Source organism: Blautia sp. AM47-4, from assembly GCF_003479865.1.
Lineage (GTDB): Bacteria > Bacillota > Clostridia > Lachnospirales > Lachnospiraceae > Fusicatenibacter > Fusicatenibacter saccharivorans.
In genome coordinates this window covers 1-47,590 of record NZ_QUHY01000025.1, presented here as the reverse complement: position 1 = coordinate 47,590, position 47,590 = coordinate 1, and the positions used below count along the sequence as shown (strand labels likewise).

Here is a 47,590-nt window from a genome sequence, read left to right as displayed (position 1 = left end):
CGGGAAGGGATAAACGCTGAAGGCATCTAAGCGTGAAGCCCCCCTCAAGATGAGATATCCCATTCGAAAGAAGTAAGACCCCTTGAAGACGACGAGGTAGATAGGGCAGAGGTGGAAGTGCCGTAAGGCATGGAGCTGACTGTTACTAATCGGTCGAGGGCTTGACCTGAAATGCAAAACAAAAGTTTTGCAGAAAATGGTTGTGTTCGGAAAGAAAGTATGGTATGATGTATAGGTGTTAAGTGTATGCGGTTTTGAAGGTATATCAAATATCTTCAAAATAGTTATTGTGGCCCGGTGGCTCAGCTGGTTAGAGCGCCGCCCTGTCACGGCGGAGGTCGTCGGTTCGATCCCGATCCGGGTCGCTTTTCATAACTAAATATCTGAAAAATGGGATCTTAGCTCAGCTGGGAGAGCATCTGCCTTACAAGCAGAGGGTCACAGGTTCGAGCCCTGTAGGTCCCATTCTTTTATGGGTGGTTTCCCGAGTGCCAAAGGGGACAGACTGTAAATCTGCTGCAAATTGCTTCGGTGGTTCGAATCCACCACCACCCACTTGCCAATCAGGCAATCGGCCGATGTGGCTCAATTGGCAGAGCAGCTGATTTGTAATCAGCAGGTTATCGGTTCGAGTCCGATCATCGGCTTTACTTGAGAAATCAAGTACAAAAATAGGATATCGCGGGATGGAGCAGTCTGGAAGCTCGTCGGGCTCATAACCGAAGGTCGTAGGTTCAAATCCTACTCCCGCAATTTTATGCCTAGTTAGCTCAGTTGGTAGAGCAGAGGACTGAAAATCCTCGTGTCTCTGGTTCGATTCCGGAACTAGGCATATTTTACGGAGCATTAGCTCAGTCGGTAGAGCACTTGACTTTTAATCAAGTTGTCCGGGGTTCGAATCCCCGATGCTTCACTAATTGAAAAGGCTGGAAACCATTGATTTTATTAGGGTTTTCAGCCTTTTTACGTTGTCGGAATGAAATTATCGGAAAATCAAAGTAAGGTATTGTAGAGGAATGTAGAGGAATGTAAATGTGTCATTTTCGTGTCACCTCGTATCACATGGAAAGAGCAGCTTCAACCGCTCCGGCGGTATCCTCTTTTTCCAGCATGATGTGATTATAAATCCTCAAAACCATTGCTTCGTCATCCCCCAGAAGAGACGCAATATTCTTGATCGAGATACGCGGGATCTGGTAGCAGAGCGACGTACAATAGTTGTGGCGGAAAATATGGGCTGTGAGTCCGCAGACGGGCTTTTCAGCGACTCTATTCATTTCCTTTATGATTCTTTCCCACTTCCGGCGGTAAGAGGATTTAGACACCATTTTGCCGCCCTGCATCGAAAACAGAAGTGTTCCTTTCATGCAAAAGCGCACGTAGCTTTCAAGTGACGTATAGAGCTGCTGCGGAATTGGAACCTGCCGGAATCCGTTCTTCGATTTCGGTTCTTTGATGCTCGGTTTTCCTGCATCATCAAATTCAACAGCCTTGTTCACGTTGATGATCTTTTTGGAAAAATCAATATCGAACCGAGTAAGGGCGAGAACTTCTCCACATCTTAATCCGGTACAGTAAAGGATATCCACAAAAATTCTATCAGATGGGGATAAATCAGCGTCTTGCATCGCCTTTTTCTCGTTTGCAGTCAGCGGCCGCTTTTCATCTGCTTTGTAGTCAATCGGCTTCATCACGTCCTTTAGATCCTCGAGCAGGTTGGCAGGATATAAACGGTCATGTACCGCGGCCTTCATGATCTGAGAGAACGTGATCTGTAATTGCTGCTGGATGCGTTTCTTTCCGGCCGCGTCGTTAAGGACTGTCTGGTAGTGGATCGGCAGGACATCGCAGAGCCGCACGCCGTCCATCTGCCGCAGATGCTTTTCGATGATGTTCCGGTACATCCGCTTCGTGTTGTTCGTCGCTTCGGCTTTGTAGACGGTCAGCCACCGCCCGGCGTAGTCCAGGAACAGGATGTTCTTGTCTCGGACGGTTTCGAGGTTCTTAATCTTGTCGTTGTAGGCTGCCACCTTTGTTTCCAGATCCTTACTGCTTTTCTTCGATCGGATCGTGATGTAGTGCTTTTTTCCATCAACATAACTTCCATCCCACACACGGGCTTGAAAATACCCGTTCTTTTGCTTTGTATATTTCGCCTTTGCCATCTATAGGCTCCTTTCGTTTAGTGGCTGGAAAAGCCACAGAGACGGCGCAAAATGGGTGCAAAAAAGCGGCCGCAAACAGACGGGAAAAAATAGTCGAAAAAAATCGAAAATTTTCCCGTTCCACTTGCGAAGCCGCCGGAAGTGTGATAACATAATCATGTTCATTAGATTATTCCTTCCGGGGAGTAACCTCTTATGAAAGGCCTAACAGATTGCGCCACAGTCTGTTAGGCCTTTTTTTATTATCTATACATAATACGGATTCGGTTTTCCGAGAATCGCAAACAGGTCGATAATCCAGCCTATTCCGAAAAGACCCATAGTACAGAGGTACAGGATACCCATTCCGAACTTTCCTTCGTAAAATTTGTGTCCGCATAAAGTAAAAAGACACAGAAAGAAAGCAACCCATTTATTTTTTGGCTTTCCTGTGACGTATACTCCTTGGCTTGCACTCGCCGCCGCAGCTGCTGATGAAGAAGCAGAAGAGGATGCGCTGCTACTGTTGTTGTTATTAATAATAACGTTCTTCTGATCTGTTTTAAGATCCTCAACCTGCTTTCCACACTTAGGACATACGACACAATCCGCGTCAATAACCTGTCCGCAATGTTTGCAATATTTTGTCTCTGCCATATTGACTCCCCCTATCTGCGCAGAACCGTTATAACCACGCCAAATTTAACCCATTCCCTCATCTCGTCCGGGTTGTTGGGATCTATGGTTATGATATCCCCATACCCGTTTATCGGCTCCATTCTGCACGGTTCCGACTGGATAAATTTACGGATGTACGCCCGCCCGTTCTTTTTATTGACCAGGACGCATGTATCACCGTCCCTTGGCGGCCGTTTCGAAATTCCGATGATGTCGCCCTTGATATATACGGGATGTAAGTGGTTCGATGTTATCCGGATGCCACAGTGCAGCCGCTCTCCGTATTTCTCGATATATTCCGGGCAATACACATGCTCTTCATGCGCTGAATCCAGAATCATCCCATCTTCCATGTTTCCTGTCAGAAGCAGGACATCCAACATGTTCGCTGGATCTTCTTCTTTGGCTTTCATCTCAAGCTCGAATTCTATTTTGGCGTTTATGTAGGCTTTCTGCCGATCTGTTAATTTGCGGAATTTATTCAGCACTTCAATCTCGATACTGCGTTGCCCGAACATCTCGTATAAGAATCTTCCTGTCAGCTCATAGAGTTTCGGCGCAAGCATGATGCTGAACGTGTCCACGCGGCGGGAAATGATGTTCCGGTAAGAAGATGCCGAAATTCCCAGCTTTTGCGCGAAGTCACATTGAGTATACCCGAGTTTTATGCGCTCTTTTTCCAGATTTTCCGCAAATGTGTCTAACATCTCTTTCTTTGTAGTCACCTTAAATTCCCCCTTTGTATCAAGATTCTGACGAAAATTATCAAGCAAAAGAGCAAGCACACATGAAATTACGTCAACATCTTGTGCGGTATCCGGTGTAATATAAATATAAAGATGTTATACGGAAAATTTTATCATATTTTTAAAAACTGTCAATAAGGAGGGGAGAAAAAAGTTGAAAAATTAGCGATTCTGTATATCGAAATAGGCAGATACGTGGCGCACGGTTGATATTCTTGAACGTATGTTCTATAATCGTGGTATCACTATTTTGATTGAGACTGTCAGGGAGGTACATAATCATGAGAGATGAACAACCGGAAGATAAAAAGAAAGAAATAAAACAGATGGTAGACGAAATTTATAATCCAGCGTACATTGATATGATTTATGGCTTTGTAAAAAGATTATACGCGGAAAATAAGAAGCAGGGGAACTGACCCCTGCTTCTTTTATTTCGAAAAACGATCCATGAACTTCCAAAAAAGTTCCTTGTCTTCTTTTGACAGATGATAATATTTCATAATTGCTTCTTTGGCTTTCAAGTCTTCAATTCCGATTTCAGCACATATAGTTCCGAAGTCTACATCAACATCACGAAACATTTCACCTTCTCCATCTCGGAGCCATTCTTCCCGCACATTATATTTCTCACAAATTAATTTAATGACGGCATCAGAAGGGGTTCGCCTTCCCATCTCATAACTTGAGACGTTCGAAAACGATATCCCAAGATCGTTTGCGAATTTTTGCTGGCTACCTATGTTTAAGGCTTTACGCAGCATTTTCAATCTTTCATGCAACATTTTCACCTCCTGTCTAATGATAGTTTACACCAGAATGAGCAAAATATCAATAGAAAAAATCGTACAAAGTACGAAAAAACATGTTGACAAAGTATGTACATAGTGCTATATTGAGAATGTACAAAGTACAAAGGAGGTGAGTACATGGTAGCAGAAAAAGATAAAGAAGATTGCAAGAAATTTGCAGATATTTTTATGTCACTGCCAGAAGACAGTAAGAACATGGTCATCATCTATCTTTCGGCACTTCGCGATAGAGAAGAAGCAGACAAAGCCCGGTTACAGAAAACGTAAGGAGCGGAAAAGAAGTGAATAGAGATGTAGAAGATACATGCTTCGATGAATCCGGCGAGTACGAATTTGACGAAGACGACCTGCGGCGTATCGAAGCATGGGAGAAAATCGTTAAGTGTACGAGAAGAGCGCACATTGGCTCACTGGTTATGCTTGCGGCATCACTCGTATCATTGGTTGTTCAGATCAGCAATCTTTTTAACGGCAAAATGCAAACAGGGTCATTGCAATTTGCTTAGTAACGTTATCATAACGTTACGCTAACAGGGACGTAGCGTCACAGTAACGCCCCTAGAATAAGAATAAGAATAAGAAAAAGATATAAAAACATATATTGAGCATCGCAAGCGCTGCTCGGTAAGCAAAATAGCTTTTTCTTGACCACAGAAAGAAGGTGGAAGCATGAACGAAATGATTATCACGAATGCAGAGTTCGGGAGTATTCGAATCGAGATGCGAAACGGAGAACCGTGGTTTGTTGGCTCCAGTATCGCAAAGGTCTTGAAGTACCAGAACCAGCAGAAAGCCATTCGGGACCACGTAGACGCCGAGGACAAGCTGACCGAACAAATCGTTCTGGCAGGTCAGCGACGGGAAGTGACGCTGATTAACGAATCCGGGCTGTATAGCTTGATTCTCTCGAGCAAGATGGAAGAAGCAAAGAGATTCAAGCACTGGATAACGTCGGAGGTTCTCCCGGCGATCCGGAAAACCGGTGGGTATCAGCAGACAGCACCGCAGGGAAAGGAACTTCTGGCTCTGGCAGTCCTCGAAGCGCAGAAAACCATTGAGGAGCAGAACCGAGCCATTGAGCGGATGCGTCCGAAAGAGATTTTCGCGGACGCAGTGAGCGCAAGCAAAACGTCAATCTTGATCGGCGACCTTGCAAAGCTGATTAAGCAGAACGGGGTTGACATCGGCGAGAAGCGGCTCTTCCAGTGGATGCGGGAAAACGGCTATCTGATCCGGAAGGACGGAGCCAGTTACAACATGCCGACACAGAAGAGCATGGATCTCGAGGTTATGGAGATCAAAGAGTCCACGATCACCCAGCCGAACGGAAATGTTCGGATCAGCCGCACCCCGAAAGTAACGGGGAAAGGGCAGAGATATTTCGTCAACAAAATTCTATCCGCAATGGCATAGCTATGATGGCGATGCTAAGGAAAAGCGCAGCGGAGAATTGAAATGCGAGGGCAAGGAAAAGAATAGACTAGCATAGAGATGCAAAGGAGTAGCAACGCGTGGGCATGATCAACGATGGCAAGGAAAAACGTTGAGTAGAAGGGCTATGGAATAGTGATGCACCGTCATGAGCTGAAAAGCAAAGGAATAGCCATGAAAGACTGGGCAACGAAAAGCCATGGAATGGCGCCGAACAGTAGAGCTGAGCGAGGGCATGGTACAGCGAGCCAACGAACCGGAATGCTACGGAAAGGAATCGCAGGTCGGAGCAAAGGAATAGCACTGGAAGCCAGGATGAGCAACGGCATAACAAGGCAATTCATAGATGCGAGCAGACAAGCAAAGGAAATGAAGTGCGGCGGATTGATACGCAGGTGCGCAGCGAAGAGGGCAGAGCGCCGAAATCAAAAAATAAAAACGAAAAGGAGAAAGCAACATGCAGGAAATCAAAGTAAGATTAACATTCACCGAGGAAATTCTTGGAACAGCGGCGGCAGATAAGGAGATTCACAAGACCTATATTGCGTCTCTTGCGCCGAACGCGCCGAGCAAGAAGGAAGAGGTCGAAGCAGTAGGCGTGGAAGAGACGATTGAGAAAGCAATGACCGTTTTCCCGAGAAACAAAGAGGGCGTGCCGATCTATTGGGACTACCAGATTAAGGGATTTTTCAAAGATGCGGCCGGAATGCTGCGTAAGGTTCCGAACACGAAAAGCTCGAAAATTAAGGCGTATAAGAAAGAGATTGACGGGCTGATTTTCGTGAAAGAGCGTCAGATCCCGATTCATTTTGACGGAGAGATCGGAAACTGCGAGCGGCCGCTGAGAGGACAGACACCGCAGGGCGAGCGCGTGGCGTTAGCAAACAGCGAGAGCATCCCGGCGGGGGCGTGGATCGAATTTACGGTGCAGTGCTTAACTGATGGATTGGCGGGAGCGTGACAGAGTGGCTTGATTACGGAATGCTCAGAGGTCTTGGACAGTGGCGAAACTCAGGGAAAGGCCGCTTCCAGTGGGAACGAATCGAGTAAGGAGGAACATGGAAGAAACGACATGGGAGCAGGCGGAAGGCTTCGCAGTCAGCGTGATACGAGAAGCCAGAATAAAAGCAAAATTCTGGTTTGCGGCGTGGCTGGTAACTTTCGTGGTGCTGATAACGGTTGTGGCGGCCGTGTTGGTGATGTAGTAAGGAGGTTCCCCGGATGGAAGAAATTACGAAAGCAGAAGCAGAAAAAATGATTTTCATGTTTCTGGGACGAGAGGTCCGGATCAAAGAAAAAGAAGAAAGTCGGATATCGTATCCGGCGCGGTATATGCGAAAATCGGAGCTGCTGAAAATGCAGAATCCCCTGTTGGGGGAAACAGTGCTCGAACGCGCCGAGAAATACGCACCGGCGGGGGTTGTGAGGAAAATCAACCCGATGAAGAAAAACAGCCCGCTTGTGTTCGACACAGTGGAGCTGGAGAAATGGAGGGCGAAGCATTGAAGAAAAAAATTGTAGCAGCAGAAGTGATTCTGTGGGTTACGGCACTCGTGGCCATCAGCGACATCAACTGGGGCGGGTTCTTCTGGTGCTTTTCACTGATGATTCTTGGATTCCTTGCTTTTCTGGCGGTTGACGCGGAGGAGAAGCGAAAGAGAACAGAAGCGGAAAAGGCAAAAAAGAAGAAAGACAGAGTGTTCCAGATGTGGTTGAGAATATAAAAAATGCCCTCCGGAGAGACGAAGGGCATCCATAAAAAGACAACATCATCATAGCACATGAAAGGAGAAAAGGCAATGGGAATGAAAGGTTTTAAGGGATTCGAGAAAGATTTTCCTGCGGAGGGAAACAGTGCGAGGAAAACACGACATATGAGGAGTACGGTGAGGGATGCTGCTATAAAGGCGTTATGCATTTCTACGAGGACCCGTGGGAGGTTCTGAACCATTACGACCTCGTGGATGGCAACGGAAATTTGTCTGAATTTGCGGAAGTGGAAGCATTGGGTCAGGTATGGAATGACGGAGAAAAGCGGGCAACAAATAAAATTCACGTCGGCGAAAAACTCGGACTTAAAGGGTTCTTGAAAGCGTGCATTGATTTTACACTTGAAAAAACGAATGGAACGAATCTGTCCGGTGACTCCGCGCAGATCGGCTCGTCCGGTGACTCCGCGCAGATCGGCTCGTCCGGCAACTCCGCGCAGATCGGCTCGTCCGGCAACTGCGCGAAGATCAACAGCACCGGAGAAGACGCTGTGATTATGTGCGCAGGCAGAAGATCAAAAGCAAAAGGCAAAAAGGGGAGCTGGATCACGCTTGCGGAATGGGTGAAAGATGAAGAAAAAGGACGCTATGTGCCGATCTGCGTAAAAACAGAGCGTGTAGACGGCGAAAAAATCAAAGAGGACACTTATTACACGCTGAAAAACGGAGAATTTTCGGAGGTAGAAGAATGAAACATTATGAATATGCAGGAATGGACGTAAGCACAGAAAAAAGTGTAGAGGACGGCGCAAGATGCTACATCGAAGCAGTACGCCGGTATCTGGAATCTGAAAAATTCCCGCAGGTTGAGACAATCGCGGCGATTCTCGGATTGCAGAAAGTAGAAGAAAACAGAAAAGAAGGAGAAAAAGAAAATGAATGAATTAAAGATCGAAATTAGCCAGGAACCGGCTGTGATCCGGTGCAATTTTGAGGATGTGAAAGCTAAGTTGTCCGAAAAGATGGCGGAGTATCAGGGAGCGGTATTCACTGAGGAATCTAAGAGCGTGGCTAAGGCGGAACTGGCGTCTCTCCGGAAGACCAGAGAAGAAGTAGAGAAACGTCGGAAAGAAGTAAAGGCGCAGTGCCTGGTGCCTTACAACGACTTCGAGGAGAAGGTAAAAGAGCTTCTTGAAATCATCGACGAACCGATTTGCCTGATCGATAGTCAGCTGAAAGAGATGGAGGCAGAGCGCATCCGCAAGCGTCATGGGGATGTTGAGAAGCTGTATGCAGAATGCACCGGTGAATGGGCGGAGTACCTGCCACTCAAGGAGATCTATGTGAAAAAGTGGGACAACGCCACCACCAGCCTGAAACAGATCGAAAAAGAGCTTCTGGCGATGGCTGAAAAGGTTGCTTCTGAGATTGGCATTATCCGCAATACGCAGTCGGAGGTTGTGGAAGATGCGTTGCAGGTCTATCAGAAGAGCCGTGACCTTGGTGCCGCCCTTACCCGGATTAATATATACGAGGACAATAAAAAGCGGGCATTGGAGGCGGAACGCATCCGCCGCGAGCAGGAAGAGGAGAAGCGCCGGCAGGCTGAGATTGAGAGAGCACGGGAGGAAGAGCGAAAAAAAATCGAAGAAATCGCCAGAGTAAGAGAAGAGGAACGGAAAAAGGCGGAAGAAGCGCTGAAAGCTGCTACAGTGGCGGCGCAAGAACCGGAAGTACCTTTTACACTCGATGATTCTGAGGACGGCGACGATCTGCCGTTTCCGCAGCCGCAGACGGTTACCATGTGGTACAAGGTTGTTGTTACACCGGAGGAGCTGGAACAGGTGGAAATTGCTTTTAACAGCATCGGAATCTATTTTGAGAGGAGACAGGCATAATGGGAGCTGTGGAGGTTGACAGAAGCAGAGACTACCCGATGATTTACCGCTCGATTGCTGGCGTGATCGCGGATGTCGGAGCGGTCGGGAAAGACAAGGTTAATAAGCAACAGGGCTTTAAATTCCGGAGCGTTGACGACGTTTACAACGCTTTGCATCCTGCTTTGGCAAAAAACAAGGTGGTAATTGTCCCGAATATTCTGGAACGAGATGTGAAAGAACTGCAAACAAGAAACGGTTCAATGATGCATTATGTGACCTGCAAAATCAAATTCACATTTTATGCGGAGGATGGTTCCTCTGTCGAATCGACCATTGTAGGAGAAGCGATGGACACAGGAGATAAGGCAACCAATAAGGCAATGGCAATTGCTTACAAATACGCTTGTTTCCAGGTGTTCTGCATTCCAACGGCGGATATGGTAGACGATCCAGATGCAGAATCTCCAGAAGCACGAAAAACAAATGAACAATCAACTGCGGATGCAGGGAAATCATTAATTAACGAGGAAATGGTACGCAGAATCAACGCTGAATTAAGCCGTACCGGTGTGAGAAAAGAACAGATTTTTGCATTATTTGGAGTCGATGCATTAGAAAAATTGAATATTCTGCAGTACAACAAAGCAATGAAAAAATTACAAAAGACACCGAATGCAGTAGAGATGCCAACGGGTGATGCATAATGCGCGCTCTGGCTGAAATCGTAAAATCCGTGGAAAAAGACGGTGATACGTGGCTTGTAGTGCGGCTGCCGAAAAGCAGGCTGAAAGAAGAAATTGAAAATAAAACCATCACGAACACAGAAATGCGTTTCGACGATGGGCGGCATATCTCCAATCTGCAGCGGAAGAAAGCATACGCAACCATCCGGGATATAGCTATTGAGTTGGGCTATCTCCCGGAGGAGATGAAAGAGATTATGAAATGTAACTACAGGATCGAGACAGGAGAACCGTATTTCTCCCTTTCAGACTGTTCAGTGGGGACGGCACGGGATTTCATCACGTTTCTGATGGATTTCGTGCTGAAAGAGGGAATACAGCTCTCAGACAGCGGAATAGAACGCGCGGATGACGTTGGAAAATACTTATACGCGTGTATCAAGCACAGAAAATGCGCGGTATGCGGGAAAGACGGTGAAATACACCATGTTGATACAATCGGCATGGGAAATGACCGGCGGAGGGTGGATGATTCTGGATACCGGAAAATCTGTCTGTGCAGGACGCACCACACGATCGCACATCAACGAGGAATGCCGAGCTTCGAGAAAATGTATCACGTCTACGGAATCATTGTGGATGATAGCCCGGAAGGGAAATCATAGAGTCCAGCATGGAACTGTCAACAGAGTATCTCAGTATGGTTCAAAATTTTATACGTCACAAAAAGGCGGCTGGCTGGAGCCGCCGGAAAGGGGCAGAAATGCCGATCAACAGCAAACAGAAAGGGAAACGCTTCGAGTTGGAGCTTTCCAGAAAGTTCCGGGAGTATGGCTACACGGAGTCCCGCCGGACCGCGCAATACTGCGGGAACACCGGGGACGCATCCGATGTTGTAGGCCTCCCTGGAATCCACGTGGAAGCGAAACATCAAGAGCGAATGCAGCTCTATGATTGGATGGATCAGGCGAAACACGACGCGAAAGAAAGTGGAAAAGACGTTTTGCCCGCAGTATTTCACAAAAGAAACAATCATAAGATCCTGGTCACGATGGAACTCGACGACTGGATGACAATATTCCGCGAATACGAAGCGGGAATGAGTCTGAAAGAAGGTGCGGACGATGGGCGAGGTTAAGTGGGTTAAGATGTCGATAGACATGTTCGATAATCGAAAGATCAAGTATCTGCGCGGCCTGCCGGAGGGAAACAACATCGTTCTTATCTGGGTCATGCTGCTGACTCTGGCAGGGCGGTGCAATTCCAATGGATATATTTTCCTTACCGAAAACATCCCGTATACTCCGGCGATGCTCGCAAATGAGCTTGGATTCCCAGAAAGTACTATTCTGGTAGCCATGAAAGCGCTGGAAAGTATGGGAATGATAAGCCGAAACGAGGAAAACACGCTTCTGATCCCTGGATGGGAAGAACATCAGAACGTAGCCGCGTTGGAACAGATCCGGGCGAGCAACCGGAAGCGGCAGGCGCGGTACAGGGAACAGGCGAAAATAGAAGCTGTGGAGCAGGAAACACCACCGCCGGTAGAGGAGAAGCAAGAGGAACACGAAGAACCAGAAGAACCGAAGCCGTCGAAAAAGGCGGAGGAAACCAAAGAAGCAAAGATTCTTTTCGAGCGGTTGTGGAGCCTGTATCCGAACAAAAAAGGCAAGGGGCAGGTAAGTGATACAGCAAAGAAAAAACTGCTTAAAATCGGGCATGAAGAGCTTGAGAGAGCAATTCAGAGGTATAAGACGGAACTGGAAAAGGAGGACTGGAGAAAGCCGCAGTACGGCAGTACCTTTTTCAATTCTGGTTACTTGGATTATCTCGACGCGAATTATGAGCCGGGAAAAAGAGAGCCGACGAAGCAGCAGAAAGAAAACAAATTCAATAATTTTAACCAGCGTGACTATGATTTCACGGCGCTTGAGCAGGCATTGACAGGAGGTTAAGCATGGTATCAGTAATCAAAACAGCAATTATCTGCGCAACAGTAGCGTTTTGCTTCTTCCAGATGATGAAACGCTAAGAAAAGGACAGGGGAGGGACCTATGAGCAATAAATTGAAGAAAAAGCCGTCAACGCGGTTAAGCCCTGAGACGATGACAGCCGCAGAGGTAAGCGGGATCACAGGTGTCAAGCTCGAAATCCTGCGGAAATGGGTGGACAGGATGCAGAGAAACCTGTCCGAAGCCTACCAGAAAGAAGCACAGGAAAAGCTGCTGAAAGCAGAGGACTGCATCAGCGCGGCGAACGTCGTGTGCTCGGCACTGGCGATCTATGAGACATGGGGGTACAAAAAGGCGCTTGACCGGTACATGGACAACTACACTGCGGCAGTACGGAAGATGAACAGTGTAGGTCTGGCTAAGATGTACGAGGAGCTGCACGAAAAGACCGGCGCGACGCTGGAATTTGAGGATATGGATCTCGCAAAAGAGTTTGGCTTTGGAGGGGCGGAAGAATGAAAGAAAAGAAATACGATAAAAACAATTTCCCGGATGCTCTTCTGAAAGAATGGGATAAAACGAGAAAACAGATTCTCGGAAAGGCAGGAAAAGAGAATGGAGATCATCGGAATTGTTCTGTTCTGCGCGGTGATTCTCGCGTCAGCAAAACTAATGCTTGACCCGCCGGATCGGAAAAAAGATCCGAAAGAGGATGAGGAGCAAATTGAATTTCTGAACAAGTGGAACAAGAAACATAAAAAATAAAAAACACAAAGAAAGGAGCCAGCCTCCGGCCGGGGCAAGGGTATACCGGGCTTCTGAATGAAATGGGAGAATTAAGCACAGAAGAATGGAAAAAACAGAAAAAGGTACAGAGAGCAATCTTCACGGCAAAGCAGAATCTGCCGTATGAAGTGAAACTTCGTCGCCAAGCCAGAAGAGCATGGGAGTTCTGGGCAGAGATGGAAAGTCAGGATAAGAACTGTCATGTGATCGTAGGTGGATTGGACAGTATTACGCTGTATATCTGGTTGCACAGCCTCGGCATTCACGTTACAGGAATTACAGTGTCTGGCATTGAGGATCAGAGCATCCAAAAGGTACATAGAGCGCTGGGACTTGAGATTGTAAAATCGTATAAGAGCAAGGTCACGATCTTGAATGAGATTGGATTTCCGGTTATTAGCAAGAAGATCGCCGGGCGGATCAATACGCTACAGAACCCGACAGAAAACAATAAAACGGTGCGGCATGCGATTATCACCGGCGAATGCGGTGCTCAGGGGCATTATGCCAAAAACAGCCGCATGCAGTTGCCGCAGAAATGGCTGAGATTGTTTGGTGGTTATGAAAACGAGAACGAGGGTGTCAACTATGGCAAGCCTGAGCCGGACATTAAAATTTCGAACGAGTGTTGTTACTGGCTAAAAGAGAAACCTTGCGACGACTGGGCGAAGAACCATAACAGCAGTCCTTACCTTGGAATCATGGCAAGCGAAGGGGGACAGCGTGAAGAGGCGCTGATCGATCATGGTTGCAATTACTACGGAAAGACCGTGACGCGATCTGCTCCCTTTGCAATCTTTATGCGGCAGGATATCCTGCAGTTGGCTCTGGATATGGACCGCTGGTACCATGATCATCTGGCGCTGTTCGAGAAGCTGTATCATGCGCAGCCATACGGCCGGAATAAGGACGGAAGTCCGAAAGAATATGTTCCGCTGGAATCCATCGTACCGGAAATCTATGGAACGATAGCGAAGCGGCAGAATGGAGAACTATACACAACAGGAGCACAGAGAACCGGCTGTAGCATGTGCGGTTTTGGAATTCATCTGGAGCAGCGGCCGCATCGGTTTGACAAGCTCCGGGAGCGCAACCCGAAAGAATGGGAATTCTGGATGTATCGCTGTTGCACAGATCCAAACACTGGCGAAAAATATGGCTGGGGAAGGGTGCTGGACTATATCGGCGTGGAGTGGGAGGACATTCCGACGGTGCAGATGAGTTTGGAGGATTTTCTGAAATGAAAGAGTTGATTATAGATTGCTTTGCTGGCGGAGGCGGTGCATCCGTTGGCATTGAGATGGCACTGGGGAGACCGGTAGCGAAACAGGTGGCGCGGATCGGGAACAGCGTGGTGCCGATCATGGCGCAAAAGCTGGTAGAAGCAAACTGCCCATACCTAAAAGTAGGGGAGCGGGTGCCGAATCTGAATATCGATGACAGCCAGGGACAGTTGAGGTTTGCGTGAGGAAAAAGGAGGAAGAATGATAATTAAGAGTCAAAACAAAGATCTTGTGGTAGATACATACGGAAATGATTTCCGTATGTTCTGCGGATCGGATGGCCGGTACGCTATTGAGACAAGAGCGGGCGTATTGGGAGTCTATAAAACCAAAAAAAAAGAAGAAAAGGTCCTTGATGAAATCGCTGAGCAGATTGGATGTTGTAAAGCGGATGAGATCATCTGGGGCGATGGATTGGCGACCTCCGTGAAACGGTATATCAAGCTCTTGCAGAGGAATACGTATATCAAATGCCAGAAGAAGAGGAGGAAGATGATGCTGATTAGAAGACAGGACAAGAAAGCAATCTTCAATATTGATACTTGCAGAGTGCTTTATGTGGCTGAGACGGTTGGAGGTTGTTTTAAAATCTGCGCAGACCAATTCGAACAGCTTGGAACTTACAAAACAGAAGAAAGAGCAATGGAAGTTTTGGACATGATCGCAACGCAGAGTGCGTTATGCAACGCAGGAGTTGCTGTGTATTTAGTGGATGAAATCGAAAAAGCTTGGTATATGGATATGCCGGAGGAGTGAAGACAGAATGACGAAAGAAGAGCTTGTGATAGGGAACAGGTATAAGATCCGCCGCCCGTCAATCGCGGATGGCAACGTAAATTCGTATCAGTGGAGCGATGCAACTTTGGTTGATATCTCGACACATATTGCGGTGTTCAGTGTGGGAGAGTATTGCGTCACCTACAAATTCTGCCAGTTAAGAGATGAAGTAAAAGAAGCGTAACGCAGAAAGGAGCTGCACCATGAGTATTCGGAGCACATTTTTGAAAGATTACGGGATTTCGAAAGAACTTGGGGATAAGATCGTATCATATTGCAGAAACGCGCACGACTACGACCAGAATCTTATCTTGCAGGCCGCACAGAAGACTTGCCCAGAGATATCGAGCGCCCTGTTCGCGAATCTGACGCTTGGAATTGGGTATGACCGAATCAGCCAGGTGCAGTACATCCCAATGCAGCGGAAAGATTTCCAGGGATACAGGCGGAAGACAATCGAGGAGCTGTATAGATTGCTGCTTCTGCATGGGAAGGAGTTAGAATGATAATCGGAGGGAAAGAAGTAAGCGAAATTTTGGTGCGTACGAAAGAAAATGAGTTGATTGTAAGTATCACAGATAAAAACGTTATCGTAAAAAACGGTTATGATGTGGATCTTTGGCCATCAGAGGAGAAAAAATCCGAAGAAACGGAAAAATAATCTGATGTTAAGCACAAAAAGGGTACAATGAAAAGCTCCCATACCAGTACACTAAGAATAGAAGTGTATTAGTATGGGGGTGATTTTTATGCCTACAAACAAGACTTATGACAATCTCGAGAAAATGATCTTCTCCGGCGTGGGAGAGTACGGAATCCCCGAAATTATGCCGGAAGAATACAAGCCGTGTGAGTGGATCGGATTCAACTACGCGGCCAACACAACGAAAAGAGCCGGGAAAGGCGTTCATTTCTTCCTGGATGACTACCAGTTCGAACGTATATGGAACAACCCGGACAGGTATATTGAGGTACTGAGAGACTATGACTACGTGCTTTCACCGGATTTCAGCATGTACACGGACTTTCCGAAAGCCATGCAGATTTACAACCATTACAGAAAACACTGGTGCGCGGCATATATGCAGATGAATGGACTGCGTGTAATACCTACGATCGCATGGAGCGATGAAAGCTCGTTCGAGTGGTGCTTTGATGGCGAGCCGGTGGGAAGCGTGGTGGCAGTATCCAGTGTGGGAACGCAGAACAGCAAGGCGAAAAAGGCGGCATTCCTGCGGGGATATGAAGAAATGATGAAACGATTATCACCGGAGCGCGTGATCTTCTTCGGGAAAGTTCCGGAAGAACTGGAAGGGGACGTGGAAAAGGTCGCGGCATTTCAGGAGAGATACAAGAAGGAGGGAACCTAGATGGGGGGGGGGCGCGGAAGTAGCAGCAACTTACAAAACAGAAGCACCAAGCAATCATTAGAGGAGTTTCTGGGGAAAAGAGGACTTTCCTCTCCTATAAGTGATTACATGGTAGATAAGATGCGTATTCCTCATGGAATGACGCAGCGACAGCAGAAAAAATTAGAAAAAGATGCTGCAAAAGCAAGAGAAGAGTACGCCGCAAAGCGAGAATCAGCAATTAAGGAATACAATCAAAAAGTTGCATCTGGGCAAATTACACAACCAGGTAAGTATGATAAGTTACTGAAAACCGCGAAAGGTCATTCGGATAACGAATCCGTGCAGGCAGCCAGAAGAACGCTTACAAAACGCGGCATAGACTGGAAAACAGGAAAGAAATTGAAGAGGTAAACGATATGGGCGGACGAGGGGGGGCAAGTGGAATAGGCAGGAAAAGCCAATCCACGTTGGACCCGAAAGCAAAAGAGCAGACGATTACGACCTATTACCGCAGAAATTCAATCTACGGAGCACATTATGGAGATGACGTCTTTGAAGCTGTGGAGAGAAAGAACGAAAAAGGTGGAATTGAGATTGTAAAAGCATATGGAACGTTTGATAATAGTAACCCGAAAGCAAACACCAAGGACGTAACGTATAAAATTAAGCACGGTATTGTGAGCTGGCATGATTCTCGAGGAGTTGAGAGTTATGGAATCAATTGGGATAAGGTAAGTAGCGTATCCGGGCAAACCTACAACTTACGCGGAACACTGAAAGAAAAAGGCTTTCGGTGGGACGGTAAAACAAAGAGTTGGGTAAAGAAAAACTGATCGGTAGGACGGGGAGGACATTATGGCAAACCTAAACGCGATCATTAAAAAATTGCAACGTGCGCTAGTGAAGAACGGGCAAATCGTGAAGATAGGGACAACACAGTTCTATTCAAAGGAGCAAGAGAGGATGATAACCATGTATATACTGTCAACCCCTGTTGATTTTCTCGGAAAAGCTGGTGTATGGAAACAAATGGACTATCAGATCATCAGAACAGCATCACAGCTCGATTTGCTGAACTGTCTGGTAGATATGTGGAGGTCACTGCAAGAATGGCAATAGACAGAGGTGATTAGATGAGCGTAACAAAAAAACAAAAAGATTTCTGCCATGAGCTGATGGAATGCGGGAATAAGGCGGAAGCGGCAAGAAAAGCGGGGTATTCTGAGAAGACAGCACCGCAAATGGCAAGCGAGAACTTAAAAAAGCCGAATGTTAGAGAGTATTTACGCCATCTGGAAGAGCAAGTAGAGAGCGAAAAGGTCGCAACTATCAAGGAAATACAGGAATTTTATACTTCGGTTATGCGAGGTGAAATAAAGGATCAGTTTGGGCTTGAAGTGTCTATTGATACCAGAATGGCGGCAGGCCGGGAGCTTATGAAGCGAATTGAGCTGACTGAGAAAACGAAAGCAGGCGGCGAGGGCATTACGATCATCAACAATATTCCACGACCGGAGGGAAAGAATGGAAAGCAGCGTAAACGCAGTAAATCTAACTGACATCATCGCGCCTGCTTTCTATGCTGTTCATTGGGATATTCTTGACGGCAACCACACTTATTATGACCTGTACGGAGGACGCGGATCCACAAAGTCATCATTTGTAGGTATTGAAATTCCGCTCGGGATGATGATGGACGCGGAAAAAGGAGAGCATACAAATGCTGTGATATTCCGAAAAGTTGGGAATACCCTGCGAGAATCGGTGTTTGAGCAGATCGCATGGGGGATTGATGCACTTGGTGTGAATGATCTTTGGTCGGCGAGTGTAAGCCCGATGCAGTACACTTATAAGCCGACTGGACAAAAGATCATCTTTCGCGGACTGGATAAGGCAAAGAAAACGAAATCAATCAAGGCAAGCCGCGGATGGTTTAAATATCTGTGGTTTGAGGAACTTGACGAGTTCGCTGGAATCGAAGAAATCCGAACCGTACAGCAGTCCGTACTGCGTGGTGGCGATAAGTTCGTTGTATTCAAAACATTCAATCCGCCGATCAGCCGGAGCAACTGGGCGAACGTATACGTTGAAGAACCACGAGACGACAGTTACAGGCACAAGAGCGATTACACAAGCGTTCCTGTTGAATGGTTGGGGCAACAGTTCATTGACGATGCAGAACACCTCAAAAAGACCAACGAACGCGCGTATAAGCATGAGTATCTCGGTATTCCGGTTGGACTTGGAACGAATGTATTTGAGCTTCTTGAAATCAGAACCATTACGGATGAGGAAATACAGAAATTCCAGTCTATCTACCAGGGACAAGACTGGGGTTGGTATCCGGATCCGAAAGCATTTATTCGGGCGGCTTATATGCCTAATCAAGAAAAAGTGTATCTGCTTGACGAACTGGGCGGATGTAAGATCAGAAATACCGCCATGGCGAAGCAGATCAAAGATAAGAGCTATGATGATTATTCTATATACTGTGGTGTAGACGAAGAGGAAAGCATAGTAGACTTCCGAGATGCAGGACTTCCGGCTAGAAGAGCGCTTGTTACTCCGGGCAGCCGAAAATATACTTTCGAATGGCTCCAGTGCAGAACGATTGTTATTGATCCGGCACGGACACCACGAGCATACAAAGAAATCATCAAGTACGAACATGAAATTGATGCAAACGGAGAAGTGATAGCAGATTATCCAGACGGTGACGATCACTGGATAGATTCTCTCAGGTATGCTACATCTCCAATATCAATGCGCAGGGGGTATAGTGCATAATGTGCGAATTTTGCGATGAGCTGAAGAACTGGAAAACATTAGAAAGATTCGATCAGCGTGCACGGTACATCTATCAGTGCAAGCTGATCCGTAAGACGATGGTTGAGACACGAGCGGCCGGAAGCATCGATGGAACGCCGCATAATGTCAATTACTGCCCGATGTGCGGCAGAAAAGTGACAGAGGGCTAGGAATGGGACTGATAACAACTATTAAGAGGTGGCTAAGCATGTTTTTTCGAAGCGAAGCGGAGCAGACGTTTAACGTTGATACGATCGAATCCCCGGTAATGGATACGGTCATTAAAAAATGCGCGGCTGTTTATTCCGGAGAACCGCCGTGGAAAGATGTAAAAAACGGCATCCGAACAATCAATTTTGCAAAATCGTTAAGCTCCGAAACAGCGCGGCTTGCGACATTAGCAATCAAAATCACAATCGAGGGATCAGAACGGGCGGAATGGCTGCAGCAACAGACGGATGCAGTGTTTTTTAGTATCCGCAAATGGGTGGAATATGGCTGTGCGTATGGCACGGTAGTCATCAAGCCGAACGGGAAGACGTTGGATGTATTCACACCTGATGAAGTGCTTATAACCGATTATGACAACCAGAATATCACCGGAATGATATTCAAAGATACGTACACGCAAGGAAAATGGTACTACACGCGGCTGGAGTATCACCGATTTGCAGAAGAAAAGCAGGGCGAGGAAACAGTACGCCCTTACTATATTTCCAACCGGGCGTATCGGTCGAAATCTCCCGATTCAATCGGCGATCCGGTGGCGCTGAAAGATACGAAATGGTCTGAGCTTATGGCAGACTCCCCGCCGATCTTGAAAACGAACGGAGAAAGCCTGGACGGTCCGATGTTCGGCGTGTTCGTGACACCGCAGGCGAATAACGTAGATAAGTCTACGCCACTCGGCCTGCCGGTATATGCCGAAGCTCTGGAAGAACTGAAAGACCTTGATGTCGCGTACTCGCGCATGACCGGAGAAATCAATGACAGTGAACGAATCGTTCTAGCAGATGATCGGTTATTGTCTCCGGCTGGCACGCCGGTTAATAAGGTGAACCCGGGAGCTGCCGCAACAAAGAACTTGCCGAAGTACGTTCGAAACGTCTACGGCGATGGGCCGGATTCTTTCTACCAGGAAATCAACCCGACACTCAACACAGAAGTGAGGGTTAAGGGAATCAATGCGTTATTGTCGCAGATCGGCTATAAGGCTGGATTCTCCAACGGCTATTTCGTGTTCGACCAAAAAACCGGTATGGTAACAGCAACTCAGGTTGAATCCGATGACCGGCGGACGATCCAATACATCAAGGATGTTCGGGATCAGCTCGAGAAGTGCATGGATGCCGTCTATTACGCGCTGAGCGTCTATGCGGATCTGTACGGCGAGAGTCCGGCGGGAGAGTACGAAGTAACGTATGATTTCGGCGATATTACGTACAACCGCGAGGAGGACCGCGCACGCTGGTGGAATTACGTTAATGCCGGAAAAGTACCGGCGTGGATGTATTTCGTCAAGTTCGAGGGATTCTCGGAGGAAGACGCAAAGGCAATGGTCGAAGAAGCCACTCCGAAAGAGGATGAGCTTTTTGACAGCAAATATAAGGAGGAATGATAACATGGATATGAGTGGAGTAGCAACAGTAGTATGCATCACAGTAGTCTGCTATCTGGTAGGCATGGTGATGAAAGCAACGGATATTAGCAACAAGTGGATTCCGTGCGCAGTAGGATTGGCGGGAGCGGTGCTTGGCGTTGTTGGTATGTACACAATCCCGGACTTTCCGGCGCATGACGTGCTTAATGCGGTAGCCGTCGGCATTGTCAGCGGATTAGCAAGCACCGGAGCAAACCAGATCATCAAACAGGCACAGAAAGAGGAATAAGACATGCTTACCCCGGAGTATCTGCAGCACGCGGCAGAGGGCGCAGAAGCCATCACAGAGGATTTACACAACCGGATCATGCGGAAGATCGTCAAGGCGATTTTAACACGCATGGAACGCGGCGAAAACTACATGCTGACGGCGGCGGACAAGTGGAGAATCGAAGCACTGCAGGAAGCTGGCTATCTGCTGGAAGATATCCAGAAAGAGATAGCAAAGGCGACCAATCAGCAGCTATCAGAGATCAAATCAGCCTGCGTTGACGCGGGAATACAGACGCTCAAGTGGGACGACGCGGTATATAAGGCGGCTGGGCTGGTACCTACGCCGCTTCTTCTTTCCCCCACACTGATGCGCGTACTGGAAAGAGACTATAAGGCGACCGCGGGCACATGGCGGAACTTCACCCGGACGACCGCAGAAGAAGCGCAGAGACTTTTTATCAACGAGCTTGACAGCGCCTATCACAGGGTTCTGAGCGGCGGAGAGTCTTACGGCGCTGTGGTGGCTGATCTGATCGAGAAAGTGTCCGAGGAGGGGCTGACAGTCAAGTACCCGACAGGATACCGGCAGAGCCTTGAATCTGCGACCATGACCATCGTACGCACCGGTATAGCGCAGGCGGCGTGCGATGTATCAGAAGCGCGGATGGAGGAGATGGACTGGGATATTATTCTTGTTTCTGCTCATGTAGGCGCACGAACGGGAGACGGCGGGCAGAACCCGGGAAATCATCTTTGGTGGCAAGGACGATTCTATTCCCGAACCGGAAAAAACAAGAAATACCCGAATTTCTACGAGGTGACCGGATACGGCACCGGCGAGGGGCTGGGTGGCTGGAATTGCCGTCATAGCTTCGGATCGGGAGACGGAAAGAACAACCCATTTGACGCTAAGAACATCTCATACGCAGATAATCGTAAGGTTGAAGAAGCACAGAAGCGGCAACGATTGTTGGAGCGCAGAATACGAAACAGCAAAAGGCAAATTCAAACATTGCAATTTGCTATAGAAAACGCAAGCGACGATGAGACGAAAAGCAAATTGCAATGTAGAACAGAGCAAAAAGCTAATTTGCTTAGTAAGCAAAATAAAGCATATCGCAAGTTTTGCGAAGACAACAACCTGCGCCCTTATGATGAGCGATTGAAAATAGCCCATTGGGACCGAAAACAGGCAGCAAGAGCCGCAGCGGATGCACGGCGATATCAAAAACGCAAAAAGGAAAAAGCAGATGATTGAGACGATTAATCAAATCATGATTCTCTGCGGCTGGATAACTACAGTAGGTGGCGCGATTGTGGTTCTGACCGGAGCATGGAAGAAATTCAAAAAGCCAGAGAGGGATCTGGAAAAGAGGATGCAGACGATGGAGGAGGATATCAAGGATATCAAGTCAAAACTTGAGAAAGATTATACCTCTATCCGCACCCAACGAGATGATATGAATCTGATAATGAGGAGCATGTTCAATCTGATCGAAAATAAGATTACAGGGAACAACATCGAGGGCTTAAAAAAAACGAGGGAAGAACTTGTAAATGCGATGACCGACAAGAAAAATTAAGAGGGCTTATCTTGAAAGTGTATGAATTCACAGTACCGGAGCTGGAATATTTTCGCACGTATTGTAATTTTACGCGTGACGAACGTACACTTTTTGATTATCGGAGTAGGAATATTCCGCTTGAAAAGTGTGCGGAACTAATGAACATTTCTGTTTCTACGGCAAAACGGATCAGTAGAAACGTAAATACAAAAATCGTAAAAGTATGTTAAATTTATCAAAGAAAGAGGGTAAAAAGCATGAAATTATTTATTTCACAGCCTATGAAAGGTAAAACAGATGAAGAAATTTTGGCAGAGCGGGAAAATGCTATTTCAAAATTTAAAAATGTGGAAGTGATTGACTCGTTTTTTAAGGGTGCACCGCACGATGCAACCCCATTGTGGTATTTGGGGGAAAGCTTAAAATTATTAGGGAAAGCTGATGTGGTTTATTTTTGCAAAGATTGGGAGAAATACAATGGTTGCACAATTGAACATGAATGTGCGATGCGTTATGGCAAAAGAATTGTCTACGCTAACTAATAAATCTTTTTTGAGCCTTTTATGGGACTTTGACGAACTGTCAGAGTCCTTTTTTTACGCCTAAAATAAAGGTAGAAAGAGAACGGAGGAATGAATATGTATCCGTATATTGACCCGCAAGCATTTGCGAACGAACAGGCAATGTTGCAGCAGAGAATTAATCAGTTGGAACAGGCGAGAAACCAGCAGATGAGCATGTATGCACCACAAAGTCAGCAACAGCAGCAGGCGCAGACCAGCAACGTAAATTGGATACAGGTTGCAGGTATCGAGGGCGCAAGAAATCAGATTGTCCAGCCTGGACACACTGCCTGGATGATGGACAACAACAGCCCTGTGTTCTACGTTAAGTCTGTGGACGGAATGGGAAGCGCGACTTTCAAGGTATTTCAGTTCGCCGAGATCTCGCCAGAAGCCCTAAACCCGGCACAGAGCCAGCCGAAAGAAGAAAGACAAGAATATGTTACGCGGCAGGAATTTGACGCTCTGCTGACGCGATTAGGCGAAAAGCCGGAGAATAAGGAGGAACCCGTATGAATCCATTAATGAGCATGATAGGCAATATGGGCGGCGGTAACAACCCGATGGGCGCGATGATGCAGGCTATGCAGATGGTCAATAAGCTCAAACAGGCGGGCAACCCGCAGGCCGCAGTAGAACAGATGGCGCAGACTAACCCGAACGTCAAGAAAGCTATGGATATGTGCAAAGGTAAGAACCCAAAGCAGGTATTCGAGGACATGTGCAGACAGAACGGGATGGACCCGGGGCAGTTCTCTGGGCTGATGAAATAAGATATTAGGGCGGTGCACAGCCTTAATAAATAGAAGGATAAGGAGAAAGAACCATGACAGATGGAACAATGGGACTTAGCGCGGCTGATGTAGCAGCCGTAACGAGAAACAATGACGATGACTGGGGCGGTGGCTGCTGGTGGATCTGGATTATTCTGCTGGCATTTCTGTTCCCGATGATGGGCGGATGGAACCGTGGCGGCGTTGAGACTGGCGTGCAGGACAATTTCATTTCTGATGAATTTGTCAAACGTGACATTTTCAATACCAATCAGAACGTTTCCAACACAGCTTGCCAGACGCAGAGAGACGTACTGGAAAACCGGTATACCAATCAGCTCGGCTTACAGCAGGTGCAGGCGGCACAGCAGAATTGTTGCTGTGAAACACAGAAAGAGATCCTGCAGAGCCGATATGATGCGGCACTCATGGCACAGAATATGCAGGCTCAGATGGCACAGTGTTGCTGTGACATCAAAGAGAGCATTCTGGCCGACGGAAACGCAACCAGACAGATGATGCAGGAAAACACCATCCAGGCACTCAGGGATAAGCTGTCAGACCGTGACCGCGATCTGCAGAACGCGTACAATCAGATTTCACAGGTTTCGCAGACCCGTACAATCATTGATGCGGTACGCCCGACACCTACACCGGCTTATCTTACATGCTCCCCGTATTTTGCGTACAACATGACAGGATACGGCGGATGCTGCGGAAATGGCGGTAACGTGCTGTGATGAACACAAGCGAGCTGTCCGCACTCGATCTTCTGAACCTGTTCGGTGTATTCCTGCAGGCGATGAATTATCAGAGCGACCTGTCACAGGCAAGCAATGCGGATATCGCAAAACACCTACAGGAACAGGACAGAAAGTACCTTGACCGGATCATCGAAAACCAAAATAAAATAATCAGCATGTTGGAAGATTCCAAATCTACGAAATAGTAGTTGTGCAAAATTGCAGGGGTAGGCGTGGAGCTTACCCCTGTTTTGTTAAAAGAAGGAGAAAAATTATGTTAAATGTAATTGCCAAAGCAGAACAGACAGTAGCAGCAGGACAGAATATTGTATTCACAAATACCCGCGTAAAATCCCGTCGTTGTGGATGCTCCAGCGGATGGCTGAACCACATCGAGGGAAGCGGAATTTTCACAATCACGAACCGGACGAACCTTCCTATCGCGGTAGAATTACAGTTCAACGGAAACGTAACAGCGGCGGCAGCGGGCGCGACCGTGCTTACGCTGAAATTGAACGGAGAAGCGGTTGGAGGAACAGAGATGGATTATACCGTAGTTACTGCGAACACTTATCAGAATGTGAGCGCGGACACGCTAATCCCTGTACCGGCAGGAACAAGCCTTACTGTATCAGTCGGAAATATTTCTACAACCGAAGTCCTGGTAAAAGACGCGAACCTCATCATCAAAAAAGTTGCGTAGGGGGTGACGAATCATGATTACTTTCCGAAGCAAAACAGACGTAACAGATGCGGATGCTATTTTTTCGGAAATCAACAGCCGCTTCGTGGCAGCTATCATGATGCACGGCCAGATGGCAGATTATTTCGATTTTCTCGGGCTGAAAGGTTACAAACGGATACATGAGTACCAGCACATCGCAGAAAGCCTTGAGCGCCGTAAAGTGTGCCGATATTATATCGAACGGCACGGGAAAATTATTCCAGATGCGTTTTCTGGCGAGGTTAAAATGATTCCGGACGATGGTATGCCGCAAAAAGTATTTCCGTCGGAAAAGGCACTAAGCAGAAAGCCGTAGAGGATGGATTTTCCGCCTATCGTGAATGGGAAGAGGAGACAAAAGCGGTATATCAGAGCTATGCCGCAACGCTACTTGAAAAAGGAAATGTGGAAGATTTCATGCTTGTAACTTCGCTGATAGATGATGTGGGCGATGAACTGAAAGAGGTTGACAAAATTATTCTTGATCTGATCTCGACCGGCTATGATATGGTCCATATCACTGATTCGCAGAAAGAATTGAACGAAAAATACAAAAAACGCATGAAAGGAATCGAGGTTGAATGATGGGAAACGTGAAAGAAGTGCTGGAAGATCAGCTTGAAAGAGAAAAAAAGTCTGCGATGCAGAAGCTTACAACAGATAACCTTGACGCAATGTTCAAAATCACAACCACACTGTGCAATATTCGGAAAATGGAGTGTGAGAGCATTCCATCTGTCATGATGGATGCATCAGAGACACTGATTAAGAAGTACAGCAACGGAAAATATGATAAGAATATTGATGCATTGTATGACGAATACATTGCGGCAAAAATGGCGTACCAGGAACACGGAGACGCGGCGCACAAAGATAAGCTTATGGATTCCGTCGGCCGCCTGATGGTTGAGGTGTTCGATATGTTGCAAGCGATGATTCTTGATGCGGATTTCCGCGACGAAAGACAGGCTATCATGCAGCAGATTCGAAAACTTGCTGATTCATGACAACAAGATGGGTACAACGAAAAATATCATATGTAGTACGATAGGAGCGTGAAAAGAAGTTGGGATGGGCTTGTAAGTCATTTTGATGTTCAATTCACCTCCTTTCGACGTTCTAGGGGATCCTGTTAAGAGCCTGCACAAGGCTCGGAACGTGTCTGAAATATGCCGCGTTTTCCGTTCCTCAAGCCTTTCTGAAAACGCGGCGTGTTTCTTATTGCTATGAATTACACAATTGGGAAACAGTAATGGAAAGCTGGCATCATCCCCCTTGATTCTGCCATAAGATGCTGGATCTTTGGACTGCTTGATAGGTTCGAATCCTATTTTCCCATTACCCCGGCAGAGGTTGATCTGCCTAAATCCATTACTGCCGACGGGCAGTTAAAAACAACGTTTAGGAGGATAGAAAATGCAGAATTACGAAGCAATTCTTTCAGAACTCGAAATCGAGATTCCGGAAGACAAAAAAGCAGATCTGAAAAAGAAGATGGAAGAAAACTATCGGACCAAATCAGATTATGACAAGGTAGTTACAAAGCGTGATGAGTACAAGAACTCGCTGGACGATGTGCAGAAAGAGCTGGAGGGATTCAAAGACGTGAACGTCGAAGAATTACAGACGAAAGTTACAACCCTCACCACACAGCTCAACGAAGAGAAAGCTGGACGGGCAGCAGATGCCAGAAAGGCAGAAGTCGAAAAACAGGTAAATGATTTCTTGACGGCTACAGACGAAAAGGGAGCGAAGAAATACGAGTTTTTGAACGATATTACTGCCGACTACTACCGCGCAGAGCTTACAAAAGCGCTGGATGCTGATTCTGCAAAAGGAAAGTCTATTTCGGATATCTTCACAGAGATGATTACCGACAAGGACGGAAAACAGAAAGCAGGGATTTTCGCGGATGCCGGAGCCAAAAAGGCAAAGAGCAATGCAGCAAAGTTCACACAGCCTACAACCGGCGGCAATGGCGGCGAGATTACGAAAGAAACTTTCCGCAAAATGAATCTTGATGAAAGACTCAAATTAAGAGAAGAAGATCCCGAGCTGTACGAAGCACTCTCGAAATAACACCGTTATCACGCGATAACGCTTGACCGCAAAAAGTTACGCGGTAGAAAGGAAACACAATGCCAAGAACTGGTACTTTTGGCGGCTTTTCGTTTGATCCGGAGGTGTTCTCCGACTACATGAGCGAGCAGCCGACCTGGAATGACCGAATCTTAGCGTCTGGAATCCTTGTACAGGATCAGACGATCATGGATCTGATCGGAACAAAAGGAAACGTTGCAACACTTCCGTTCTATATTCCGATTGATGAAGATGAATCTCACGCGCTCAACAATGATGGTGAAACCGACAACACCCCGACAGAGATCAGCGGAAAGAAACAGACTTGTATGCTGACCCAGCGTATGAAAGCATGGAAAGCCCAGGATTTCACAAAGGAGCTGACCGGCGCTGACCCGATGACGCATGTTGCGAATTCCGTTGCTGGATTCTATCGACAGGTAAGAACCCGTGATCTCATGTCTATTGTTGATGCGGTTCTTTCACTGGACGGGATGAAAGACCATGTTACTGATCTTTCGGCGACGGCATCTTCTGGGGTTACAACCGTAACCGATGCAAACAAAATCAATGATACAACACTGATTTTCGCGCAGCAGAAAGCAGTTGGAGACGCAGACGAGAATATGGGTCTGCTGGTCCTTAACTCTTACATCTATGCTCGATACAAGGCTATGGGGCTGGTTGATTACAACAAGTACACAATCACAAATGCTATCGAACGAGATGTTGAGCTTCCGACGATCGGCGGATTCATTCCGGTTGTATCTGATCGCTTCACTGTAGACACATCTACAGATGTTCCGATCTATAAGAGCTATATGATCGGATCTGGAACGGTGCTCACTTGTGATAAGACTAACTACGAGAACCCGTACTATGCAGACTACGATCCGGAAACCAAAGCCGGTATTCGCAAGCTCTACACAAAACAGGGCTACGTACTGCATCCGAACGGATTCTCAATCAATGCAAATAAAATCGCAAAAGAATCCCCGACCACTGCGGAACTCGGAGCAAAAGCGAACTGGTCACTTGCATTCAATCACAAAAACATCCGTATGGGACTGATTAAGTCCAACGGTTGACGGAGGTATCTGGCATGGCATATGCAGACTATGAATTTTATATAACTTCATATTTTGGCGATACCGTGCCAGAATCCGACTTTCCGCGGTACGCCGAGCGGGCAAGTGATCGAATTGATATTCTGACATTCGACCGGCTTGCAGACGGGCTGCCGGAAAACGAACGGGCGCAGAAAAAGATCAAGAAAACGGTCTGTACACTGGCGGATGCGTTTTTTCAGATCGACACCGTAAAAAATGCCGCGATGGAAACAGTAGGAACCGTAAAGAGAGAAGATGGAACGGTCATCAATAAGGCCGTTTCTTCGATTTCTTCCGGCAGTGAAAGCATCTCCTACGTGACCGGAACCAGCGGTACAAATTCCAGCGTCTACGGACAAGCGGCGATGGACAAAAAGGTAGAAAACGTGCTCGTGACACAGATTATTCTCGAAAATCTACAGGGCGTTATGACGGATGACGGCGTTCCGGTCCTGTATGCAGGAATGAGGTTGTGAGATGGGTGGAAGAGGTAGCAACAGTGGAATGATGAAAACTGTAAACGGTAAGACGGTAAAACGCTTCAATACCCCCCTAAAGGCTGGAAACCCGTAGAAAATGCTCTTACGAATCCCAAAGGCTATACGTGTACTCGAATGGAAAATCACGTTTTAGCGGTCAATATGAAACGGCGCTTGTAAAGAATAAGAAGTAGGTGAAACCATGTATGATGAAACCATAACTCTTTTCAATCGGTACGAAGATCAAACCGGGAATGTATTCTGGTATCCGACCGTGCTGCAGCATGTGGATCTTATCACGGATAAGGTCGCAAATATTGTCCGAACCGGCATTGACAGTGCCGATACGGCCAGCCTTCACGTGGCGTACACGCCATATAACGGCACAATTATGGTGCAGGGAAAGAAGTGGTTATCACCGAAAGCCTGGAAAGCTCAGACGAATGAAGAACTCCCGGGAACAATCACTTTTGCTAACGAAGATTTTTTCGTGCTCGGCGATTACTGCGTCAAGAAAGAACAGGCTTATCTTATCGACAATAACGGAGCATACGTGCAGGATCACGAGAAAAGGCCGATTTCCACAATTGTTGAACGGCAGATGTACGGCGTGGTGAAAGACGCGGAATACACAAGCAGAGTAGACCGCGGCTTCTATGACTACATGAACAAAAAATACGATAATGTGTTTTCCATCAGCAATGTAGGCGGTCCGTACAGGCTTATTCCTCATTTTGAAATAGGGGGAAAATAATGAGCAATACGAAACATTTCCCCAGTTTTTCGGTCGTGAATGGACATGTTAAGGTACAGGTAGACCTTACGAGGTTTGACAAGCAGTTCCAGGAAGCGCAGTTCTGGCTTGATGGACAGGTTATGAATGATATGATCCCGTACATGCCTTTTCGTGACGGAATCATGGTGGATGCAACCAGAGTGCGCAGTGCATCCATGCAGGGCACTGGAAAGGTGTGCGCAGGCGCTCCACCGTATGGACGGTTCCTGTACGAGGGAAAACTTATGGTTGATCCAGAGACGCGTTCAGCGTGGGCGAGACCTGGCGCAAAAAAAGTTGTTACTGATACACCACTGAAATTCGATAGAACCGCGCATCCGTCTGCAACGGATCACTGGTTTGACGCGGCAAAGGCGGCACACGGCAAGCAATGGGTGAAAGGAGTGAAGAAACGTGCCGGAGGAGGTTAAAAAGCTCGTTACGTACGATGTTGACGGTTATGACATCGTAACAAAAGCACTTGAAACTGTTCTGAACATTTTCCCCGGACTTCAGCCGAACGAAAAGATCAAGTTTTCGTCGCTCAAAGAGGATGAAGGGATTGCATTCTATCCAGTTAGCGGGGCGGTTGTCGCATCGGAAAAAAAATCGGTCACTGGGATGGTAGATCAGCTCTGTAATTACCCGTTTTTTGTGGTGTACCGTTCCGCACCTACAACGCCGGGAGTCAAGACGGAAATCAAGGAATTTTTGGACACTCTCGGGAAGTGGTTGGAAAAACAGCCCGTACAGGTGGATGGAAAAGAATATCATCTTGATTCTTACCCGACACTTACAGAAGGAAGAGCTATTGAATCTATAACCCGCCTTACGCCATCTTATCTTGATACGGTGGCAGAGAACAAAGTGGAAGACTGGGTTATCAGTATGTCCTTAAAATATCGAAAGAAATTCAAAAAATAATCATACCGGCACCGATTCGGCAGCCGCTGACCGCGAAAAGTTACGCGGTAGAAAGGAAAAAACATGTCTAAACTTGAGCGTGAAGCAATGGCCACTTACCTTGATTCGACTTTCAAGAGAGTCGTGGCATCCGCAAGCTGGGTGCTGGTAGGTGACGATATCGAGGATATGTCCGTAGAGCTTAACCCGGACACAGAAACAACCAAAAACATTCTCGGACAGACAAAAACGAGAGACAACGGATATGAGCCGTCTATGGACGCTGACCCGTTCTATGCTGATCCGGATAACAAGCTGTATCCGGTGCTGCGAGATATTGCCCTCGAGCGTAAAAAAGGCGATGCTTGTAAAACACTTATGCTGGAAGTCATCGTGGAGGACACAGCGGCGACCAATCATCTTGCGTACGTGCGTGAGGTCATCGTAAAACCGCAGTCTTACGGCGGCGATACTGCAGGCCTTAATATCCCGTTTGCTGTTTCCGAGGATGGGAAATTCACCAAAGGATACGTAAGCGCAGCTTCTCTTAAAACCGGAACTCCGGAATTTAATGAGGGCGCAGCGCCAGTTTCCGATAAAAGCACATCCCTGGCGTAAGATCACACACGAATAGAAAGGAGCTTTTAGATGAGCAATAAACTGGTAAAACCGCAGAGTAACGACATCATTATTGATGATGGCTTAAAAACTTATTATATCAAAAATAAGCAGGGCCATGTATACGGGAAATTTGATTTTCGACCGTCCGACACCAATCTTATCTCACGATATGATGAGGTTGTAGAACATCTGAACAGCTTTTCAGTGCCGGAAAACGAACCGGTGGACATTAAAAAGGTTGAAAGCATGGTTGCTGATGAGCTTTCCTATCTGATCGGATCGGATTCGAAAGAATCATTTTTCAGCATCTTAGGCCCGTTCTCTCCGCTTGCTTCTGGAAAACTGTTTTTCGAAGAAGTTGTTGACGCTATCGGCCGCGTGATCGAAACTGAGACCGAACACAGGGCGAAGAAAGTTCGAACACGTATGAATAAATACGTTGCTAAATATCGTAAATAATGGACGCGTGGAGCCTTCCGACATCGCTCAACGTTGCAGGAAAAGAATATCCAATACGCTCAGATTACCGAGTGGTATTGGATATTTTGCAATGTATGAACGATCCCGAGATTTTCGAACCAGATATGACCGAGGACGAAAAGAGGGCTGAACAGGTCATAAGTATGTTAGCTATCCTCTATATTGATTTTGACGATATGCCACCCACCGAATGGGAAGAAGCATCAGAAAAAGCATGTGAATTTATTGACTGCGGATTTTCAGAGGACACAAAGCGAAAAAGGCCAAAATTAATGGACTGGATACAGGATGCAACCATTATTATTCCGTCTATCAATAAGGTTGCCGGAAAAGATGTGCGCGGTCAGAAGTATCTGCACTGGTGGACTTTTTTTGCATTCTACGTGGAGATCGGCGAAGGCACGTTTGCGACCGTGGTAAGTATCCGAGATAAAAAAGCCAAAGGAAAGAAACTGGACAAGTGGGAACAGGAATATTACAGAGATAACAAGACTATCATCGATCTCAAATCGGCAAGCGGCCAGAGAAGCGAAGAAGAAAAAGCAGCTCTTAGAGAGCTTTTCGGAATATCAAAATAACTGCCGGAGCATACGGAGCACCGGCATAAACCGTTAAAAGTTACACGGTAGGAAGGAATACGCATGGCGGGACAGGCTGACGGCTATATCATCATTGATACGGAGATTGACACAAACGGCGCAAAAGCTGGCAGTAAGGAGCTGGAAGCGAATGTGCGGCAGTGTATCTCGTCTATTAATGGTCTTGGAGACAAGGCCAAAGCATCACTTAACAAGCAGGCGAATGCATTTTCAAAGTTGAACGATCAGTACAGAGAGCAGGAAAAAAGAGTCGAACAACTTAAAGAAAAGGTTGCTGAACTCGGAAAACAGCAGATACCGACAGACGAATACAAAGAGATCCAGGCACAGATAGAGTCTGCTAAGACGCAGATGGACAAGCTGGTCTATGCGCAGGAAAAATTCGTGGCGCTGGGCGGCAGCGAGGACAGCAAAAAGTATAAAAGCTATCAGTACGATATTGACCAGCTCGCGAAAACAATTGATGACGCAAACAAAGAATTACAAGAGTTGGAACAAAACGGAGAAGCGTTTTCTTCTGCGTTAGGCGGTGAACCTCCGACCTACAAATACAAAGAACTTGAATCTGAGCTTGAGTCATTAAGTCAAGCAATTGATGTGGCAAAAGCAAAATGGGACGAATTGCGCGCGTCAAATACTGGTGGAATTAATGATGAAGAAATTAAAAGCACCTTAGAAAATCTCGATCTGCTGTACGAAAAATATAGTGCAGTAGAAGCGAAAATGCGCGAAAAAGAAAAATTTGGTACTGATGTAATTAAAACCGAGCCAACAAAAGAAGCAGCTGCAGCAATGGAGAAGTTGGCGCAGGAAGAAGAAAAGCTGGCAAGTATCAATGACCGGTTAAAAACCTCGTATGATGACGTAAAAGACAGCATTGACAGCTATTCAAACTCGGCGAATAATTCAGCGACTAAAAACACAGCAGACAACGCGTCAAAGTTGGCAAAATCCAACGAAAAAATTGCTGACAGTGGAAAGAAAGCCGCAAATTCTCTGAAAGAGACCGGAAGTGCTGCAGGAAATGCCAAAAACGGAATTATGACGTTGCTAAAATACGGTCTAGGCATCCGCTCATTATTCGTTCTTTTCAATAAGCTGAGAAGCGCGGTTGTGGCTGGAATGTCAAATTTGGCGCAGGAATCCGGCTCAACCAACTCGGCTATCTCTATGTTGTGGGGCAGCTTGGAACGGCTCAAAAACAGTCTTGCGACAGCATTTGCGCCGATTCTTACAGCGATTGCACCGATTCTGTCAAAATTCATCGACATGCTTAGCACCGCGGCAACTTACGTAAGCATGTTCTTTTCAATGCTGTCTGGTAAGAAAACATATACTCGAGCATTAGCTGTTCAGAAGGATTACGCGGCATCTCTAAGCGATACGGCATCGAGTGCGGAAGATGTAGCGGACGCAACCAACGACGCGGCAGATGCGGCAGATGCGGCCGCAGAAGCAACGGAAAAATACCTTTCCCCTCTCGATGATCTGAACAAGATGGATTCGAAAAGCGACAGCGGTTCCGGCAGCGGCGGTGGCGGCAAATCCCCGGGAGCTGGCGGCGGTGGAGGAGGAACAGGCAGTGCACCGATGTTCACGGAAGAGCAGATCCCTAACGCTTTTCTGGATAATCTGCAGAAAGTTTTTGATTTACTGAAAAAGATTAAAGACCTGTTTATGTCCGGCTTCTGGGATGGCCTTGGAGATTACAAACCGCAGCTTGCAGAACTGAAAAAGGATCTGGCATCCATCAAAAGGAATCTTGCTGAGATCTTCACGGACCCGGAAGTAGTAGGAGCTGCGAAACGCTTTGCAGAATCTGTAATCTATAATCTCGGGGTCGTGGCCGGATCAATAGCAAGCGTAGGCCTTACACTGGCTGTTAATCTTGTAGGCGGTTTTGAAAGCTATCTGAGCAGAAATAAAGATAGAATCAAGAAATTTTTGGTTGACGTTTTCAACGTCGGAGCAGAAATTGCAGATGAATTCGGACTTATCGCAAAAACGATAGCCGAAGTATTTGCAAAAACGTTTGGCACACAAACAGCGCAGGATTTGACAGGAAATCTTATCGGAATTTTTGCATCTTTAGGCGGCTTGGCTGTAGAAATTTTTGCACGATACGAGCGCGATAAAATGTATCTTGCCTGGCAGCCATGGATCGATAACAAAGATAAATTAGTTGAAGCGATTAACGAAACAATCGCACCTATTCAGCAACTCGCGCAGGTTATCGAGGACTTTTTAAACGATACATCCGACAAAATCATTGCATTTTATGATGAGATCGTTAAGCCATTTATTGATGATATCGAATCAGGCTGTGCGTCTATTTTGGCAACATTGCTTGATCTTTACAATAGTTATGTAGTGCCTATCATCGATGAATGGGGAACGCGGCTCGAAGATTTGATTAATGGACCTCTTACAGATTTTGTCGATAAATTCCTTGATGTGTGCGCAAAAATCATTGATGCGCTACAGCAAATTTGGAATAACGTTCTTGTTCCCCTTATTAATTGGATTCTTCAAAATGTAATTCCGTTATTGGCTCCTGTTGTACAATGGCTAGGCGACGCGGCTATTGATTTATTGGGCGCTGCGGTAGAAATGGCGAACGGAATTCTGGATATGCTCGGCGGTTTGATCGATTTCCTTGTTGGTGTGTTTACGGGCGACTGGAAAAAAGCTTTTTCCGGTGCAGGACAAATAGCACAGGGATTTGCGGATACATGCGGCGCTGTAATTGAATGGATTGGAGACTATATTTTAACTCCATTTATGTCACTGGTGAAAAAATTATTCTCTGTTGACTGGGTAAAATATTTTGGCGTAGCTGGCATTGCTCCGCAGGTGCTTTGCGATTTGATTAAGTCAATATTCAAAACTATGAAAAACGTATTTATTGGGATTATGAATTTTATTAAATACGCGTTTACTGGTGACTGGCGGAATGCTTGGCAGAGCGTCAAAAATATCTTTTCGAGTATCATGAGCGGAATTGGTGATGTTGTGCGTGCTCCGATTAATGGGATCATCAGCATGGTTAATCAGGCAATCGGAGCAATCAATAATCTGATCCGCGGCGTGAATAGAATTCCGCATGTAAATATTCCAACTATCGGAAGAATCCCACATCTGGCATCCGGTGCGGTCATCCCACCAAACCAGGAGTTTCTGGCAATGCTCGGAGATCAGAAAAGCGGAAATAATATCGAAGCACCAGAGGGGCTTATCCGTAAGATTGTCCGGGAAGAGTCTGGAAAAGGCAATGGAAGCTATACTTTCGTTGCACAGTTGGACAGAAAAGTCCTGTTCAAGGAAACAATCAGCGAAGCAAAGCTGCAGCAGATACAGGGTGGAAATAACCCATTCGAGCTGTCTACGACTTAAGGAGGGCATACATGGCACAAAATCATTTGCAGTTTGATGGCTACACGCCGCCAGATGTTGACGAAGATGGTTACACAATTGCTTTTGCAGCAACATCTTCGGACGATTCCGGGCGGCTTATGAACGGCAAAATGGTCAACACAAGGTTATTCACTGTTGAAGCGTATAACCTTAAATGGACCGATATTACCCTTGAAGCAGCAGCGGAAATCCTTTCAAAGACTGTTTTCAAGTCTCAGTTCAATTTCCATTATTTCAATATCAAAACCGCAAAATGGGAGACACATGCATTTTATGTTGCAAACGTTGACACAGCGATATATTCCCTCAAAGAGGGCGAGGAAAAATGCACAAGTCTTAGTTTCCAGGTAACGAGGATTGACCCATCATGAAAAATGTAAGCACAGAATTTAGGAAAAAAGTAGAAAACGGTTCTGCATGTTATGCGTACGCGAACGTGGTTTTACGGAACGGCACAAAATTGACTCTGGATCCGTCCAAAGATTTTCGAATTGACGGTAACAGCATCACCACCAATGGGGGAAGTTCATTCCCCCTCGGTGTGGCGCTTTCAAGAACAATAGAGCTTAATTTGGATAACTACGACGGAAGATTTGATGCCATTGACTTTTACGGCGCAGAAATCACGCTTTTTACGGGAATGACGCTGGATGATGGAAGCGTAGAAAAAATCAAAGAGGGAATCTTTTCTGTAGTTGAGCCGACCACGCCGGGATCCACAATTACGCTTGTTGCTGCAGATTACATGGCGAAAACATCCGATAGTTACGTTGCAAATACGACGTTTCCGGCGACTATATTTAATATCTATCGGGATGTCTGCATTCAGTGTAATCTTGTTGCTGGCAGCGCGAAATTCACAAATGGTGATTTCGTGGTAGATGCAATTTCTGAAAATGTTACATGCAGGGAGATGCTCGGATATATCGCTATGATTGCTGGCGGAAATGCCATGTGCGATTCCAACGGTGCTGTTATTATTAAGAGCTATGATTTTTCCGGCCTTAAAAAGTCAGATGGCACGTATGATTACACGAAAGCACAGAATTTTTCTGGATTTCAGAAGAATCCGAGCATTTCGACAGATATGATTCGGATAACCGGAGTTAAGGCGGAGAACGACGATGGAGATGAAAAGCAATCTTATATTGTAGGTTCGGAAGATTACTGCTTCTTGATCGAAAATCCATTGATTTCCGGCAAAGAAGCACAGGCACTGCAGCTAATCGGAAATGTTATTGTCGGGCTGGAATTTTACACATTCAGCGGAGATCACATTTCAAACCCGCTTGCTGAGTTTATGGACCCGTGTTTCGTGCAGGATATGAAAGGAAATCTTTTCTTTTCGGTTCTGAGCAATATTACTTACACGTACCTTGGCAGTACGTCTATTTCCTGCGATACAGACAGCCCAGAAACCGTAAAGTCGCAAAAGGCGACATCTGGCTCGAAAGTATACCAGAATCTCAAAAAGCAGCAGCAGGTTATTAAAAAAGAATTTGAAAAACAGATGGACGCTCTCGAAAAACAGGTTTCCAACGCACCTGGAACCTATATTTCGAGCGAAGTGCAGCCGGATGGCAGCAGCATCTACTATCTGCACGATAAGCCTACACTTGCGGAATCCAAAAGTGTTTTCAAAATAACGGCTGATACAATCACAGCATCGACCGACGGCGGAAAGACTTGGAACGGTGGATTTACTGTAGATGGAGTCATGATAGCTAAGATCATGACTACTATTGGTATTAATTTCGATTGGGGAGTTGGCGGCACCCTTATTATCCAGGACAGAAACGGAAAACAGACCGTCTACATGGATGCTGAAACGGGAGAAGTCCGGCTTAGCGTGGTTTCTCTTTCCATTCAGGGCGAAACGGTGGCAGATATTGCCGAAAAAAAAGCGGAATCTTCTCTGAACGACTTTACAAGCAATATATACAACCCTATGATTTCCAACCTGCAAAAGCAGATTGACGGACAGATCGAAACGTTCTATTACGATTACGAGCCTACGCTAAACAACGTTCCGGCGAAAGAATGGGATACTGAGGAGAAAAAGACGGCTCATGAGGGAGACTTATTTTATTGGAAATCGAAAGGTTATGCGTACCGCTTCCAGAAAGACGGATCGGCGTGGAGTTGGCAGCTAGTACAGGATACCGATATCACGCTTGCTATGCAGAAAGCCGCAGAAGCTAAAGACACCGCAGATTCAAAACGCCGCGTTTTTACAGCTACGCCGTATCCTCCGTACGATGTAGGTGACCTGTGGGTGGGAAATGATACTTCCGACCTTATGAGATGTCAGCGCTCACGACAGTCTGGTGCCTATGATTCTTCTGACTGGATCAAGGCGGTTAAGTATACAGACGATTCTGAACTTAACAATTTCATCTACACCGATTATGCCGAAGCACTTGTCGAAATCTCCAAATCGATCGACAAGAAAGCCGAAACGTGGTTCCAGGCAACAGATCCGGCGCTCCAATGGACAGATAATAGCACATCTGAACCATTGCAGGACCATACCGGCGCGAATATTACGGACAGCACCGGTGCAAACATTCTGACCGTATGGGATCGCGAAAAAGCGGCTCATAACGGCGACTTGTGGCATAACACAACCAATAACGTCGAGTACATCTATAAGGATGGAACCTGGCACGAAATGAGCGTTCCAGACGATGTTTTTGACAAAATCGACGGCAAGGCGCAGATTTTTGTTGGCGAACCGATTCCCCCTTATGACGTAGGCGATACATGGTTCACCGGAACAACTATCCTTGTCTGCGTAGTTAAGCGCACATCTGGAAAGTATAATGCGTCCGACTGGGCGAAAAAAGATACTTATACAGACGATACCGCGCTTGAAAACTTCCTTTCCGGCGACTACAAAGAGACTATTGCCAACTTGTCTACTCAGATTGACGGTAAGGCGGAAACGTGGCGGCAGAGCACTGATCCGGCGGCCAATTGGACAACGGATGAGCTGAAAGCCCAGCATAAGGGCGACTTGTGGAACAACACAGAGAACCAGAAAACTTATATCTATAATGGCTCAGCATGGCAGGAAATGACATCAACGCCGCCGCAAGCCGTATTTGACGCGATTGATGGCAAGGCTCAGATTTTCGTTAAGCAGCCAACTACGCCGTATGATGTGGGTGACTTATGGTTCGATTCTTCCAGTGCAGATATTATGACCTGTACGACCGCGAGAGAGAGCGGAAATTTTAATGCTACAGACTGGGAAAAAAGAAATAAATATACTGATGACTCCTCTCTTAACAACTGGATCAAGGGAGAGTACGCAAACACTCTTGCTGATGTTAAGAATCAGATAGACGGAAAAGCGGAAACGTGGCGGCAGAGCACAGACCCAGCTAAGTCGTGGACAACAGACGCACTGAAAAAGCAGCATAAGGGTGATTTGTGGTACAACACGACCGAGCAGAAGTCCTATATCTACAGCGGCACCGCGTGGGGGCCGATGAAAGCAGAGCCGCCGAGCGGTGTCTACGATGCCATCGACGGAAAAGCGCAGATTTTTGTAAAACAGCCAACCACGCCGTATGCGGTAGGAGACCTCTGGTTTGACTCGACGAGTGCCGATATCATGACTTGCGTAACAGCCAGAGAGTCCGGCTCTTATGTTGCCGGAGACTGGCAGAAGAGAAATAAGTATACGGATGACTCCGCCGTAAAAGCAGTCAGCAAGGAACTGGGCGATTTCATCACTGCATATGACGAAGAAATGGAGAAAATCTCCAATTCGATCGACAAAAAAGCAGAAACATGGTATCAGACAACCGACCCATCCTTGCAGTGGACGGGAACGACCGAAGAAGCGTTGCTGGATCACACCGGAGCGACCGTTACGGACAGCACCGGCGCGGCAATCATGACCGTGATTGAAAGTGAAAAGATGGTTCACGATGGCGATCTCTGGAAAAACCCATCGACCAATAAGGAATACATCTATCAAGCCGGAATTTGGCATGAAATGAGCATCCCGAACGATGTTTTCGACATCATAGACGGAAAGGCTCAGATTTTCGTAAGCCAGCCAAAACCTCCGTACTCGATCGGCGACCTGTGGTTCAGCTCGGCGACATCCGACATTCTTACCTGCGTTGTGGCTCGTGAGTCTGGCTCGTACGTGGCATCCGACTGGCAGAAGCGGAATAAATACACGGATGACTCCTCACTTAATAGCTGGATCAATGGAGAGTACGCAAACACTCTTGCTGATGTTAAGAATCAGATAGATGGGAAAGCCGAAACGTGGAGACAGAGCACAGACCCGTCTAAGTCGTGGACAACAGACGCACTGAAAAAGCAGCATAAGGGTGATCTGTGGTACAACACGACCGAGCAGAAATCCTATATCTACAGCGGTAGCGCGTGGGAACAGATGAAAGCAGAGCCGCCGAGCGGTGTCTACGATGCGATTGACGGAAAAGCGCAGATTTTTGTAAAGCAGCCAACCACGCCGTATGCGGTGGGAGACCTCTGGTTTGACTCATCGACCGCGGACATCATGACCTGCGTAACAGCACGGGAGAGCGGAGATTTTGCGGCTACGGACTGGCAGAAGCGGAATAAATACACGGACAACTCCGCGGTAGATGCACTGGACAAGGCCTTAACACAGCTTGAAATTTTTAACAGACTCACCAATAACGGCGCTGCACAGGGCATTTTCTTGAAAGATGGAAAACTGTACCTCAATTTCTCGTACGCACAAGGAGGAACCTTAAAACTTGGCGGAGTCAACAACGGCAACGGTCAAGCGGAAGTGTATGATTCCAGTGGAAATAAGATCGGAAGCTGGAACAAAGACGGTTTTAATTTGCAGAAAGGTTCCATATATGGTACGCAGATCCACCTTGAGTCACAAAATGACTATATACAAGGCACGGTCAACGGAAATGAAGCTGTCAAAATCTCCACAGGCGGCGTAAAAGTTGACAGTACGGCTAACTGGGGACTTGGCGTTACTCGGAAAGAATATATTTTTGAAATGAATCCGTACTTATTCCCTGGCGTTCGATTGCTTGATCGATCAACGGGAGCTGGAATTGGCAGCACGTGGACAAGCGGACACTTCGGAATGTGTTACACGGACGATCTTTCAGGATATTCCTCTGTCACTGATTTGCTCTCGAATTATGGTGTATACATGAAAGCCGGAAAAGAGGATGCAAACGGCGGCTTTTATGCAATAGGAAATGGACTTGGAAAAGGTTCACGTGTAACCGCAGAGGGAATCTACACTTCTGGAACCAAAAATAGAATTGTAGATACCGAAAACTACGGTCAGCGTCTCCAGTATTGCTATGAGATGCCAAGCCCGTTCTTCGGAGACATCGGAGAAGCGGAAACGGACGAAAACGGCCTGTGCTACGTTCAGATTGACGATATTTTCGGCGAAACAGTGCTGAGAAATGACAAGTATAACGTGTTCTTGCAGAAAGAGGGATGCGGCGACCTGTGGATCGAGGAAAAAACGGCAGACTACTTTTTGGTCAAAGGAACACCAAATCTTAGCTTTTCATGGGAACTGAAAGCTAAACAGGCAGATTACACGCTAGAAAGACTGGAAAAGAACGAAACTCCATATGAAAAAGAGCCGGAATTGGACTACAGCGAAATCGGCTATCAGACGTATATTGATTATGTAGAATCGAAAATTATAGCATGAAAGGAGAAACAATGAAAGTCTTAACAAGTTTTACGAAATTAGTAACCGGAGAGGGCATCCGGATCGCTTACACCTATTCAGAGGTGGACGATTCCGGCGACCTTATCAGTCAGAATAACCGCGGCAATTTTGTCGCGGTTAACCCGGAATTGAAAAAGCATATCGCCGCAATTGATGAATATATTGAAAATAATCAGCTCAATAAGGAGGAAAACTAATATGGCAAAATTCACAGATTACACCGAAAAAACAGAACCAGTAGACACTGACCTTGCGCTTATCTACGACACCCCAGCCAAAGTGAATAAAAAGTTTACTTTCGGCAATCTGTGGAAATGGATTGCTAAGAAAATCGTGTCCGAGGGTATCTCTCAGCTCGAGACGACTAATAAGACAATCCCGGGAGCTATTAACGAATTAAATAGTAATACACAATTTATGTTACAAACCAGCTCCAAAAACAAAAATAATATTAATATCGTAATTAACTCTCGGTGTTCGATTATATTATTACTTAACAATTACAGTGGATATCTAGCCGTATATGCAATCGAAATCGATTCACAATACAATTGTTCGCAGATAGAAATTATAAACAAGAAACAAATCAAACCAATTATTACTGTAGATAATAAAATTTTAACTATATCAGAAAATGCCTGGATTTCTGCTTTGATATTATCCACAATCCCAATTACCGAAATTAAATAGTAAGAAAGTCTTTAATAATTTATTGATATATAGAACTTCTGGAGCCGATATAAAGTCGGTAACTATTTCTATAAATAAAGAAGGATGTAACGACATATCATATGCTCCATTCGCGTTATTCGGAGGTTCAACATTTTCAACAGGTACTATTGGGAAAATAGATAATACATTAAAAACAGGTAATGTCACAATAAAGTGTAACGATAATGGTTCTATACAAAATGTAAAGTTTTCAAATTTTCCACAGTATGTAAATGCTGTTATCATTATCTATTATGAAAACATAAAAAATGCAATCGTGAAAGAAGAATAAAAATTATAATTATCACGATACTTTAAAAGACTGTGCAGAATTAACTGTTGGAAAATGGTTCGCAGAAATAATCTTCAGATTGTAGGAACTAAACTTGTTGATAATTATATGTATGTAAAAGGGATCGACAATGGATTTCCACATGCAAGTGCTTATGTAAAAATTGACATGAAAAAGAATAAGATTGTTGATTATTATAACGCACATAACTGCCCTGTTGAAGTAAAGGATGGAATATATGAATAAGGTAATTTTATTAGTATTTTGTCACTTGGTTGGTGATTATGTTTTACAAAATGATTTTATTGCAAAGACCAAAGGAAGTAATTGGTATCATTTGTTCGTACATTGTGCGTTGTATTGTTTACCATTTTATCTTGCCTTTGGATTAACTTGGCAGCTTGGAGTTGTTTTTGTGACACACTGTATTATTGATCCGCTAAAGGCGAGATATCAAAAAATATCATATGTAACTGACCAAGTTTTGCATTATTTTGTATCACTCGTTTACTTTTTATAGGAGAATAAATGCGGATTTAATTTATTAAAAATCTTGCTTAAATCTTGCTTTTTTGAAAAAAGACTTCCTATTTTCAAACAACGTGGTATAATGTAAGCACAACTAAAAAAAAGGAACCGGGCTATCCGACCAAAGACACACCCGGTTCCAAACTGCACCACAAAGGGTACGTGTATTATTATATCACAATACCCTCCCTTTGTGAACCACAAAAGGAGGTTTTTTTATGGCAGATTTTGCGACCGAGTTTATTACAAAGTTGAACGGCAAGCTCACACCGGAGCAGATGAAAGTTGTGCTTAACGAATTGGAGATCTTTTCGGACGATTACAATATTGAAAAGAAGTGCAGGGATGTAGCGGTTCCGGATGATCTCTTACCAGCGTGCTATAAGGTCTACATGGTATCGAAAAAGATTGAGGGCATGAGTCCGCAGTCGCTTATAACTTACAAATGTTATCTGGAACAGTTTTTGTACGCCGTAGGCAAGCCAGTTGAGAAAATCACGGCAAACGATATCCGCTTATATTTGTACGGGCTGGTTGGGAAGAACTCGGATCATACCATTGACACTAAGCGCATCGTTATCAATACGTTTCTTGACTGGTGTTGTCGGGAATATTACATTCCGGAGAACCCATGTGCGAAAATCCACGCCATTAAGTACGAGGAGAAGCCGCGAGAGCCACTTGATGGCATAGAGATGGAAATGGTACGGGATGCGTGCGTTGATCTTCGAGAAATAGCAATGATCGAGTTTTTCTACAGTACCGGATGCCGTGTTTCGGAAATGGCGATCCTCAAAAAAGAAGATATTGATTTCTCCACGAAAGAAGTCAGATTGTTCGGAAAAGGCCGCAAACACCGAGTTTCTTATCTTAACGCCCGCGCAGAATACACTCTGCAGAAGTATTGGACTACCAGAAAAGACGATACAGATGCCGTTTTTTGTACAATACGTAAGCCTTACCATGCTCTGCAAAAGCAAGCTATAGAGCAGGTCATCCACAACATCGGCGTGCGATCCGGCATCGGGAGACCGCTATTTCCTCATCTGATCCGGCACACCACAGCTACAAATGCGATAGACCACGGCATGGACGTGACGGATCTGCAGAAACTCCTCGGTCATACGCGGATCAGTACCACGATGATCTACGCAAAAGTAACGCAGGAAAACGTAAGATACAGCCATCACCGATACGTAGTCTAACAAGCCTACAAAGAGCCGTGAGAAAAAGAGTACAATGTTCCTAAGAATCGAAATTTTGGGAAAAGGAGCATCGACAAATGAGAATTGACAGATCATTAATCAGTAACACGAATACTTACAGTGAGAACGATCCTAAATGTATCGTAGTCCACAACACGGATAACTTCGCCGCCGGAGCAGACGCGCTGGCACACGCACGAGCGCAGTATAACGGCAATTTTCAGAATATGTCCGCCCATTATTACGTGGATGATGGTGACACCGCCTATCAGGCGGCACCGCACAGCCGTGGGTGTTGGCACGTCGGGGTTAATTACGGCGGTAATAACCTGTTTGGACGCTACGGCAACCGTAGCAGCATCGGCGTTGAGATGTGCGTGCAGGCGGGATATAATTACGAAAAAGCGTTTCAGAACACGGTAGCGGTCGTCAAAGAGATCATGCGGGAGACTGGCATTCCGGCAAGTCGCGTATACCGCCACTACGATATCTGTAGCAAGCACTGCCCGAGCCAGATCATCGAGAGAGGGGATTGGGAGCGGTTTAAGAGCCTGATCAGTGACGCGGCATCGGTCGAACAGCCAGAAAGCGGAAAGTATGAGCCTGGTATTTACAAGATCAATACCGACCTTAATATTAGAGAGCAGCCGAACGCAGACAGCCGACGAGTTGGAACGATCAAAGACCGCGGCAGCTACACGGTGACAGAAATTCAGAATGGAAGCTGGGGAAGGCTGCTCTCCGGTGCGGGCTGGATCAACTGCCATGCAAATTTGCACTTATGGCGGCGCGGCCAAAGAATCCACCTCAAAAGCGATCACAGTCGATGGTGTGTGGGGTCATGAGCTGACCAAACGCTTGCAGGAGATTTTTAAGACTGGAGTAGACGGCGTGATCAGCAATCAGCCAACCGCCAATAAAGAATACTGTGCTGGTATCGTGTCGGCCGAATGGTCTGATAAACTGTCCGGCGGCTCTGATCTGATCAGAGCTATGCAAAAATGGGCCGGAACCACAGAAGACGGCTATATCGGACCGCAGACCATCCGAGCGATGCAGCACAAGCTCGGCACAACGGTAGACGGCGTGATCAGCTACCCGTCCGCGATGGTCAAAGCTTTGCAGGAGTGGTGTAATCGGCAGTAATTAAAAAGACCCGGAAATTATTTCCGGGGCAAAAAGAAACGCCGCAGCTACGCGGCGAAAAGAATGATTCTTTTTTCTGGTCTTTTACATATGACCATCCCTATAGTAACACGAACAAGATCAGAGCGCAACAAAAAAATGACAAAAGGCGTGGGGATTTTCCTACGCCTTTTTTTATTGCAAAAAAACTGCAAAAAGTTTAAATAACCTATTGACGTATACGCCAATGTGTGGTATATTATAATCAGCAACAGGGAGATAACCAATAAGGAGGAAATAAAAAAGAATGAAAATAAAAGAAATCCGGAACGCCTCCGGCTTAACACAGGAGGCGTTCGCAAGAAAATACAACATCCCGAAGAGGACTCTTGAGGGATGGGAGGCGGGAAAAAGAAACCCGCCGGGGTATGTGCTTGAACTGCTTGAGAGAGTAGTAAAAGAGGATACCGAAAAAACAGAAAAGGAGAAAACAGAAATGTATTACAATACGATAATTTTAAAACATGGTGTAGGAAGCTACACAAAGAAACAATTTGATAATTTCGTCGAAGGAGATTGTGTTTGCGGTGAAAACGCAAATCCGGAAGAGCTGAAACGCTGGACGGGCGACCAGTACGGCTTGGCAAAAGCCGAGCTTACTAAATATAGATGCTCGTACCGCAAGTCCGGTGGATACGTATTCGCCGACGAATACGCGCTCGAATACTGCAACACAGACGAGGACGGGGAATTTCTTGATGGATCAGACCTCGATATCGCGGAAAAAGAAGCTTAAATATATTTGCAAGATCTTAATTATATTGCATCAGACGCGAGTCTGTGAGTTGAAAAACATTATTGAATAAGTGCCATAAGGTAGAAAAAAGGACGCAAGTTTTGCGTCCTTTTTTATTGGAAAAATAAAAAAATTAAAATAATCTATTGACGTATACGTCAATGAGTGGTATAATATAATCAAAGTTAAGGAACAGCAAATAAACAAAGAAAGGCGGAAACAATAATGACAAAATACGGAGAAGAGTACAGATTAAATGAAGAGGAAATGGAGAATATTGCGAGCTATATGAACGACGAAATCAGAGAAGACCTCATTTCAAAATGGCTCCTTGCGAGCCGGAAGAATTTCTGAAGGCTTACGTAGAAAGAGATTCAGATTTCGAAGAACTTCTTAGAAGTGAATTTTCAATTGAGATGTAAGGAGAGAAAAAGATGTACTGGAAAGAAATCTTACAGGCTTACGAAGACATGGGAGTAGAAGATATTATCCCAATCGCGCACACGCGAGTTAAGCCGAATATAAAAGTATTGCTGGATGAAAGCGGAAATTTCGTCGGTGCAATGTTGAATCAAGATCGTTTTACGATTCCGTGCACGATTGAATCGGAGTCAAGAACGAGCGGATGCGCACCGCATCCGATTCACGATAATATGCAATATTTATGCAATGAGTACGATGACCAAAAATGCAAAGAAAAACACGAAAGCTATATGAAACAGCTTAAGGAGTACATTGAGGAGGTAGACGACGAGCTGGCAAAATCGGTATACCGTTTTCTTGAAAAAGGACTTCTTCGAGATTGTATTAAAGATCTTTTAAAAAAAGTGAACCTGCCAGAGGAAAAGGTTATGGTTTGCTTTGCAATGGTAAGTAGGGAAGCCTTGACAAGAGTTCTGAGTCGGAAGAAAAATATAAAGCGTATTGCTTGCACGCATTGCAGTCGGGAGACGGGCAAGATTTCCAGTGGCGCGACTATTACCTGAAAACGCTGGAACCAAACGGCGTGTGCAGCATAACAGGAAAACCGGATTTCATCCCGCCAACTTATCCGAAGGGAATAAGAAATTCGCGAGACTCAGCAAAATTATTTGTCGGCGGATCAACAAATAAAATAAAAGAGAACTTAGACGGAATGCCGACGATCAATCCGGGATATGTGATCACGCAAAAGATCGCCCACACGCTACAGTGCCTAAATTATGAGGGAGCACACTGGGGCTATCAAGTGGTTCGGGACAACAAGGGAATAACAAACGAAACTGTAAGAAAAATTGAAAACGAGCTTGAAATGACAGAGGAAGAAAAGAAAAGATTCGAGAAAAGAATAGAAAAAAGTTTTCACAAGATGGCCAAAAATAAAGAGTGGATGGCGAAGAAAGACGGGGAAGAAAGTTATGACGATTAAAGAGATAAGAGAACGCTCCGGACTTTCACAAGGAGCTTTCTGCAAACGGTATGGGA

At 45.9% G+C, this 47,590-nt stretch carries 69 protein-coding genes, 7 tRNA genes and 1 rRNA gene; 73 read left to right on the top strand and 4 right to left on the bottom strand.

Annotation, left to right across the window (positions count from 1 at the left end):
* The 8 genes from DW965_RS14735 to DW965_RS14700 all read left to right on the top strand — a co-directional run.
* A 23S ribosomal RNA gene (locus DW965_RS14735) occupies window positions 1-169 on the top strand; the annotation flags it as partial.
* A gap of 122 nt (window positions 170-291) precedes the next feature.
* Window positions 292-365, top strand: a tRNA-Asp gene (locus DW965_RS14730).
* Between the two features lie 27 nt (window positions 366-392).
* Window positions 393-465: transfer RNA gene (locus DW965_RS14725), tRNA-Val, on the top strand.
* A gap of 9 nt (window positions 466-474) precedes the next feature.
* A tRNA-Tyr gene (locus tag DW965_RS14720) sits at window positions 475-555 on the top strand.
* 19 nt (window positions 556-574) lie between these two features.
* A tRNA-Thr gene (locus tag DW965_RS14715) sits at window positions 575-647 on the top strand.
* A 33-nt stretch (window positions 648-680) separates the two neighbouring features.
* Window positions 681-753: transfer RNA gene (locus DW965_RS14710), tRNA-OTHER, on the top strand.
* A gap of 6 nt (window positions 754-759) precedes the next feature.
* Window positions 760-832: transfer RNA gene (locus DW965_RS14705), tRNA-Phe, on the top strand.
* Between the two features lie 8 nt (window positions 833-840).
* Window positions 841-913: transfer RNA gene (locus DW965_RS14700), tRNA-Lys, on the top strand.
* A 145-nt stretch (window positions 914-1,058) separates the two neighbouring features.
* Here DW965_RS14700 and DW965_RS14695 read toward each other — a convergent pair.
* The 3 genes from DW965_RS14695 to DW965_RS14685 all read right to left on the bottom strand — a co-directional run bounded on the left by DW965_RS14695 (window position 1,059) and on the right by DW965_RS14685 (window position 3,547).
* Complete coding sequence (locus DW965_RS14695; RefSeq protein WP_119198551.1) at window positions 1,059-2,165, bottom strand: site-specific integrase; 1,107 nt, start codon at window positions 2,163-2,165, stop codon at window positions 1,059-1,061.
* A 246-nt stretch (window positions 2,166-2,411) separates the two neighbouring features.
* A complete protein-coding gene (locus DW965_RS14690; protein WP_119198550.1) occupies window positions 2,412-2,801 on the bottom strand; it encodes a TM2 domain-containing protein in 390 nt (129 codons plus the stop codon).
* Between the two features lie 11 nt (window positions 2,802-2,812).
* Entirely contained in the window at window positions 2,813-3,547 is a 735-nt protein-coding gene (locus tag DW965_RS14685; RefSeq protein ID WP_243036648.1) for a helix-turn-helix domain-containing protein, read from the bottom strand.
* 302 nt (window positions 3,548-3,849) lie between these two features.
* Here DW965_RS14685 and DW965_RS19185 point away from each other — a divergent pair, with 302 nt between their 5' ends.
* A complete protein-coding gene (locus tag DW965_RS19185) occupies window positions 3,850-3,987 on the top strand; it encodes a hypothetical protein (RefSeq protein ID WP_158582881.1) in 138 nt (45 codons plus the stop codon).
* A 12-nt stretch (window positions 3,988-3,999) separates the two neighbouring features.
* On the opposite strand, the gene DW965_RS14680 is transcribed toward DW965_RS19185, so the two are convergent.
* Window positions 4,000-4,353, bottom strand: coding sequence for a helix-turn-helix domain-containing protein (locus tag DW965_RS14680; RefSeq protein WP_118660698.1), 354 nt, complete (start codon window positions 4,351-4,353; stop codon window positions 4,000-4,002).
* 144 nt (window positions 4,354-4,497) lie between these two features.
* On the opposite strand from DW965_RS14680, the gene DW965_RS19180 reads away from it, so the two are divergent.
* From DW965_RS19180 to DW965_RS14370, 64 genes are all read left to right on the top strand, one after another.
* Entirely contained in the window at window positions 4,498-4,647 is a 150-nt protein-coding gene (locus DW965_RS19180; RefSeq protein WP_158582880.1) for a hypothetical protein, read from the top strand.
* Between the two features lie 14 nt (window positions 4,648-4,661).
* Entirely contained in the window at window positions 4,662-4,886 is a 225-nt protein-coding gene (locus DW965_RS14675) for a hypothetical protein (protein ID WP_119198549.1), read from the top strand.
* Window positions 4,887-5,049: 163 nt separating this feature from the next.
* Window positions 5,050-5,793: a phage antirepressor gene (locus DW965_RS14670; protein ID WP_119198548.1), complete on the top strand. Its 744-nt coding sequence runs from the start codon at window positions 5,050-5,052 to the stop codon at window positions 5,791-5,793.
* Between the two features lie 475 nt (window positions 5,794-6,268).
* Window positions 6,269-6,772, top strand: a complete 504-nt coding sequence (locus tag DW965_RS14665; protein ID WP_119198547.1) for a hypothetical protein — start codon at window positions 6,269-6,271, stop codon at window positions 6,770-6,772.
* Between the two features lie 97 nt (window positions 6,773-6,869).
* Window positions 6,870-7,016 (top strand): hypothetical protein, encoded by a 147-nt coding sequence (locus DW965_RS19175; protein ID WP_158582879.1) that lies wholly within the window; start codon window positions 6,870-6,872, stop codon window positions 7,014-7,016.
* A gap of 16 nt (window positions 7,017-7,032) precedes the next feature.
* Window positions 7,033-7,317 (top strand): hypothetical protein, encoded by a 285-nt coding sequence (locus DW965_RS14660; protein WP_119198546.1) that lies wholly within the window; start codon window positions 7,033-7,035, stop codon window positions 7,315-7,317.
* Window positions 7,314-7,535 carry a hypothetical protein gene (locus tag DW965_RS14655; RefSeq protein WP_119198545.1) on the top strand — a complete coding sequence of 74 codons (222 nt, stop codon included), beginning with the start codon at window positions 7,314-7,316 and terminating at the stop codon, window positions 7,533-7,535. The genes DW965_RS14660 and DW965_RS14655 overlap by 4 nt, the downstream gene beginning before the upstream one ends.
* Window positions 7,536-7,633: 98 nt before the next feature.
* Window positions 7,634-8,272 (top strand): DUF7666 domain-containing protein, encoded by a 639-nt coding sequence (locus DW965_RS14650; RefSeq protein ID WP_442857831.1) that lies wholly within the window; start codon window positions 7,634-7,636, stop codon window positions 8,270-8,272.
* Window positions 8,269-8,463 carry a hypothetical protein gene (locus DW965_RS14645; RefSeq protein ID WP_119198543.1) on the top strand — a complete coding sequence of 65 codons (195 nt, stop codon included), beginning with the start codon at window positions 8,269-8,271 and terminating at the stop codon, window positions 8,461-8,463. Before DW965_RS14650 ends, DW965_RS14645 begins: the two co-directional genes overlap by 4 nt.
* On the top strand, window positions 8,456-9,418 hold the full coding sequence (locus DW965_RS14640; RefSeq protein ID WP_119198542.1) for a DUF1351 domain-containing protein: 963 nt from the start codon (window positions 8,456-8,458) through the stop codon (window positions 9,416-9,418). The genes DW965_RS14645 and DW965_RS14640 overlap by 8 nt, the downstream gene beginning before the upstream one ends.
* Complete coding sequence (locus DW965_RS14635) at window positions 9,418-10,104, top strand: ERF family protein (protein ID WP_119198541.1); 687 nt, start codon at window positions 9,418-9,420, stop codon at window positions 10,102-10,104. The genes DW965_RS14640 and DW965_RS14635 overlap by 1 nt, the downstream gene beginning before the upstream one ends.
* The gene (locus DW965_RS14630) at window positions 10,104-10,748 is read left to right on the top strand and encodes a putative HNHc nuclease (protein WP_119198540.1); all 645 of its coding nucleotides are present in this window, start codon (window positions 10,104-10,106) and stop codon (window positions 10,746-10,748) included. The genes DW965_RS14635 and DW965_RS14630 overlap by 1 nt, the downstream gene beginning before the upstream one ends.
* A gap of 8 nt (window positions 10,749-10,756) precedes the next feature.
* Complete coding sequence (locus DW965_RS14625; protein WP_330421213.1) at window positions 10,757-11,221, top strand: putative PDDEXK endonuclease; 465 nt, start codon at window positions 10,757-10,759, stop codon at window positions 11,219-11,221.
* Complete coding sequence (locus DW965_RS14620) at window positions 11,208-12,038, top strand: phage replisome organizer N-terminal domain-containing protein (RefSeq protein WP_119198539.1); 831 nt, start codon at window positions 11,208-11,210, stop codon at window positions 12,036-12,038. Before DW965_RS14625 ends, DW965_RS14620 begins: the two co-directional genes overlap by 14 nt.
* A gap of 99 nt (window positions 12,039-12,137) precedes the next feature.
* Window positions 12,138-12,554: a hypothetical protein gene (locus DW965_RS14615; RefSeq protein WP_119198538.1), complete on the top strand. Its 417-nt coding sequence runs from the start codon at window positions 12,138-12,140 to the stop codon at window positions 12,552-12,554.
* Between the two features lie 96 nt (window positions 12,555-12,650).
* Entirely contained in the window at window positions 12,651-12,800 is a 150-nt protein-coding gene (locus tag DW965_RS19170; protein WP_158582877.1) for a hypothetical protein, read from the top strand.
* Between the two features lie 62 nt (window positions 12,801-12,862).
* Entirely contained in the window at window positions 12,863-14,065 is a 1,203-nt protein-coding gene (locus tag DW965_RS14610) for a hypothetical protein (RefSeq protein WP_119198537.1), read from the top strand.
* Window positions 14,062-14,289: a hypothetical protein gene (locus DW965_RS14605; RefSeq protein WP_119198536.1), complete on the top strand. Its 228-nt coding sequence runs from the start codon at window positions 14,062-14,064 to the stop codon at window positions 14,287-14,289. Before DW965_RS14610 ends, DW965_RS14605 begins: the two co-directional genes overlap by 4 nt.
* A gap of 16 nt (window positions 14,290-14,305) precedes the next feature.
* Window positions 14,306-14,860 (top strand): hypothetical protein, encoded by a 555-nt coding sequence (locus tag DW965_RS14600; protein ID WP_119198535.1) that lies wholly within the window; start codon window positions 14,306-14,308, stop codon window positions 14,858-14,860.
* A 7-nt stretch (window positions 14,861-14,867) separates the two neighbouring features.
* A complete protein-coding gene (locus tag DW965_RS14595; protein WP_118660082.1) occupies window positions 14,868-15,065 on the top strand; it encodes a hypothetical protein in 198 nt (65 codons plus the stop codon).
* Between the two features lie 19 nt (window positions 15,066-15,084).
* Entirely contained in the window at window positions 15,085-15,387 is a 303-nt protein-coding gene (locus DW965_RS14590) for a hypothetical protein (RefSeq protein WP_119198534.1), read from the top strand.
* The gene (locus DW965_RS19165) at window positions 15,384-15,542 is read left to right on the top strand and encodes a hypothetical protein (protein WP_158582875.1); all 159 of its coding nucleotides are present in this window, start codon (window positions 15,384-15,386) and stop codon (window positions 15,540-15,542) included. The genes DW965_RS14590 and DW965_RS19165 overlap by 4 nt, the downstream gene beginning before the upstream one ends.
* A gap of 88 nt (window positions 15,543-15,630) precedes the next feature.
* On the top strand, window positions 15,631-16,251 hold the full coding sequence (locus DW965_RS14585; protein WP_119198553.1) for a DUF4417 domain-containing protein: 621 nt from the start codon (window positions 15,631-15,633) through the stop codon (window positions 16,249-16,251).
* On the top strand, window positions 16,252-16,644 hold the full coding sequence (locus DW965_RS14580; protein ID WP_199681662.1) for a hypothetical protein: 393 nt from the start codon (window positions 16,252-16,254) through the stop codon (window positions 16,642-16,644).
* Window positions 16,645-16,649: 5 nt separating this feature from the next.
* A complete protein-coding gene (locus DW965_RS14575; protein WP_147398802.1) occupies window positions 16,650-17,066 on the top strand; it encodes a hypothetical protein in 417 nt (138 codons plus the stop codon).
* Window positions 17,067-17,088: 22 nt separating this feature from the next.
* The gene (locus tag DW965_RS14570) at window positions 17,089-17,352 is read left to right on the top strand and encodes a hypothetical protein (RefSeq protein ID WP_119198532.1); all 264 of its coding nucleotides are present in this window, start codon (window positions 17,089-17,091) and stop codon (window positions 17,350-17,352) included.
* A gap of 14 nt (window positions 17,353-17,366) precedes the next feature.
* On the top strand, window positions 17,367-17,792 hold the full coding sequence (locus tag DW965_RS14565) for a terminase small subunit (protein WP_119198531.1): 426 nt from the start codon (window positions 17,367-17,369) through the stop codon (window positions 17,790-17,792).
* The gene (locus tag DW965_RS14560) at window positions 17,758-19,020 is read left to right on the top strand and encodes a PBSX family phage terminase large subunit (protein ID WP_119198530.1); all 1,263 of its coding nucleotides are present in this window, start codon (window positions 17,758-17,760) and stop codon (window positions 19,018-19,020) included. The genes DW965_RS14565 and DW965_RS14560 overlap by 35 nt, the downstream gene beginning before the upstream one ends.
* Window positions 19,020-19,211 (top strand): hypothetical protein, encoded by a 192-nt coding sequence (locus DW965_RS14555; RefSeq protein ID WP_119198529.1) that lies wholly within the window; start codon window positions 19,020-19,022, stop codon window positions 19,209-19,211. Before DW965_RS14560 ends, DW965_RS14555 begins: the two co-directional genes overlap by 1 nt.
* 38 nt (window positions 19,212-19,249) lie before the next feature.
* The gene (locus DW965_RS14545) at window positions 19,250-20,659 is read left to right on the top strand and encodes a hypothetical protein (RefSeq protein ID WP_243036647.1); all 1,410 of its coding nucleotides are present in this window, start codon (window positions 19,250-19,252) and stop codon (window positions 20,657-20,659) included.
* 4 nt (window positions 20,660-20,663) lie between these two features.
* Complete coding sequence (locus tag DW965_RS14540; protein ID WP_118660096.1) at window positions 20,664-20,930, top strand: phage holin family protein; 267 nt, start codon at window positions 20,664-20,666, stop codon at window positions 20,928-20,930.
* A 3-nt stretch (window positions 20,931-20,933) separates the two neighbouring features.
* On the top strand, window positions 20,934-22,172 hold the full coding sequence (locus DW965_RS14535) for a phage minor capsid protein (protein ID WP_119198526.1): 1,239 nt from the start codon (window positions 20,934-20,936) through the stop codon (window positions 22,170-22,172).
* Window positions 22,165-22,497, top strand: coding sequence for a CTP synthase (locus DW965_RS14530; protein ID WP_147398491.1), 333 nt, complete (start codon window positions 22,165-22,167; stop codon window positions 22,495-22,497). The genes DW965_RS14535 and DW965_RS14530 overlap by 8 nt, the downstream gene beginning before the upstream one ends.
* A 239-nt stretch (window positions 22,498-22,736) precedes the next feature.
* Window positions 22,737-23,021: a DUF4406 domain-containing protein gene (locus DW965_RS14520; RefSeq protein WP_119198524.1), complete on the top strand. Its 285-nt coding sequence runs from the start codon at window positions 22,737-22,739 to the stop codon at window positions 23,019-23,021.
* Between the two features lie 90 nt (window positions 23,022-23,111).
* Window positions 23,112-23,558, top strand: a complete 447-nt coding sequence (locus tag DW965_RS14515; RefSeq protein ID WP_158582871.1) for a hypothetical protein — start codon at window positions 23,112-23,114, stop codon at window positions 23,556-23,558.
* Window positions 23,555-23,815, top strand: coding sequence for a hypothetical protein (locus DW965_RS14510; RefSeq protein WP_119198522.1), 261 nt, complete (start codon window positions 23,555-23,557; stop codon window positions 23,813-23,815). The genes DW965_RS14515 and DW965_RS14510 overlap by 4 nt, the downstream gene beginning before the upstream one ends.
* 53 nt (window positions 23,816-23,868) lie before the next feature.
* Window positions 23,869-24,555: a hypothetical protein gene (locus tag DW965_RS14505; protein ID WP_118660108.1), complete on the top strand. Its 687-nt coding sequence runs from the start codon at window positions 23,869-23,871 to the stop codon at window positions 24,553-24,555.
* Window positions 24,552-24,764: a hypothetical protein gene (locus DW965_RS14500; RefSeq protein WP_147398801.1), complete on the top strand. Its 213-nt coding sequence runs from the start codon at window positions 24,552-24,554 to the stop codon at window positions 24,762-24,764. Before DW965_RS14505 ends, DW965_RS14500 begins: the two co-directional genes overlap by 4 nt.
* Window positions 24,765-24,832: 68 nt before the next feature.
* A complete protein-coding gene (locus DW965_RS14495) occupies window positions 24,833-25,261 on the top strand; it encodes a hypothetical protein (protein ID WP_119198520.1) in 429 nt (142 codons plus the stop codon).
* 13 nt (window positions 25,262-25,274) lie between these two features.
* Window positions 25,275-25,598: a hypothetical protein gene (locus DW965_RS14490; protein WP_119198519.1), complete on the top strand. Its 324-nt coding sequence runs from the start codon at window positions 25,275-25,277 to the stop codon at window positions 25,596-25,598.
* A gap of 101 nt (window positions 25,599-25,699) precedes the next feature.
* A complete protein-coding gene (locus DW965_RS19160) occupies window positions 25,700-25,867 on the top strand; it encodes a hypothetical protein (protein ID WP_158582869.1) in 168 nt (55 codons plus the stop codon).
* Window positions 25,864-26,289: a hypothetical protein gene (locus DW965_RS14485; protein WP_119198518.1), complete on the top strand. Its 426-nt coding sequence runs from the start codon at window positions 25,864-25,866 to the stop codon at window positions 26,287-26,289. The genes DW965_RS19160 and DW965_RS14485 overlap by 4 nt, the downstream gene beginning before the upstream one ends.
* Window positions 26,290-26,698: 409 nt before the next feature.
* Window positions 26,699-27,361 (top strand): phage scaffolding protein, encoded by a 663-nt coding sequence (locus tag DW965_RS14480; protein ID WP_119198517.1) that lies wholly within the window; start codon window positions 26,699-26,701, stop codon window positions 27,359-27,361.
* 59 nt (window positions 27,362-27,420) lie between these two features.
* The gene (locus DW965_RS14475; protein WP_119198516.1) at window positions 27,421-28,449 is read left to right on the top strand and encodes a hypothetical protein; all 1,029 of its coding nucleotides are present in this window, start codon (window positions 27,421-27,423) and stop codon (window positions 28,447-28,449) included.
* 14 nt (window positions 28,450-28,463) lie between these two features.
* A complete protein-coding gene (locus tag DW965_RS14470; RefSeq protein ID WP_119198515.1) occupies window positions 28,464-28,946 on the top strand; it encodes a hypothetical protein in 483 nt (160 codons plus the stop codon).
* Between the two features lie 205 nt (window positions 28,947-29,151).
* Entirely contained in the window at window positions 29,152-29,703 is a 552-nt protein-coding gene (locus DW965_RS14465) for a hypothetical protein (RefSeq protein WP_119198514.1), read from the top strand.
* Complete coding sequence (locus tag DW965_RS14460) at window positions 29,703-30,155, top strand: minor capsid protein (protein WP_243036646.1); 453 nt, start codon at window positions 29,703-29,705, stop codon at window positions 30,153-30,155. The genes DW965_RS14465 and DW965_RS14460 overlap by 1 nt, the downstream gene beginning before the upstream one ends.
* Entirely contained in the window at window positions 30,139-30,648 is a 510-nt protein-coding gene (locus tag DW965_RS14455; protein ID WP_119198512.1) for a hypothetical protein, read from the top strand. Before DW965_RS14460 ends, DW965_RS14455 begins: the two co-directional genes overlap by 17 nt.
* A 63-nt stretch (window positions 30,649-30,711) precedes the next feature.
* Entirely contained in the window at window positions 30,712-31,245 is a 534-nt protein-coding gene (locus DW965_RS14450) for a hypothetical protein (protein WP_119198511.1), read from the top strand.
* A 30-nt stretch (window positions 31,246-31,275) separates the two neighbouring features.
* Entirely contained in the window at window positions 31,276-31,707 is a 432-nt protein-coding gene (locus DW965_RS14445; RefSeq protein WP_119198510.1) for a hypothetical protein, read from the top strand.
* Complete coding sequence (locus DW965_RS14440; protein WP_119198509.1) at window positions 31,707-32,306, top strand: Gp15 family bacteriophage protein; 600 nt, start codon at window positions 31,707-31,709, stop codon at window positions 32,304-32,306. The genes DW965_RS14445 and DW965_RS14440 overlap by 1 nt, the downstream gene beginning before the upstream one ends.
* A gap of 63 nt (window positions 32,307-32,369) precedes the next feature.
* On the top strand, window positions 32,370-35,720 hold the full coding sequence (locus DW965_RS14435) for a hypothetical protein (protein WP_119198508.1): 3,351 nt from the start codon (window positions 32,370-32,372) through the stop codon (window positions 35,718-35,720).
* 11 nt (window positions 35,721-35,731) lie between these two features.
* On the top strand, window positions 35,732-36,112 hold the full coding sequence (locus DW965_RS14430; RefSeq protein ID WP_119198507.1) for a hypothetical protein: 381 nt from the start codon (window positions 35,732-35,734) through the stop codon (window positions 36,110-36,112).
* A complete protein-coding gene (locus DW965_RS14425; RefSeq protein ID WP_119198506.1) occupies window positions 36,109-41,448 on the top strand; it encodes a hypothetical protein in 5,340 nt (1,779 codons plus the stop codon). The genes DW965_RS14430 and DW965_RS14425 overlap by 4 nt, the downstream gene beginning before the upstream one ends.
* Window positions 41,449-41,459: 11 nt before the next feature.
* Window positions 41,460-41,666 carry a hypothetical protein gene (locus tag DW965_RS14420; protein WP_118660144.1) on the top strand — a complete coding sequence of 69 codons (207 nt, stop codon included), beginning with the start codon at window positions 41,460-41,462 and terminating at the stop codon, window positions 41,664-41,666.
* A gap of 1 nt (window position 41,667) precedes the next feature.
* A complete protein-coding gene (locus DW965_RS14415) occupies window positions 41,668-42,159 on the top strand; it encodes a hypothetical protein (RefSeq protein ID WP_119198505.1) in 492 nt (163 codons plus the stop codon).
* A gap of 551 nt (window positions 42,160-42,710) precedes the next feature.
* A complete protein-coding gene (locus DW965_RS14405; RefSeq protein ID WP_118640090.1) occupies window positions 42,711-42,992 on the top strand; it encodes a DUF3307 domain-containing protein in 282 nt (93 codons plus the stop codon).
* A 226-nt stretch (window positions 42,993-43,218) separates the two neighbouring features.
* On the top strand, window positions 43,219-44,205 hold the full coding sequence (locus DW965_RS14400; protein ID WP_119198503.1) for a tyrosine-type recombinase/integrase: 987 nt from the start codon (window positions 43,219-43,221) through the stop codon (window positions 44,203-44,205).
* Between the two features lie 77 nt (window positions 44,206-44,282).
* A complete protein-coding gene (locus DW965_RS20085) occupies window positions 44,283-45,050 on the top strand; it encodes an N-acetylmuramoyl-L-alanine amidase (protein ID WP_119198502.1) in 768 nt (255 codons plus the stop codon).
* The gene (locus tag DW965_RS14390; RefSeq protein ID WP_158582867.1) at window positions 45,037-45,351 is read left to right on the top strand and encodes a peptidoglycan-binding domain-containing protein; all 315 of its coding nucleotides are present in this window, start codon (window positions 45,037-45,039) and stop codon (window positions 45,349-45,351) included. The genes DW965_RS20085 and DW965_RS14390 overlap by 14 nt, the downstream gene beginning before the upstream one ends.
* A 286-nt stretch (window positions 45,352-45,637) precedes the next feature.
* Window positions 45,638-46,126, top strand: a complete 489-nt coding sequence (locus DW965_RS14385; protein ID WP_119198500.1) for a helix-turn-helix domain-containing protein — start codon at window positions 45,638-45,640, stop codon at window positions 46,124-46,126.
* Between the two features lie 225 nt (window positions 46,127-46,351).
* The gene (locus DW965_RS20445) at window positions 46,352-46,480 is read left to right on the top strand and encodes a hypothetical protein (RefSeq protein WP_256372864.1); all 129 of its coding nucleotides are present in this window, start codon (window positions 46,352-46,354) and stop codon (window positions 46,478-46,480) included.
* An 80-nt stretch (window positions 46,481-46,560) separates the two neighbouring features.
* Window positions 46,561-47,112 (top strand): type I-C CRISPR-associated protein Cas8c/Csd1, encoded by a 552-nt coding sequence (locus tag DW965_RS14375; RefSeq protein WP_119198499.1) that lies wholly within the window; start codon window positions 46,561-46,563, stop codon window positions 47,110-47,112.
* 149 nt (window positions 47,113-47,261) lie between these two features.
* Window positions 47,262-47,534, top strand: coding sequence for a hypothetical protein (locus DW965_RS14370; RefSeq protein WP_147398799.1), 273 nt, complete (start codon window positions 47,262-47,264; stop codon window positions 47,532-47,534).
* Window positions 47,535-47,590 lie beyond the last annotated feature (56 nt).

Coding starts and splice junctions, on each gene's coding strand:
- DW965_RS14480 (WP_119198517.1), top strand. CDS start 26,699: ATGCAGAATTACGAAGCAATTCTTTCAGAACTCGAAATCGAGATTCCG.
- DW965_RS14640 (WP_119198542.1), top strand. CDS start 8,456: ATGAATGAATTAAAGATCGAAATTAGCCAGGAACCGGCTGTGATCCGG.
- DW965_RS14635 (WP_119198541.1), top strand. CDS start 9,418: ATGGGAGCTGTGGAGGTTGACAGAAGCAGAGACTACCCGATGATTTAC.
- DW965_RS14510 (WP_119198522.1), top strand. CDS start 23,555: ATGAATCCATTAATGAGCATGATAGGCAATATGGGCGGCGGTAACAAC.
- DW965_RS14435 (WP_119198508.1), top strand. CDS start 32,370: ATGGCGGGACAGGCTGACGGCTATATCATCATTGATACGGAGATTGAC.
- DW965_RS14535 (WP_119198526.1), top strand. CDS start 20,934: ATGCTTACCCCGGAGTATCTGCAGCACGCGGCAGAGGGCGCAGAAGCC.
- DW965_RS14430 (WP_119198507.1), top strand. CDS start 35,732: ATGGCACAAAATCATTTGCAGTTTGATGGCTACACGCCGCCAGATGTT.
- DW965_RS14420 (WP_118660144.1), top strand. CDS start 41,460: ATGAAAGTCTTAACAAGTTTTACGAAATTAGTAACCGGAGAGGGCATC.
- DW965_RS14520 (WP_119198524.1), top strand. CDS start 22,737: ATGAAATTATTTATTTCACAGCCTATGAAAGGTAAAACAGATGAAGAA.
- DW965_RS14505 (WP_118660108.1), top strand. CDS start 23,869: ATGACAGATGGAACAATGGGACTTAGCGCGGCTGATGTAGCAGCCGTA.
- DW965_RS14545 (WP_243036647.1), top strand. CDS start 19,250: ATGTTTTTTCGAAGCGAAGCGGAGCAGACGTTTAACGTTGATACGATC.
- DW965_RS19160 (WP_158582869.1), top strand. CDS start 25,700: ATGCTTGTAACTTCGCTGATAGATGATGTGGGCGATGAACTGAAAGAG.
- DW965_RS14670 (WP_119198548.1), top strand. CDS start 5,050: ATGAACGAAATGATTATCACGAATGCAGAGTTCGGGAGTATTCGAATC.
- DW965_RS14495 (WP_119198520.1), top strand. CDS start 24,833: ATGTTAAATGTAATTGCCAAAGCAGAACAGACAGTAGCAGCAGGACAG.
- DW965_RS14460 (WP_243036646.1), top strand. CDS start 29,703: ATGAGCAATACGAAACATTTCCCCAGTTTTTCGGTCGTGAATGGACAT.
- DW965_RS14490 (WP_119198519.1), top strand. CDS start 25,275: ATGATTACTTTCCGAAGCAAAACAGACGTAACAGATGCGGATGCTATT.
- DW965_RS14540 (WP_118660096.1), top strand. CDS start 20,664: ATGGATATGAGTGGAGTAGCAACAGTAGTATGCATCACAGTAGTCTGC.
- DW965_RS14595 (WP_118660082.1), top strand. CDS start 14,868: ATGACGAAAGAAGAGCTTGTGATAGGGAACAGGTATAAGATCCGCCGC.
- DW965_RS14560 (WP_119198530.1), top strand. CDS start 17,758: ATGGAAAGCAGCGTAAACGCAGTAAATCTAACTGACATCATCGCGCCT.
- DW965_RS14580 (WP_199681662.1), top strand. CDS start 16,252: ATGGGGGGGGGGCGCGGAAGTAGCAGCAACTTACAAAACAGAAGCACC.
- DW965_RS14445 (WP_119198510.1), top strand. CDS start 31,276: ATGAGCAATAAACTGGTAAAACCGCAGAGTAACGACATCATTATTGAT.
- DW965_RS14680 (WP_118660698.1), bottom strand. CDS start 4,353: ATGTTGCATGAAAGATTGAAAATGCTGCGTAAAGCCTTAAACATAGGT.
- DW965_RS14660 (WP_119198546.1), top strand. CDS start 7,033: ATGGAAGAAATTACGAAAGCAGAAGCAGAAAAAATGATTTTCATGTTT.
- DW965_RS14695 (WP_119198551.1), bottom strand. CDS start 2,165: ATGGCAAAGGCGAAATATACAAAGCAAAAGAACGGGTATTTTCAAGCC.
- DW965_RS14370 (WP_147398799.1), top strand. CDS start 47,262: ATGCCGACGATCAATCCGGGATATGTGATCACGCAAAAGATCGCCCAC.
- DW965_RS14375 (WP_119198499.1), top strand. CDS start 46,561: ATGTACTGGAAAGAAATCTTACAGGCTTACGAAGACATGGGAGTAGAA.
- DW965_RS19185 (WP_158582881.1), top strand. CDS start 3,850: ATGAGAGATGAACAACCGGAAGATAAAAAGAAAGAAATAAAACAGATG.
- DW965_RS14575 (WP_147398802.1), top strand. CDS start 16,650: ATGGGCGGACGAGGGGGGGCAAGTGGAATAGGCAGGAAAAGCCAATCC.
- DW965_RS14620 (WP_119198539.1), top strand. CDS start 11,208: ATGGGCGAGGTTAAGTGGGTTAAGATGTCGATAGACATGTTCGATAAT.
- DW965_RS14405 (WP_118640090.1), top strand. CDS start 42,711: ATGAATAAGGTAATTTTATTAGTATTTTGTCACTTGGTTGGTGATTAT.
- DW965_RS19180 (WP_158582880.1), top strand. CDS start 4,498: ATGGTAGCAGAAAAAGATAAAGAAGATTGCAAGAAATTTGCAGATATT.
- DW965_RS14530 (WP_147398491.1), top strand. CDS start 22,165: ATGATTGAGACGATTAATCAAATCATGATTCTCTGCGGCTGGATAACT.
- DW965_RS14630 (WP_119198540.1), top strand. CDS start 10,104: ATGCGCGCTCTGGCTGAAATCGTAAAATCCGTGGAAAAAGACGGTGAT.
- DW965_RS14600 (WP_119198535.1), top strand. CDS start 14,306: ATGATAATTAAGAGTCAAAACAAAGATCTTGTGGTAGATACATACGGA.
- DW965_RS14415 (WP_119198505.1), top strand. CDS start 41,668: ATGGCAAAATTCACAGATTACACCGAAAAAACAGAACCAGTAGACACT.
- DW965_RS14590 (WP_119198534.1), top strand. CDS start 15,085: ATGAGTATTCGGAGCACATTTTTGAAAGATTACGGGATTTCGAAAGAA.
- DW965_RS14605 (WP_119198536.1), top strand. CDS start 14,062: ATGAAAGAGTTGATTATAGATTGCTTTGCTGGCGGAGGCGGTGCATCC.
- DW965_RS19165 (WP_158582875.1), top strand. CDS start 15,384: ATGATAATCGGAGGGAAAGAAGTAAGCGAAATTTTGGTGCGTACGAAA.
- DW965_RS14585 (WP_119198553.1), top strand. CDS start 15,631: ATGCCTACAAACAAGACTTATGACAATCTCGAGAAAATGATCTTCTCC.
- DW965_RS14570 (WP_119198532.1), top strand. CDS start 17,089: ATGGCAAACCTAAACGCGATCATTAAAAAATTGCAACGTGCGCTAGTG.
- DW965_RS14645 (WP_119198543.1), top strand. CDS start 8,269: ATGAAACATTATGAATATGCAGGAATGGACGTAAGCACAGAAAAAAGT.
- DW965_RS20445 (WP_256372864.1), top strand. CDS start 46,352: ATGACAAAATACGGAGAAGAGTACAGATTAAATGAAGAGGAAATGGAG.
- DW965_RS14515 (WP_158582871.1), top strand. CDS start 23,112: ATGAATATGTATCCGTATATTGACCCGCAAGCATTTGCGAACGAACAG.
- DW965_RS20085 (WP_119198502.1), top strand. CDS start 44,283: ATGAGAATTGACAGATCATTAATCAGTAACACGAATACTTACAGTGAG.
- DW965_RS14615 (WP_119198538.1), top strand. CDS start 12,138: ATGAGCAATAAATTGAAGAAAAAGCCGTCAACGCGGTTAAGCCCTGAG.
- DW965_RS14555 (WP_119198529.1), top strand. CDS start 19,020: ATGTGCGAATTTTGCGATGAGCTGAAGAACTGGAAAACATTAGAAAGA.
- DW965_RS14665 (WP_119198547.1), top strand. CDS start 6,269: ATGCAGGAAATCAAAGTAAGATTAACATTCACCGAGGAAATTCTTGGA.
- DW965_RS14565 (WP_119198531.1), top strand. CDS start 17,367: ATGAGCGTAACAAAAAAACAAAAAGATTTCTGCCATGAGCTGATGGAA.
- DW965_RS14610 (WP_119198537.1), top strand. CDS start 12,863: ATGGGAGAATTAAGCACAGAAGAATGGAAAAAACAGAAAAAGGTACAG.
- DW965_RS14690 (WP_119198550.1), bottom strand. CDS start 2,801: ATGGCAGAGACAAAATATTGCAAACATTGCGGACAGGTTATTGACGCG.
- DW965_RS19170 (WP_158582877.1), top strand. CDS start 12,651: ATGGAGATCATCGGAATTGTTCTGTTCTGCGCGGTGATTCTCGCGTCA.
- DW965_RS14425 (WP_119198506.1), top strand. CDS start 36,109: ATGAAAAATGTAAGCACAGAATTTAGGAAAAAAGTAGAAAACGGTTCT.
- DW965_RS14450 (WP_119198511.1), top strand. CDS start 30,712: ATGTCTAAACTTGAGCGTGAAGCAATGGCCACTTACCTTGATTCGACT.
- DW965_RS14625 (WP_330421213.1), top strand. CDS start 10,757: ATGGAACTGTCAACAGAGTATCTCAGTATGGTTCAAAATTTTATACGT.
- DW965_RS19175 (WP_158582879.1), top strand. CDS start 6,870: ATGGAAGAAACGACATGGGAGCAGGCGGAAGGCTTCGCAGTCAGCGTG.
- DW965_RS14385 (WP_119198500.1), top strand. CDS start 45,638: ATGAAAATAAAAGAAATCCGGAACGCCTCCGGCTTAACACAGGAGGCG.
- DW965_RS14465 (WP_119198514.1), top strand. CDS start 29,152: ATGTATGATGAAACCATAACTCTTTTCAATCGGTACGAAGATCAAACC.
- DW965_RS14470 (WP_119198515.1), top strand. CDS start 28,464: ATGGCATATGCAGACTATGAATTTTATATAACTTCATATTTTGGCGAT.
- DW965_RS14400 (WP_119198503.1), top strand. CDS start 43,219: ATGGCAGATTTTGCGACCGAGTTTATTACAAAGTTGAACGGCAAGCTC.
- DW965_RS14485 (WP_119198518.1), top strand. CDS start 25,864: ATGATGGGAAACGTGAAAGAAGTGCTGGAAGATCAGCTTGAAAGAGAA.
- DW965_RS14440 (WP_119198509.1), top strand. CDS start 31,707: ATGGACGCGTGGAGCCTTCCGACATCGCTCAACGTTGCAGGAAAAGAA.
- DW965_RS14475 (WP_119198516.1), top strand. CDS start 27,421: ATGCCAAGAACTGGTACTTTTGGCGGCTTTTCGTTTGATCCGGAGGTG.